General features: G+C 72.5%; 53 protein-coding genes and 1 riboswitch (2 of these 54 cut by a window edge). Of the genes, 22 read left to right on the plus strand and 31 right to left on the minus strand.

Going from position 1 to position 55462, the window contains the following annotated elements; genetic code table 11:
• The 6 genes from AWQ71_RS11765 to AWQ71_RS43730 form a co-directional block, all read right to left on the minus strand.
• Nucleotides 1-306: the 5' portion of a 3-hydroxyacyl-CoA dehydrogenase NAD-binding domain-containing protein gene (locus AWQ71_RS11765; protein WP_067131261.1), read on the minus strand. 1797 nt of this gene lie to the left of the window's left edge; 306 of the gene's 2103 nt are visible here — the first part of the coding sequence; the start codon lies at nt 304-306; its stop codon lies off the left edge, out of view.
• Nucleotides 303-1487, minus strand: a complete 1185-nt coding sequence (locus tag AWQ71_RS11770) for a thiolase family protein (protein ID WP_067131264.1) — start codon at nt 1485-1487, stop codon at nt 303-305. The genes AWQ71_RS11765 and AWQ71_RS11770 overlap by 4 nt, the downstream gene beginning before the upstream one ends.
• Nucleotides 1488-1541: 54 nt before the next feature.
• Nucleotides 1542-2324, minus strand: coding sequence for a hypothetical protein (locus AWQ71_RS11775; protein ID WP_067131267.1), 783 nt, complete (start codon nt 2322-2324; stop codon nt 1542-1544).
• A gap of 93 nt (nt 2325-2417) precedes the next feature.
• Nucleotides 2418-3230, minus strand: a complete 813-nt coding sequence (locus tag AWQ71_RS11780) for a hypothetical protein (protein WP_067131270.1) — start codon at nt 3228-3230, stop codon at nt 2418-2420.
• An 11-nt stretch (nt 3231-3241) separates the two neighbouring features.
• Nucleotides 3242-4144, minus strand: a complete 903-nt coding sequence (locus tag AWQ71_RS11785) for an ABC transporter ATP-binding protein (protein ID WP_067131273.1) — start codon at nt 4142-4144, stop codon at nt 3242-3244.
• Entirely contained in the window at nt 4141-4497 is a 357-nt protein-coding gene (locus AWQ71_RS43730; RefSeq protein ID WP_245658225.1) for a hypothetical protein, read from the minus strand. The genes AWQ71_RS11785 and AWQ71_RS43730 overlap by 4 nt, the downstream gene beginning before the upstream one ends.
• A gap of 66 nt (nt 4498-4563) precedes the next feature.
• Here AWQ71_RS43730 and AWQ71_RS11795 point away from each other — a divergent pair, with 66 nt between their 5' ends.
• Both AWQ71_RS11795 and AWQ71_RS11800 read left to right on the plus strand, forming a co-directional pair.
• Complete coding sequence (locus tag AWQ71_RS11795) at nt 4564-4965, plus strand: GntR family transcriptional regulator (protein WP_067131276.1); 402 nt, start codon at nt 4564-4566, stop codon at nt 4963-4965.
• Nucleotides 4962-6092, plus strand: coding sequence for a DUF1648 domain-containing protein (locus tag AWQ71_RS11800; RefSeq protein ID WP_067131279.1), 1131 nt, complete (start codon nt 4962-4964; stop codon nt 6090-6092). Before AWQ71_RS11795 ends, AWQ71_RS11800 begins: the two co-directional genes overlap by 4 nt.
• A gap of 57 nt (nt 6093-6149) precedes the next feature.
• Here AWQ71_RS11800 and AWQ71_RS11805 read toward each other — a convergent pair whose 3' ends face one another.
• Both AWQ71_RS11805 and AWQ71_RS11810 read right to left on the minus strand, forming a co-directional pair.
• Complete coding sequence (locus AWQ71_RS11805) at nt 6150-7373, minus strand: HRDC domain-containing protein (protein ID WP_067131282.1); 1224 nt, start codon at nt 7371-7373, stop codon at nt 6150-6152.
• 3 nt (nt 7374-7376) lie between these two features.
• Entirely contained in the window at nt 7377-7973 is a 597-nt protein-coding gene (locus tag AWQ71_RS11810; protein WP_067131285.1) for a DUF3000 domain-containing protein, read from the minus strand.
• Nucleotides 7974-8631: 658 nt separating this feature from the next.
• Here AWQ71_RS11810 and hemE point away from each other — a divergent pair.
• Nucleotides 8632-9669 (plus strand): uroporphyrinogen decarboxylase, encoded by a 1038-nt coding sequence (gene hemE, locus AWQ71_RS11815; RefSeq protein ID WP_218001744.1) that lies wholly within the window; start codon nt 8632-8634, stop codon nt 9667-9669.
• A 15-nt stretch (nt 9670-9684) separates the two neighbouring features.
• On the opposite strand, the gene AWQ71_RS11820 is transcribed toward hemE, so the two are convergent.
• Nucleotides 9685-10734, minus strand: a complete 1050-nt coding sequence (locus AWQ71_RS11820) for a DUF4349 domain-containing protein (protein WP_067131291.1) — start codon at nt 10732-10734, stop codon at nt 9685-9687.
• A gap of 186 nt (nt 10735-10920) precedes the next feature.
• On the opposite strand from AWQ71_RS11820, the gene hemG reads away from it, so the two are divergent.
• The 3 genes from hemG (at nt 10921) to AWQ71_RS11835 (ending at nt 13948) form a co-directional block, all read left to right on the plus strand.
• A complete protein-coding gene (gene hemG / locus AWQ71_RS11825; RefSeq protein WP_067131294.1) occupies nt 10921-12375 on the plus strand; it encodes a protoporphyrinogen oxidase in 1455 nt (484 codons plus the stop codon).
• An 18-nt stretch (nt 12376-12393) separates the two neighbouring features.
• Complete coding sequence (gene hemQ, locus AWQ71_RS11830; protein WP_067131297.1) at nt 12394-13095, plus strand: hydrogen peroxide-dependent heme synthase; 702 nt, start codon at nt 12394-12396, stop codon at nt 13093-13095.
• 304 nt (nt 13096-13399) lie between these two features.
• Nucleotides 13400-13948 (plus strand): hypothetical protein, encoded by a 549-nt coding sequence (locus AWQ71_RS11835; RefSeq protein WP_067131300.1) that lies wholly within the window; start codon nt 13400-13402, stop codon nt 13946-13948.
• A gap of 16 nt (nt 13949-13964) precedes the next feature.
• On the opposite strand, the gene msrB is transcribed toward AWQ71_RS11835, so the two are convergent.
• Entirely contained in the window at nt 13965-14369 is a 405-nt protein-coding gene (gene msrB / locus AWQ71_RS11840; RefSeq protein ID WP_067131608.1) for a peptide-methionine (R)-S-oxide reductase MsrB, read from the minus strand.
• A gap of 362 nt (nt 14370-14731) precedes the next feature.
• Between msrB and ligD the strand changes: the two genes are divergently transcribed.
• Entirely contained in the window at nt 14732-15730 is a 999-nt protein-coding gene (gene ligD, locus AWQ71_RS11845) for a non-homologous end-joining DNA ligase (RefSeq protein WP_067131303.1), read from the plus strand.
• Nucleotides 15731-15741: 11 nt separating this feature from the next.
• Here ligD and AWQ71_RS11850 read toward each other — a convergent pair whose 3' ends face one another.
• Nucleotides 15742-16146: a hypothetical protein gene (locus AWQ71_RS11850; RefSeq protein WP_067131306.1), complete on the minus strand. Its 405-nt coding sequence runs from the start codon at nt 16144-16146 to the stop codon at nt 15742-15744.
• Between the two features lie 138 nt (nt 16147-16284).
• Between AWQ71_RS11850 and AWQ71_RS11855 the strand changes: the two genes are divergently transcribed.
• Nucleotides 16285-17022 (plus strand): pyrimidine reductase family protein, encoded by a 738-nt coding sequence (locus AWQ71_RS11855; protein ID WP_067131309.1) that lies wholly within the window; start codon nt 16285-16287, stop codon nt 17020-17022.
• A complete protein-coding gene (locus tag AWQ71_RS11860; protein ID WP_067131312.1) occupies nt 17006-18085 on the plus strand; it encodes an ATP-dependent DNA ligase in 1080 nt (359 codons plus the stop codon). Before AWQ71_RS11855 ends, AWQ71_RS11860 begins: the two co-directional genes overlap by 17 nt.
• Before the next feature lie 21 nt (nt 18086-18106).
• Here AWQ71_RS11860 and AWQ71_RS11865 read toward each other — a convergent pair whose 3' ends face one another.
• From AWQ71_RS11865 to AWQ71_RS11875, 3 genes are read right to left on the minus strand one after another with little or no spacing between them, the layout of a single operon-like run.
• Nucleotides 18107-18415 carry an AzlD domain-containing protein gene (locus AWQ71_RS11865; RefSeq protein ID WP_067131315.1) on the minus strand — a complete coding sequence of 103 codons (309 nt, stop codon included), beginning with the start codon at nt 18413-18415 and terminating at the stop codon, nt 18107-18109.
• On the minus strand, nt 18412-19128 hold the full coding sequence (locus AWQ71_RS11870; protein WP_067131318.1) for an AzlC family ABC transporter permease: 717 nt from the start codon (nt 19126-19128) through the stop codon (nt 18412-18414). The genes AWQ71_RS11865 and AWQ71_RS11870 overlap by 4 nt, the downstream gene beginning before the upstream one ends.
• Before the next feature lie 9 nt (nt 19129-19137).
• Complete coding sequence (locus AWQ71_RS11875; protein ID WP_067131321.1) at nt 19138-19992, minus strand: AraC family transcriptional regulator; 855 nt, start codon at nt 19990-19992, stop codon at nt 19138-19140.
• Nucleotides 19993-20170: 178 nt separating this feature from the next.
• Here AWQ71_RS11875 and AWQ71_RS11880 point away from each other — a divergent pair, with 178 nt between their 5' ends.
• Nucleotides 20171-20923, plus strand: coding sequence for a Clp protease N-terminal domain-containing protein (locus tag AWQ71_RS11880; protein WP_245658226.1), 753 nt, complete (start codon nt 20171-20173; stop codon nt 20921-20923).
• Between the two features lie 71 nt (nt 20924-20994).
• Here AWQ71_RS11880 and glgX read toward each other — a convergent pair whose 3' ends face one another.
• The 3 genes from glgX to AWQ71_RS11895 form a co-directional block, all read right to left on the minus strand.
• Nucleotides 20995-23124 (minus strand): glycogen debranching protein GlgX, encoded by a 2130-nt coding sequence (gene glgX / locus AWQ71_RS11885; RefSeq protein WP_067131328.1) that lies wholly within the window; start codon nt 23122-23124, stop codon nt 20995-20997.
• Nucleotides 23125-23338: 214 nt separating this feature from the next.
• Nucleotides 23339-23767, minus strand: coding sequence for an OsmC family protein (locus AWQ71_RS11890; RefSeq protein WP_067131330.1), 429 nt, complete (start codon nt 23765-23767; stop codon nt 23339-23341).
• 119 nt (nt 23768-23886) lie between these two features.
• Nucleotides 23887-25362, minus strand: coding sequence for an ankyrin repeat domain-containing protein (locus tag AWQ71_RS11895; protein ID WP_245658227.1), 1476 nt, complete (start codon nt 25360-25362; stop codon nt 23887-23889).
• Nucleotides 25363-25443: 81 nt separating this feature from the next.
• Here AWQ71_RS11895 and AWQ71_RS11900 point away from each other — a divergent pair, with 81 nt between their 5' ends.
• The 3 genes from AWQ71_RS11900 to AWQ71_RS11910 all read left to right on the plus strand — a co-directional run bounded on the left by AWQ71_RS11900 (nt 25444) and on the right by AWQ71_RS11910 (nt 27721).
• Entirely contained in the window at nt 25444-26319 is an 876-nt protein-coding gene (locus AWQ71_RS11900) for a DUF1707 SHOCT-like domain-containing protein (RefSeq protein WP_084258793.1), read from the plus strand.
• A gap of 221 nt (nt 26320-26540) precedes the next feature.
• A complete protein-coding gene (locus AWQ71_RS11905; RefSeq protein WP_067131336.1) occupies nt 26541-27041 on the plus strand; it encodes a SigE family RNA polymerase sigma factor in 501 nt (166 codons plus the stop codon).
• Nucleotides 27041-27721 carry a hypothetical protein gene (locus AWQ71_RS11910; protein WP_067131339.1) on the plus strand — a complete coding sequence of 227 codons (681 nt, stop codon included), beginning with the start codon at nt 27041-27043 and terminating at the stop codon, nt 27719-27721. The genes AWQ71_RS11905 and AWQ71_RS11910 overlap by 1 nt, the downstream gene beginning before the upstream one ends.
• Here the strand turns inward: AWQ71_RS11910 and AWQ71_RS11915 are convergent.
• The 6 genes from AWQ71_RS11915 to AWQ71_RS44355 form a co-directional block, all read right to left on the minus strand.
• Entirely contained in the window at nt 27718-28014 is a 297-nt protein-coding gene (locus tag AWQ71_RS11915) for a type II toxin-antitoxin system Phd/YefM family antitoxin (protein WP_067131343.1), read from the minus strand. The genes AWQ71_RS11910 and AWQ71_RS11915 overlap by 4 nt on opposite strands.
• 100 nt (nt 28015-28114) lie before the next feature.
• Nucleotides 28115-28864: a sirohydrochlorin chelatase gene (locus AWQ71_RS11920; RefSeq protein WP_067131346.1), complete on the minus strand. Its 750-nt coding sequence runs from the start codon at nt 28862-28864 to the stop codon at nt 28115-28117.
• A gap of 50 nt (nt 28865-28914) precedes the next feature.
• Nucleotides 28915-29643 (minus strand): phosphoadenylyl-sulfate reductase, encoded by a 729-nt coding sequence (locus AWQ71_RS11925; protein WP_067131351.1) that lies wholly within the window; start codon nt 29641-29643, stop codon nt 28915-28917.
• A 32-nt stretch (nt 29644-29675) separates the two neighbouring features.
• Entirely contained in the window at nt 29676-29831 is a 156-nt protein-coding gene (locus AWQ71_RS11930; RefSeq protein WP_067131354.1) for a DpnI domain-containing protein, read from the minus strand.
• 96 nt (nt 29832-29927) lie between these two features.
• Nucleotides 29928-31607 carry a nitrite/sulfite reductase gene (locus AWQ71_RS11935; RefSeq protein ID WP_067131357.1) on the minus strand — a complete coding sequence of 560 codons (1680 nt, stop codon included), beginning with the start codon at nt 31605-31607 and terminating at the stop codon, nt 29928-29930.
• A gap of 392 nt (nt 31608-31999) precedes the next feature.
• Nucleotides 32000-32134 carry a hypothetical protein gene (locus AWQ71_RS44355; RefSeq protein WP_281196051.1) on the minus strand — a complete coding sequence of 45 codons (135 nt, stop codon included), beginning with the start codon at nt 32132-32134 and terminating at the stop codon, nt 32000-32002.
• A 58-nt stretch (nt 32135-32192) separates the two neighbouring features.
• On the opposite strand from AWQ71_RS44355, the gene AWQ71_RS11940 reads away from it, so the two are divergent.
• From AWQ71_RS11940 to rsgA, 5 genes are all read left to right on the plus strand, one after another.
• Nucleotides 32193-33005: a TIGR03084 family metal-binding protein gene (locus tag AWQ71_RS11940; RefSeq protein WP_067131360.1), complete on the plus strand. Its 813-nt coding sequence runs from the start codon at nt 32193-32195 to the stop codon at nt 33003-33005.
• A gap of 81 nt (nt 33006-33086) precedes the next feature.
• Nucleotides 33087-33482: a YccF domain-containing protein gene (locus AWQ71_RS11945; protein ID WP_067131363.1), complete on the plus strand. Its 396-nt coding sequence runs from the start codon at nt 33087-33089 to the stop codon at nt 33480-33482.
• A 65-nt stretch (nt 33483-33547) separates the two neighbouring features.
• On the plus strand, nt 33548-34495 hold the full coding sequence (locus AWQ71_RS11950) for a YihY/virulence factor BrkB family protein (protein WP_084258794.1): 948 nt from the start codon (nt 33548-33550) through the stop codon (nt 34493-34495).
• Nucleotides 34496-34585: 90 nt separating this feature from the next.
• Nucleotides 34586-34685: riboswitch (ZMP/ZTP riboswitch) on the plus strand.
• A 29-nt stretch (nt 34686-34714) separates the two neighbouring features.
• The gene (gene glyA, locus AWQ71_RS11955) at nt 34715-35974 is read left to right on the plus strand and encodes a serine hydroxymethyltransferase (RefSeq protein WP_067131366.1); all 1260 of its coding nucleotides are present in this window, start codon (nt 34715-34717) and stop codon (nt 35972-35974) included.
• Between the two features lie 257 nt (nt 35975-36231).
• On the plus strand, nt 36232-37344 hold the full coding sequence (gene rsgA / locus AWQ71_RS11960; RefSeq protein ID WP_067131369.1) for a ribosome small subunit-dependent GTPase A: 1113 nt from the start codon (nt 36232-36234) through the stop codon (nt 37342-37344).
• A gap of 135 nt (nt 37345-37479) precedes the next feature.
• Here the strand turns inward: rsgA and AWQ71_RS11965 are convergent, their stop codons facing one another.
• The 3 genes from AWQ71_RS11965 to AWQ71_RS11975 all read right to left on the minus strand — a co-directional run bounded on the left by AWQ71_RS11965 (nt 37480) and on the right by AWQ71_RS11975 (nt 40597).
• On the minus strand, nt 37480-37794 hold the full coding sequence (locus AWQ71_RS11965; protein ID WP_076434697.1) for a WhiB family transcriptional regulator: 315 nt from the start codon (nt 37792-37794) through the stop codon (nt 37480-37482).
• Between the two features lie 113 nt (nt 37795-37907).
• Nucleotides 37908-38831, minus strand: coding sequence for a ferredoxin family protein (locus AWQ71_RS11970; protein ID WP_245658228.1), 924 nt, complete (start codon nt 38829-38831; stop codon nt 37908-37910).
• Nucleotides 38832-38989: 158 nt separating this feature from the next.
• Entirely contained in the window at nt 38990-40597 is a 1608-nt protein-coding gene (locus tag AWQ71_RS11975) for a glycerol-3-phosphate dehydrogenase/oxidase (protein ID WP_084258795.1), read from the minus strand.
• Nucleotides 40598-40682: 85 nt separating this feature from the next.
• On the opposite strand from AWQ71_RS11975, the gene AWQ71_RS11980 reads away from it, so the two are divergent.
• From AWQ71_RS11980 to AWQ71_RS11990, 3 genes are all read left to right on the plus strand, one after another.
• On the plus strand, nt 40683-42251 hold the full coding sequence (locus AWQ71_RS11980) for an FAD-binding oxidoreductase (protein WP_067131375.1): 1569 nt from the start codon (nt 40683-40685) through the stop codon (nt 42249-42251).
• 33 nt (nt 42252-42284) lie between these two features.
• On the plus strand, nt 42285-43823 hold the full coding sequence (locus tag AWQ71_RS11985) for a metallophosphoesterase family protein (protein ID WP_067131378.1): 1539 nt from the start codon (nt 42285-42287) through the stop codon (nt 43821-43823).
• 176 nt (nt 43824-43999) lie between these two features.
• Complete coding sequence (locus tag AWQ71_RS11990; protein WP_067131382.1) at nt 44000-45628, plus strand: bifunctional 3'-5' exonuclease/DNA polymerase; 1629 nt, start codon at nt 44000-44002, stop codon at nt 45626-45628.
• A 450-nt stretch (nt 45629-46078) separates the two neighbouring features.
• On the opposite strand, the gene AWQ71_RS11995 is transcribed toward AWQ71_RS11990, so the two are convergent.
• The 5 genes from AWQ71_RS11995 to AWQ71_RS12015 all read right to left on the minus strand — a co-directional run bounded on the left by AWQ71_RS11995 (nt 46079) and on the right by AWQ71_RS12015 (nt 54024).
• Complete coding sequence (locus AWQ71_RS11995) at nt 46079-47425, minus strand: MFS transporter (protein WP_067131385.1); 1347 nt, start codon at nt 47423-47425, stop codon at nt 46079-46081.
• Between the two features lie 37 nt (nt 47426-47462).
• Complete coding sequence (locus AWQ71_RS43085; protein WP_176580269.1) at nt 47463-49889, minus strand: serine/threonine protein kinase; 2427 nt, start codon at nt 49887-49889, stop codon at nt 47463-47465.
• A 156-nt stretch (nt 49890-50045) separates the two neighbouring features.
• Nucleotides 50046-51440, minus strand: a complete 1395-nt coding sequence (locus AWQ71_RS43235) for a YlbE family protein (protein ID WP_067131391.1) — start codon at nt 51438-51440, stop codon at nt 50046-50048.
• Between the two features lie 81 nt (nt 51441-51521).
• On the minus strand, nt 51522-52937 hold the full coding sequence (locus AWQ71_RS43240; RefSeq protein ID WP_067131394.1) for an AllF/FdrA family protein: 1416 nt from the start codon (nt 52935-52937) through the stop codon (nt 51522-51524).
• A gap of 229 nt (nt 52938-53166) precedes the next feature.
• The gene (locus tag AWQ71_RS12015; RefSeq protein WP_245658229.1) at nt 53167-54024 is read right to left on the minus strand and encodes an oxamate carbamoyltransferase subunit AllH family protein; all 858 of its coding nucleotides are present in this window, start codon (nt 54022-54024) and stop codon (nt 53167-53169) included.
• A 240-nt stretch (nt 54025-54264) separates the two neighbouring features.
• Here AWQ71_RS12015 and AWQ71_RS12020 point away from each other — a divergent pair, with 240 nt between their 5' ends.
• Nucleotides 54265-55462, plus strand: partial view of a PucR family transcriptional regulator gene (locus tag AWQ71_RS12020; RefSeq protein WP_067131400.1) — the 5' portion only. The gene runs 455 nt beyond the window's last position; only the first 1198 of its 1653 coding nucleotides appear in the window; it begins with the start codon at nt 54265-54267; the stop codon falls past the right edge of the window.

The raw sequence follows: 55462 nt of genomic DNA on the forward strand, positions 1-55462 counted from the left end.
GCGCGTCGCCACCGTGGCGGCGCCCTTGAGGTCGGCGCCGACGGCGAAGATGAACGGCTTCCCGGTGAGGCCGACCGCCGCCACGTCGCCGCGCGCCTCGATCGCGTCCAGGGCGTCGTTCAGCGAGAGCAACCCCTGGGGCCCGAACGTGTTGGGCTTGGTGTGGTCGTGCCCGTTGTCCAAGGTGATCAGGGCCATGGTGCCCGCGCCGTACGGCAGGTCCACGTCGCGGACCAGGGCCCGGGTGACGACCTCGCCGGTCTCCTTGCCCGCGAGCAGGCTCTTGTACGTCTCGATGTCGCTCATGCGAGGTTCTCCCAGATGACCGTGCCGCCCATGCCCATGCCCACGCACATGGTGGTGATGCCGTACCGGACGTCCGGCCGCTCGGCGAACTCACGGGCGAGCTGGATCATGAGTCGTACTCCGGAGGAGGCGAGGGGGTGGCCGAAGGCGATCGCGCCGCCGTACGGGTTCACCCGGGGGTCGTCGTCGGCGATGCCGAAGTGCTCGAGGAACGCGAGCACCTGCACGGCGAACGCCTCGTTGATCTCGAAGAGGCCGATGTCGTCGATGGACAGCCCGGCCAGGCGCAGCGCCCGCTCGGTCGAGGGGATCGGGCCGATGCCCATGACCTCGGGGTCCACGCCCGCGAACGCGTAGGAGACCAGCCGCATCCGCGCGGGCAGCCCCAGCTCTTCGGCGATCTCCTGGGCGGCGACCAGGCACCCGGTCGCGCCGTCGTTGATGCCGGAGGCGTTCCCGGCGGTGACCCGGCCGTGCGGCCGGAACGGCGTCTTCAGGCCGCCCAGCGCCTCCAAGGTCGTCCCGGGGCGCGGGGCCTCGTCGGCGGTGGCCAGGCCCCAGCCCTCGGCCGCCTTGCGCGCCGCCATCGGGACCAGGTCCGGCTGGATCTTGCCGTCGGCGTACGCCTTGGCCGCCTTCTCCTGGGACGCCACGGCGAACGCGTCGGCCCGCCCCTTGGTGATGGACGGGTAGCGGTCGTGGAGGTTCTCCGCCGTCATCCCCATGATCAGGGCGGAGCCGTCGACGAGCCGCTCGGACAGGAATCTGGGGTTGGGGTCGACGCCCTCGCCCATGGGGTGGCGGCCCATGTGCTCGACGCCGCCGGCGATGGCGACGTCGTACGCGCCGAAGGAGATGCCGCCCGCCACCGTGGTGACGGCGGTCATCGCGCCGGCGCACATCCGGTCGATGGCGTAGCCGGGCACCGACTTGGGCAGACCGGCCAGCACGGCGGCCGAGCGGCCGATGGTCAGGCCCTGGTCGCCGATCTGGGTGGTGGCCGCGATCGCGACCTCGTCCACCCGCTCGGGCGGGAGGCCGGGATTGCGGCGCATGAGCTCGCGGATGACGCGGACAACCATGTCGTCGGCACGCGTCTCGGCGTACAGGCCCTTGGGGCCCGACCTGCCGAAAGGCGTGCGCACGCCGTCGACGAAGACGACTTCACGGGACGCAGGCACGAGGTTGGCTCCTACTGATCGGTAGCTTCTCGGACCAATGCTACTTATCGGTAACTACCCGTGGGAGCGGGGTGCCCGGCTCGGCGTGCCGCGCACGGCCACGACACAGGCCGCCAGCGCCACCGCGGCCAGCGCGAGCACCGTCAGTGTGTCCGGGGTCCACAGGTGCGCGCGGGCGCCGATCAGGGCGAGGAGCGGCAGGAGCGCCGCCGCCCCCGGCAGCCGCCGCGGCAGCGGCCGGGACGCCCCGGGGACGTCGTCCCACGGGTCGGACGGCGGCCGCCGCCGCGCCGCCGCCATGATCACATCCCTGCCCCACCACAGCAGGAACGCCATGCCGCTCATGTAACAGGTCATCGCCAGCGTCTCGGCGACGTCCGCCAGCCGGTCGGCCGCGCCGTACAGGCCGGCGTCGGTGAACAGGCGGGGCACGGTGAGGCCGAGCAGCACCAGCACCGCCCAGCAGACCGCGACCGACAGCCGCGCGAGCAGGCGCCGGATGTGAGGGCGGCTCCTGGTGGCGAAGACCTCGCGCTCGCCGACCCGCGCCTCCTGCTCCCGCAGGCCCCACAGCACCTGGCTGGCGGTCATGGCGGGCAGTGTCGCGGCGAAGACCACGAGCGCCGCCACCGCGTACGGCGCGGCTGCCTGGCCGGTCTCGGTCCGCTCCGCCAGGAGCTGGACGGTCACGAGGAGGGTGGTGGAGATCCCGAGAACGAGGAGCGCGGCGCGCCGCGCTCCGGTCGCCCGCTCGCGCAGGTAGGCGAGCCGTACGGCTCCGGGGGACGCGGGCATCCCGTCGGGGGCGGGACGACGCCGCGGTGTGAGGGCGGACATCTCGTAATCATGCCGTTACCGCACGCGATCGGGGGCCAAAACGCGGATATCTCCCGGAGATCCGGCGCCGTCCGTGGCCGCCTTCGTACGGGCTCAGGTGATGTCGCGCCGCAGGGGGACGACGACGGCGATCACGGCGGCGACCACCGCGTACCCGAGGAGCACGGTGGCGCCCAGCGGGGCGGACAGCAGCGAGGCCGCGCCCCCGCCCGTCTGCTCGGCCAGCGCGTCGGCCAGGAAGGTGAACCCCGTGAGCGCCGCCGTCGCGCCGCCGGGCAGGTAGGGATAGAGCTCCTTGACGCCGGGGACGAGCAGCAGGGCCGTCTCGATCATGTAGAAATAGGCGCCCAGAATCGCGGCCGCGGCCACCTGGTTGGGGATCAGGGCGCCGACCGCCACGCCGACCAGGGTGTAGACGGCCATCGTCACCGCGATCCTGGAGAGCAGGGCCAGCACGGTGGCCGTCGGCAGGCCGAGCGCGACACCCTTGACCGCCGCCGCCCCGAAGAGGGCCGCCCCGGCCACGGTGACGGCGATCAGCCCGTAGGCGAGCCCGGCGATCGCGTACGCCGCGAGCTTGGCGGCCAGCATGGTCCATCGCCGGGGCGCGAACAGCGCCGTCGTGGTGATCGTCCGGTGGCGGTACTCCGAGGCCACGGCGGTCGTGCCGAGCAGGGCGGGGATGAACGCGCACAGGCCGAGCAGGCCGAGCACCGCGCGCACGCCCGGCGCCGTATCCAGCCCGGGAGCCGGCGGATCGAAGTTCTCCGGGCCGACGAGGGCGAGCAGGCCGACGAAGCCGCCGCTGCCGAGCGCGGCGAGCGACCCCCACATGGAAAGCCGGGTGGCCGCCAGGCGGCGTGATTCCGCTGAAACGAGGGCACGCGGCGAGATTGACGCTGTCATGAAATATCCCCCTAGTGGTGTCCGGTGAGGTGGAGGAAGGCCTGTTCGAGCGTGGGCCGCTCGGGAGTGATCTCGTGTAGCGGAATGGCGTGCGCGGCGGCGGCCGACGCGATGTCGGCGGTCGTCAGGCCGTGGATCCGCACCGTGTCCGGCCCGAGGTCTGTCACGTGGACCGCGCCGCCGTGGGCGGCCAGGAGGACATCGGTCAGCGACCCGGCCCGCGGTGAGCGGACCCGCACGGCGGCCTCGCCGTACAGGTCGGCGACCGCGCCGGCCGCGACCAGCCGCCCGCGGTCGATCACCACGACCTGCTCGGCCGACTGCTCCACCTCGCTGAGGACGTGGCTGGAGATCAGAACCGTGCGGCCCTCGGCGGCGAGCCGGCGCAGGAAGCCGCGCAGCCACGCGACGCCCTCGGGGTCCAGCCCGTTGCCGGGCTCGTCCAGCAGCAGCACGTGGGGATCGCCGAGCAGTGCCGTCGCCAGGTGCAGCCGCCGCCGCATCCCGGTGGACAGGGCCCGGGTCCTCCGCCCGGCGAACGGCGTCACCCCCGTCAGGTCCATGACCTCGTCCACCCGTGACCGGGCGAAGCCGCCCAGGCGGGCGTACACGCCGAGATGGTCGCGGGCGGTGTGGTCGGGGTGGAACCCCGACGTGTCCAGCACGGCTCCGACCGTCGCGGCCGGACGGGGCAGCTCCGTGTAGCGCAGGCCGCCGATGGTGGCGCGGCCGGAGGTGGGCGTGACCAGGCCGAGCAGCATCCGCATGGTGGTCGTCTTGCCCGCCCCGTTCGGGCCGAGGAAGGCGGTCACCGTGCCCGGGGAGACGGTGAAGCCGAGGTCGCTGACCGCCGCCACGGACCCGAAGACCTTGGTCAGGCCGTGCACCTCGATGTCCCAGGATCCCGTGTTCACGCGCTGGCCCCCATGACCTGCGCCTGGAGCCCGGGCGCGTCCGGAACGCTGAGGACCAGCTCGTCGACGTTCTCGATACTGCCGGTCAGGACGATGCGCACACCGGCAAGGCCGCGGCGGGCGCAGACCAGCCGCCGGACGCCGCCCCGGCCGGTCCATGTGCCGACCTTGAGGAACCCGCTGACGAGCAGGCCCGCGTGCGTCCCGGTGGCGACGGCCTGCGGGTTCGCCTCGAGACGCACCTCGCGGATCGCCTCCAGCGGCACTCTCATCTCGGCTCGCCGTACGAACGGCCGTGTCCATGGCGCGAAGGTCGCCACCAGCATTCCGTCGCGGATCTCTGTCTGGATCACGTCGCCCCCTTCTGTCGCACCAGGTGTATCTGTTCTATAAGTTGTATAGCAGCTATACTCCTGAATGTGAACTTGACGCTGGATCTCGACAGCGAGGTCCCGATCTACCAGCAGATCAGGGACCGGATCGTGGAGGCGGTCGCCCGCGGAGAGGCGGTGGAGGGCGACCCGCTGCCGTCCACGCGCCAGCTCGCCTCCGACTTCGGGATCAACTTCCACACGGTGAACAAGGCCTACGACCTGCTGCGGCAGGAGGGGGTCATCCGGGTCAACCGCAAGAGCGGCGCGGTGATCCGGCGCGACCCGAGCTCCGGGCCGCCCGAGCCCGGGTTCGCCGGCGACTGGGAGAACAGGATGCGCGTTCTGCTCGCGGAGGCCACCGTCCACGGACTCGACCGCGAGGACGTCGTACGGCGGTGCGCGGCGATGCTGTCGGGATTCCGGGCCGAGGAAAGGGCAACACCATGACACCGTTGATCGCCGCCGACCTGACCGCCGTCGCGCTGGTCACCGGCTTGATGCTGGCCCTGCCCGCGATGACCGCGCCGACGACGCCGTTCGGCGTGCGCGTGTCCCACGCCCGGGCCGCCGACCCGGCCGTGATCGCCCAGCGGCGCGTCTACGCCAGGCTGGCGGCGGCCGCCGGCGTGTGCGCCGCGGTCGTCTCCGTGCCGCTCCTGGCGACGGGAGGGAGCGCGACCGTCGTCGGTGCGACCGCGACCGCCCTGATCGTGGCGGACCTGCTGCTCTACTGGCGCTCCGCGCGCCGGCTGCGCGCGGCCAAGGTGGCCGGAGCGTGGCGGGACGAGCAGCGCCAGGGCGTCACCGTCGACACCAGCTTCCGTACCGATCCGGTGCGGCTGCCCTGGTCCTGGGCGCTCCCGGCGGCGGTGATCCTCCTCCTCACCGCGGGCCTCGGCTGGTGGCGGTACGGCGACCTGCCCGCCGCGTTGCCGCGCTTCACCGGCTACGGCGTCGACGCCACCGGGCGGGAACCCGTCACCGTCTGGACCGCGTTCGCCCCGGTGCTGTACCAGCTCGTGATCACGCTGCTGTTCGTCGCCCTGACGCTGCTTCTGCTGCGCGCCCGCCCCGACCTCGACGCCGCCCGCCCCGTCGGCTCGGCCCGCAGATACCGCGTGTACCTCCGCGGTGTCGCCCGCCTCTCGCTGCTCGGCGCGACCTGCCTGAACCTCGGTCTGCTCGTCTCGGCGCTCCAGCTCTGGGCGGTCGTCGAACCCTCGGCGTTCTGGACCGTGGTCGTGTACCTGCCTCCGGCCGCCCCGGTGGTCGCCTGGCTGGTGTGGGAGAGCCGCGTCGGTCACGCGGGGCATCGCCTGCCGGCTCTCCCCGGGGAGGAGGACGAGGATTCCGGCGTCACCCAGCGCGACGACGACCGGCACTGGTTCCTGGCCGGAACGGTCTACATGAACCGCCGCGACCCGGCGATCCTGCTCCACGCCCGGATCGGGGCGTCCTGGACGCTCAACCTCGGGCATCCCGTCACGTGGGTTCTGCTCGCCGCCCTGGCCGCGGCAGGACTGCTTGCCGCCTTCGGCGTCATCGACCTGCCCCAGCGGCAGAACATCTTCTGACGAGCGCCGGCGCCGGGCGCCGCCGGTGGTCCGGCGGGCGCCCCGCGCCGGCGGTGGTCAGCTGGTGCTCTTGGCGTCCAGCCGCTGGAGCGCCTTCGCCATCGGGACCGCCGTCAGGGCGATCTGCCACTGCCGGGCGCCCAGCTCGGCGAGCCGCGCCGCGATCGACTCCTCCGACAGGTCGGCGGGCGGCTCCCAGGTGAGCCGTCGTACCGCATCGGGTTGCAGGAGGTTCTCCGTCGGCATCCGGTGCTCGTCGGCGAGAGCGGCGATCACCGCTCGGGCGGCCGCCAGCCGCCGCGCCGCCGCCGGGTCGCGGTCGGCCCACCGGTTGGCCGGAGGCGGGCCGTCGCCCGGCCCCATCGGCTGGGGCAGATCGGGGTCCGGCAGCGTCCGGCCCCGGGTGACCGCGGTGAGCCAGGAGCGCAGATGACGGCGCGCGCTGCGGCCGGTGAACGGGGCGATCTCGGTCAGCGCCTTGGTGGTGCGCGGCAGGTCCAGCGCGGCCTGCACCATCGCGGAGTCCGGGAGCACCCGGCCGGGAGCGAGGTCGATCTCCCTGGCGATCTCGTCGCGCAGCGTCCACAGCTCGCGGACCACGGCCAGGCCGCGCAGCGACCGCACCCGATGGATGCCCGACGTGCGCCGCCAGGGGTCGCTGCGCGGAGAGGCGGCCGGAGCCGCGAGGATCGAGGAGAACTCCTCCATCGCCCACTCCAGCTTGCCGCTGGAGGTCAGCTCGGCGGACAGCGCGTCCCTGAGCTCGACCAGCACCTCGACGTCGAGCGCGGCGTAGCGCAGCCAGTCCATGGGGAGGGGCCGGTTCGACCAGTCGGCGGCCGAGTGGCCCTTCTCCAGCCGCAGCCCCAGCACGACCTCGACCATCGTGCCCAGTCCGACCCGCTCGTAGCCGAGCAGCCGGCCCGCGAGCTCGGTGTCGAACAGCCTGCGCGGCCGGAAGCCGAGCTCCGTCAGGCACGGAAGGTCCTGCGTGGCGGCGTGCAGGACGATCTCGTGGTCGGCGACGGCCTCGTGCAGGGCGGTCAGATCGGGGCAGGCGACCGGGTCGATCAGCGCGGTGCCTGATCCGTTGCGGCGTAGTTGTACGAGATAGGCGCGGCCGCTGTAGCGGTAGCCGGAGGCGCGCTCGGCGTCCACCGCGATCGGGCCGCTGCCGGAGGCGAAGGCGCGCACGACCGCCGCGAGCGCGGCATCATCCTCGATGACGGGCGGGATTCCCTCACGCGGCTCCAACAAGAGCTGAATTTCAGGTTCGGTCACGAGTTACGGGGCTTTCGGATCTTCACGACGCGCCGGGCGGAGCCGCAGCGCCGCGACATCGGGTGGAAGGGGTGGGATGCCGGCGGCGAGGCACATCAGATCGCACCAGGCGGCGGCGTGGGCGGACAGGTCCTCCTCGAGGGGGGACCAGGAGGCCCGCAGCTCCAGCTCGGTGGTGACAGGATCGTCGGCTTTGTTACCAAAACCCTCGGAGACCGCTCGTGTCACCGTGCCACCGGCCGCCGCGTAGGCCGCGCCGTGCGCGTCGAGCGACTCGGTGAGCCAGCTCCAGGCCACCGGCCCGAGCAGTGGATCGCTGGTGATCTCCGGCTCCATGTCGGCGCGGACGTACGCGACCAGGCGGAAGCGCCCTTCCCAGCCGCGCTGGCCGTCCGGGTCGAACAGCATGATCAGCCGGCCGACGGCCAGCTCGTCGTCATCCCGGTAGACCGAGGCCCCGACCGCCCCCGAATAGGGCGCGAGGCGCTGCGGCGCGGGGATGTCCTCCAGCTCGATCTCCGGCCTGACCTTGGCGGGCCGCAACGTCTCCAGCGCCCGCCGGAAGGCGGCCGGAGGCACGGGCGCGTCACCGAGGGTCATAGCCGAAGCGTAGGCCGGATTCGGGAGTGCGCGAAGCAGGGGGATGGCTGTGGGGGGCATACGTACCGATCAAACCGAGGCCGTCGCAAGCAACAGGGCGAATCCGCAGGTCGTGCACACCCGTTCGGGACAGTCGTCGTGAGCGTCGGGGCAGGGCGGCTGTTCGAACGCGCGCTCGGCGCCGCAAGCGGCACAGTGCTCAGTGCGGTGTTCGGAGGAACTCCACATCGACGTCATCGCTCCGGGGCCTCTCGTCGGATCCACGGTTGTGTCCCAAGTGATCGGGACTGATCTGACGTTGACATGTTCCGCCGACATTTCCCCGCAACGCGCTCGGCGTGTCTCGAAAGTGGCATTGGAATCGATGCTGGAACCCCGATTGCGAACACTTTGCCGAGCAAGGAGGCGAACCTCACGAAGCGGAGAACCTCACCTTACCGATGCTTGGCGCGGAGTGTACCCTCGGCGCCCGCGACACGCGCGTGAGGGACCGTCCGGCGGGACCGGCGTACGAACATGGGCGGCCGGGCGGGCCGGTCCGGGGGCGGGCGTCCCGGGGCGCGGAGCGGCGCGACTCCCGGCGGGGGTAGGGGAGTCGCGCGCCGGCACGCGCGCGACCGGTGCGTGGACCGGGCCTGTGACATGGGACGCTGGTGGCGTGACTGCCCACCTTGCCGATTCAGCCTTCCTCCGCGCCTGCCGCCGCGAACCCGTCCCGCACACGCCCGTCTGGTTCATGCGCCAGGCCGGCCGGTCACTCCCGGAGTACCGCCGGGTGCGCGAGGGCACCTCGATGCTCGCCGCCTGCGCGACGCCGGACCTCGTCGTCGAGATCACGATGCAGCCGGTCCGGCGGTACTCGACGGACGCCGCGATCTTCTTCAGCGACATCGTGGTCCCGCTCAAGGCCATCGGCATCGATCTCGACATCCAGCCCGGCGTCGGGCCCGTGGTGGGCAGCCCGATCCGGGACGCCTCCGGCGTCGCCGCGCTGCGGCCCCTCGAACCGAGTGACGTGCCGTACGTCACCGAGTCCATCCAGGCCCTGGTGAAGGAGCTCGACCGGGTCCCGCTCATCGGCTTCGCGGGCGGCCCGTTCACACTCGCGTCGTACCTCATCGAGGGCGGGCCCTCGAAGAACCACGACCGGACCAAGGCGATGATGTACGGCGCGCCGGAGCTGTGGCACGAGCTGATGGACCGGCTCACCGCGATCACGCTCGCGTTCCTGCGCGTCCAGGTGGCCGCCGGCGCCTCCGCGGTCCAGCTCTTCGACTCGTGGGTGGGCGCGGTCGCCCCGGCGGACTACCGCACCTACGTGCTGCCGCACACGAGCAGGATCTTCGCGGGGCTGGCGGACCTCGGTGTGCCGCGCATCCACTTCGGGGTGGGCACCGGCGAGCTGCTCGGCCTGATGGGGGAGGTCGGGGCCGACGTCGTGGGCGTCGACTGGCGGGTGCCGCTCGACGAGGCGGCGCTCCGGGTGGGCCCGGGCAAGGCGCTCCAGGGCAACCTCGACCCCGCCGTCCTGCTCGCCCCCTGGGACGTCGTGGAGCCCCGCGCCCGTGACGTGCTGGAGCGCGGACGGGTGGCCGAGGGGCACGTCTTCAACCTCGGCCACGGTGTCCTGCCCTCCACGGACCCCGACCAGCTCGCGCGGCTGGCCGACTTCGTCCACGAGGCGTCCGCCCGCTGATCCCATCAGGGGGAGTTACGGCGCGTCCGGCTCCGACTCCTGCCCGGGCGTCGGCTCCGGTCCCCGCGGTGCGCCGGATTCGCTCTCCTGACGGGCGCTTTCGGCCTGGGGCCGCGCGCCGGCTTCGGCCCGCTGCCACTCACCCGGCGGCGGCACCCGGAGCGGCCGCGCCTCCGCCGTACGGCGCGCCGCGCGGCGCCGGGTGATCGCGATGAGGGGCAGGCCGATGACGGCGCCCAGGACGAGCCAGGGCAGCAGTACCCCCAGCACGACGAGGCCGACCTCGACCGACCCCACCAGCGCGTTCCAGCCGGCGTGGAGGCCGGCGAGGAACCCGGACTCCTTCGGCTTGGGCTTGGGCTTCGGGGCGGCCGGACCGGCCAGGCTCAGGGTGACGGTCGCCATGCCGGTCTGGGCGGCGAGCGCCTTCTGCCGCGCCTGGAGCGACTCCAGCTCGGCCTCGCGGTTGGAGATCTCCCGCTCGATCTCCAGGATCTCGCCGATCTTGTTCGCCTTACGCAGCAGCGTCCGGAACTGGTCGAGCGTGGACTCGGCGGACTTCACCCGGCTGGCCACGTCGGCGACCTCCTCGGTGACGTCCTGCGCGCCCTGGTGCAGCGACTCGCGCTTGCCGAGGTCGCGGCCGAGCTGGGTCAGCACGTCGGGGTACCGGGCCGGAGGGATCTTGAACGTGACGACGGCCTCGTCCCGGCTGGAGAAGGAGTTGCTCCGTTCCTCGGAGACGTAGCCTCCGGCGACGGTCACGATCTGCTTGGCCTGGTCGGTGGCGGCGGGGACGTCCTTCACCCGGACGGTCAGCTGGGCCGTGTAGATCACCGCTCGGGCGTCGGGCACGACCGTCGTCTTCTCGGGGGAGCCCGCCGCTTCATCCGCCGAGCCGGCGTACGCCTCGCTGCTGGCCTGTGTGGCGGGACGGGCGGACCTGGGGGCGGAGGCGGCCTCGTCACGGGCCACCCCCGAGGAGGAGCCGCCCTCGGCGCCACACCCGGCGATCAGGAAGGCGGTCGCGATGATTACTGCCGTTCCGTACCGGAATCTGGTCATGTTCGGAAAGACGGGGCGGGGAGGGCGCGGGTTCGGCGACCGGAGTCACGGTCCCGTCACAGGTCTCGCACTGGACGGTCACGCTCGCCAGGCCGCGCCGCCACGAGGATCACGCCGCTTCCGGCGTACGTCATGCGGTCACGCCGGTTCGGGGACCGCCCCAACCGAGGGGTAGCTTTGACGTTTATGGAAGGAACCCCAGCTCCACGCCATGTCGTGGTCGTCGGCGGTGGCATCGCCGGCCTGGCCGCCGCCCTTTACTTGCGGCGCGGCGCCGCGCACGAGATCCGGATCACCGTCCTGGAAGGGGCGCCGGGGATCGGCGGCAAGCTGCACGTCTCAGAGGTCGCCGGGCTGGAGGTGGACGCCGGGGCCGAGGCGATGCTGGCCCGCCGTCCCGAGGGCAAGGAACTGGCCCGGCTGGCCGGCCTCGACGACATGCTGGTCCATCCGGGCACGACGCACGCGTCCATCCTGTCCAGGGGGGCGCTCCGCCCGCTGCCCGCGGGCCAGGTGATGGGAGTGCCGTCCGACCTGGGCGCGCTCGCCTCCTCGCGCGTCCTGTCCCCGGCGGGGCTGGCCCGCGCCGCGCTCGACCGGGTTCTCCCGCCGAGCCCGGCCACCACGGACGTCTCCGTCGCGGCCTACGTCCGGGCCCGCGTCGGCTCCGAGGTCGTCGACCGCCTCATCGAGCCGCTGCTCGGCGGCGTCTACGCCGGCCGTTCCGAGATGCTCTCCCTCCAGGCGACCATGCCGCAGATCGCGAAGATCGCGCGTACGGAACGGTCCCTGACGAGGGCCGTCGCGGACATCGTCGCGGCGGCGCCCAAGGACGCCGGGCCGGTCTTCACCACGCTCAAGAACGGCATGGGCAGCCTCCCCGAGGCGGTCGCGAAGGCGTCCGGCGCCGACGTCAGGACCGGCGTGACGGTGCGCGAGCTGATCCGCATCCCGGGCGGCTGGCGGCTCGTCACCGGCCCCAACGGGGACGAGGAGGTCGTCGAGGCCGACGCCGTCGTGCTCGCCGTGCCCGCCACCGCGGCCTCCCGGCTGCTGCGGCGCGAGGTGCCCGGCGCGGCGGCCGAGCTGGCCGGGATCGAGTACGCCAGCATGGCGATCGTCACCCTGGCCTACGCGAGGGACGCCTTCCCCGCGCCGCCGTCCGGCAGCGGCTACCTGGTCCCGCCGGTCGAGGGCCGGCCGGTCAAGGCCGCGACCTTCAGTACGATCAAGTGGCCGCACCTGGCCGAGGCCGACCCCGGCGTGATCATGATCCGCTGCTCCATCGGACGCCTGGGGGAGGAGCACGTCCTCCAGCGGGACGACGCCGACCTGGTGGCGACGGCGGTGGCCGAGATGGCCGAGGTCACGGGGGTGGCGGCGTTCCCGCTCGACACGCGGGTCACCCGCTGGGGCGGCTCCCTGCCGCAGTACAACGTGGGGCATCTCGACCGGGTCGCCCGCATCCGCGCGGCGACGGCCATCCAGCCCGGCCTCGCGCTCTGCGGCGCGGCCTACGACGGCGTGGGCATTCCGGCGGTCGCCGCCAACGCCCGTACGGCGGCGGCCGAGATCCTGGCCCACCTGGCCGCCACCGACGCCCGGTACGCGGCCGGGGCGGCCGAAGACCCCGAAGTGTGAGAAGGAAGAATGGAACATATGACGGACGGCACGACGCGTCCCAAGGCGCGTGATCTCAACCAGGTGATCCGGTACACCATGTGGTCGGTCTTCCGGCTGCGTGATCAGCTTCCCCAGAGCCGCGACGGCGTCGCCGACGAGGTCGACGAGTTGCTGGCGCAGGCGGGCGGCAAGGACGTTGTGACGCGGGGCTGCTACGACGTGTCCGGGTTCCGCGCCGACGCCGACTTCATGTTCTGGTGGCACGCGCCCACGGCGGAGGACCTGCAGGAGGTCTACTCGCGCTTCCGCCGCACCGCGCTGGGCCGCGCCAGTGAGCCGGTCTGGTCCGCGATGGCGCTGCACCGGCCGGCCGAGTTCAACAAGTCGCACATCCCGGCCTTCCTCGCGGATGAGGAGCCGAGGGGGTTCGTTTCGGTCTACCCGTTCGTCCGCTCCCTGGAGTGGTACCTGCTGGACGACGTCGAGCGCCGGACGATGCTCGCCGAGCACGGCAGGATGGCCCGCGACTTCCCGGACGTGCGGGCGAACACGGTGGCCTGCTTCGCGCTGAACGACTTCGAGTGGATGCTCGCTTTCGAGGCGGACGAGCTGCACCGCATCGTCGACCTCATGCGCCACCTGCGCGGGGCCGAGGCGCGGCGGCACACCCGGGTGGAGATCCCGTTCTTCACCGGGCGCAGGAAGCCCGTCAGCGAGCTGGTCGCGGAGCTGCCCTGACCGCTGTGCCGCGTTCCACCCGACGCCCGCCGGCCTCATCCGGCGGGCGTCACGCGTTTCCGGCCGCTCGGTGCGACCCCCGGAGATTCCGCGCGTACGGCGCCCGCCGCGGGGTAGGAATCGCGAAGATCGAGCGCGTCATGGGGAAAGATCTACCTCGCCGTACCAAATGCCGGGAACCACCGATATGATCTCGTTATCTTTGTCATACTCGGGCAAAGCCCCTAGGTCGTTGTGAGGCGAGGTGTTGAGCGTTCTGGCACGGTCCAAGGGTCGTCGGAGGAAGCGGCGGACCAAGGCGCGCGTGATCAAGGCGTCCGTCGGTCTGGCGGTCGTCGCCGCCGGCGTGGCCGTGTCGCGGCCGCTGCTCGCCGGGGCGGACGGGACGCCGGCGCCGGTCCGGGCGGCCGCCGTGGCCCCGGTGGCGAGCTCCGGCGCCGCCGCCTCCAGCGGTGATCTCACCGTGACCAGCGCGGGCGGCGCGGCGAGCTCCGGCCGGGTCGCGAGGTCCAAGGGCGAGGTGACCGCCTCCGGCCGCTCGAAGTACACGGACGACCAGGCGGTGGCCTATTTCACCAGCCGGTGGGACGACAAGACGACCAAGCGGGTGCGCGACATCCGCACGACCGGCCGGTACCTGCGGATCTACACCAACCTGTCGGAGAACGCGAGCAACTCCAAGTCCGCGATCACTCTGTGCAAGAGGGGCCTGGAGTACCTCAAGGAGATCGGCGAGTCCAACCCGGTCGTCTTCGTCCAGGCGAAGTACGGCCAGAACGGGAACCCCGTGCTGGCCAACATCCTCGGCCCGGACGACGACACCTGCCGCGTCACCCACCCCAAGCCCAGGTGACCGGCGCCGCCGGGGATCACCCGGCGGCCGGCTCCAGGGTCAGGCAGACCGAGTTGATGCAATAGCGGTCGTCGGTGGGCGTCGAGTACCCCTCGCCGTGGAAGACGTGCCCGAGATGCGAGTCGCACCGGGCGCAGCGGACCTCCACCCGGGACATGCCCAGCGAGTCGTCCCGGATCAGGGTGACCGCGTCCGACTCCGACGGCTCGTAGAACGACGGCCAGCCGCAGTGCGACTCGAACTTGGCCCCGGAGCGGAACAGCTCGGCTCCGCAGGCGCGGCAGGAGTAGACGCCAACGGTCTTGGTGTCGACGTACTCCCCGGTGAAGGGCCGCTCGGTGCCGGCCTGGCGGAGCACGCGGTACTCCTCGGGCGACAGCTCGGCGCGCCACTCGTCGTCGCTCTTGATGACCTTGTCCATGTTCGCCTGCCTGTGGATGATCGCGTCAGTCATGTGGTCATCGCGTAGAACCACGCGGAGCGCGGAGACCTTCCCGGCAGAGTTCTTTCCGGGCGAAGCATCCTTCGGAGGTCGTTTCGGCGTCTTCACTGGTGAGAGGGCCGATCCTCCCGCCAGGGAGGCCCGGCCGTCCCGCCGTCGAGGCGGCGAAGCGCCCTACCCGTGCTGGACGCCGCCCGTGCGGCAGGAGAGGTGCCGCCCTGCGGGGCGGCACGCCGGGTCCGTCCCGTCCGACCTCCCGGACCGGCGCCAGGTGTCGCGCGCCGGTCGCCGAGAGTAGAGGTCCGGGACGGGCCCGTCTCCACCCGGGTAAGGTCGCAGGCATGGCTTCGCCGTACATCGAGATCGAGGCGGGCGGTCGGACCGTCAAAGTGACCAACCCCGACAAGATCTACTTTCCGGGCATCGGGGCCACCAAGCGCGAGCTGGTGGAGTACTACGTCAGCGTGGGCGACGGCGTCATGCGCGCCCTGCGCGACCGCCCGACGCACCTCAAGCGGCACCCCGACGGCGTCGAGACCGAGGCGATCTACCAGAAGCGGATGCCGCGGCATCCCGACTGGATCGAGACCGTGCAGGTGCGCTTCCCCAGTGGGCGCACGGCGGACGTGTTCCGCCCGACCGAGATCGCCGCCGTCGCCTGGTGCGCCAACCTCGGGACGATCGACTTCCACCCCTGGGCGGTCCGGGCGGCGGACGTGGAGCACCCCGACGAGCTGCGCGTCGACGTCGACCCGCAGCCGGGCACCGGCTTCGACGAGGCGCGCAAGGTCGCCTTCGTCGTCCGCGAGATCCTCGCCGAACTCGGCGTGCGCGCCTTCCCCAAGACCTCGGGCAGCCGCGGCATCCACATCGCCGTGCGCATCCGTCCCGAGTGGACCTTCACCGAGGTACGGCACGCGGGCATCGCGCTGGCGCGGGAGGTGGAGCGGCGCGCTCCGGGCCTCGCCACCACCGCCTGGTGGAAGGAGGAGCGCGGCGAGCGGATCTTCATCGACTACAACCAGAACGCCAGGGACCGCACCGTGGTCGCCGCCTACTCGGTGCGCGCCCGTCCGGAGGCGCAGGTCTCCGCGCCGGTCACCTGGGACGAGCTGGCCGACTGCGATCCGCGCGACTTCGACGTCAAGACGATGCCTGAGCGCTTCGCCCGGCTTGGCGACGTCCACCGCGCCATCGACGACGAGGCGTTCGGCATCGGCGCGTTGCTGGAGTGGTACGCCGCCGACGAGCGCGGTGACCTGCCCTACCCGCCGAACTATCCGAAGATGCCCGGCGAGCCCAAGCGCGTCCAGCCGTCCAAGGCCCGAAGCGACGACTGACCCCGGGAGGGTCACAGGCGATCCGCGGTCGAGGCGGCCAGCAGCACCAGGACGAACGTGGCGACCCCGACGATGCCGTGCAGGGCGACCGCGACCACCGGGAAGCGGCGCTCGGAGCCCCGGGCGTGACGACCGCCGCCGATCCAGCGGGTGAACAGCGTGAACCCGAGCAGCGCGACGGCGGTCAGCACGGCGAAGGCCGCCCAGGCGTACGAGCTGTCGCGGGTGCGCAGGAAGGCGACCCACAGGCCGAGGCCCGCGACCGCGAGCGCCGGGTGAGCGATGATCAGCACGGCGGGGAACGCGGTGACCTTCGTCTCCTGCCGCCGCGGGCCGCCGCCCGCCAGCCACAGCACCAGCAGGCGGAGCCCTGCCAGCGAGGTGACGATCCAGACCGCGAGAGCGGCGTGTTCCACGCGTCTCCTCCGGAGCGGACGGGAGACAGGTGTCCCGGCCTGTCGCGCCGCTGTGGCTCGATCCAACACCGTCCGTTCAGAGGTGGGAACAGGGGACATCGAAACGTTATGTCGGGGAGATGTGCCACTGTAGAGAGCGTGCGCCGCATACATCCCGACATTGAAGACGACCCGGATCTTGTCGCCGCCTACGCCCAGCCCCCGGGCGAGTGGCTGCGGATCAACATGGTGGCCAGCGCGGACGGCGGCGCCTGGCTCAAGGGCCTGTCCGGTGGCCTGTCCAGCGAGGGCGACCGCCGGATCTTCGGCATTCTGCGCGGCCTCTCCGACGTGATCCTCGCCGGTGCCGCCACCGTGCGCACCGAGGGGTACGGCCCGGCCCGGCCGCGCGAGTCGTGGCGGGCACTGAGGGCGGGCCGCCCGCCCGCCCCTCCGGTCGCGGTGGTCACCCGGCGGCTCGACCTGGACCTCGGCAGCCCGCTGTTCACCGAGACCGAGCCGTACGCGCGGACGATTGTGATCACGACCGAGTCGGCGCCCGCCGACCGGCGCGCGGAGGCGGCCAAGAACGCCGACGTCATCGTCGCGGGGGAGTACCGCGTCGATCTGACGCTGGCGGTGCGCGAGCTGCGTGACCGCGGCCTGGCCACGATCCTGTGCGAGGGCGGGCCGCGGCTGAACGCCCAGCTCGCCGCCGCGGGCCTGGTGGACGAGCTGTGCCTCACCCTCAGTCCGCTGCTGATCGGCGGCGACGCGGCCCGCATCCTGAACGGCAGCGCCTCGCAGACCCGGCTGGGGCTCGCCCAGGTCCTCCAGGAGGAGGGGTTCCTCTTCTGCCGATACGTGAGAGAGGTGTCGGATGAACTTGCCGGTTGAGCCGCCCGTGGCCCCCATGCTGGCCAAGGCGGTGAAGCGGCTGCCGCCGCAGGACGGCTCGCTCTTCTACGAGCCGAAGTGGGACGGCTTCCGCTGCATCGTTTTCCGGGACGGCGACGAGGTCCATCTCGGCAGCAGGAACGAGCGCCCGTTCACCAGGTACTTCCCCGAGCTGGTCCAGGCGGTCCGCGAAGAGCTGCCCGAGCGGTGCGTCGTCGACGGGGAGATCGTGGTCATGAGCGGTCAGACGCTCGACTTCGACGCGCTCCAGCAGCGCATCCACCCGGCGGAGTCCCGGGTGCGGCTGCTCGCCGAGCGGACGCCCGCGTCGTTCGTCGCGTTCGACCTGCTCGCGCTCGGCGACGAGAACCTGATGGCCACGCCGTTCGCCGAGCGGCGGGCCCGGCTGGAGAAGGCGCTGGCCGACGCCGGCCGGTCGGTCCGGCTCACCCCGGTCACCCGGGACGAGGGCCGGGCCGCCGAGTGGTTCGACGCGTTCGAGGGCGCCGGGCTCGACGGCATCGTCGTCAAGCCCGGCACGCTGCCGTACGAGCCGGACCGGCGGGTGATGTTCAAGGTCAAGCACGAGCGGACCGCCGACTGCGTCGTGGCCGGATACCGCGAGCACAAGACCGGCGACGTGGTCGGCTCGCTCCTGCTGGGCCTGTACGACGCCGAGGGGCGGCTGCACCACGTGGGCGTGGTGGCGGCGTTCCCGATGAAGCGCCGCGCCGAGCTGGTGGGGGAGCTCGCGCCGTACCGGCTGGAGGAGCTGAGCGCGCACCCGTGGGGGGCGTGGGCGGCGCAGTCCGGCGAGACGGGCCCCGACGGCCAGCGGATGCCCGGCGCGGTCTCCCGGTGGAACGCCAAGAAGGACCTGTCGTTCATCCCGCTGCGGCCCGAGTTGGTGATCGAGGTCGCCTACGACCACATGGAGGGCGACCGGTTCCGGCACACCGCCCAGTTCCGCCGCTGGCGCCCCGACCGCGAGCCGTCCTCGTGCACGTACGAGCAGCTCGAACGGCCCGTCGCCTACGACCTGGGCGACATCCTGCCGCGCTGATCGGGCCGCTTCACCGGTGCCTCAGCCGGTGAGCGCGCGTACGGCGGCGGTCACGACGATGGCGGCGCCGACGACCACGAGGAACGGCGCCCGCAGCAGCAGCGCGACGGCCGCCGCGGCGAGCCCCGCGGCGCGCGCGTCCACGACCAGGTCCCGGCCGCTGCCGAAGGTCTGGATGGCGGTGAGCGCGGCCAGCATCGCGACCGGCACGAGGGCCGCGAGCCGGCGCACCAGGGGCCGCTCCAGCAGCCCGGCGGGCACCGACAGGCCGAGCAGCTTGACGGCGTAGCAGCCGAGCGCCGTGACGGCGACGGCGATCCAGACGGTCATGGGCGCGCCTCCTTGCGGCGGGTGACGATCAGAACGATCGGCGCGGCCAGCGCGGCGACCAGGACGGGGACACCGGCCGGCAGCAGCGGCAGGCAGGCCAGTGCCAGCACGACCGCGAGGACCGCGACCAGCGTCTCCTGCCGCCCCTTGAGCATGGACCCGAGCAGCGCCAGGAAGACGGCCGGGCCGGCGGCGTCCAGCCCCCAGGCCGACGGATCGCCGAGCGCCTCCGCTCCGAGCGCGCCGAGGAGCGTGGTCAGGTTCCACAGCGTGTACAGGGTGACCCCGGTGACGGTGAAGCCGAGCCGCGCGGAAGCCCGGTCCGGCTGCGCCATGGCGACGGCCGACGTCTCGTCGATGATCCAGTGCGCGGCGAGCGGGCGCACCGGGCCGGGCAGGCGCAGCAGGTGCGACAGCCGCAGGCCGTAGAAGGCGTTGCGCACCCCGAGGAACAGCGCTCCGGCCACCGCGGCGGCGGGGTTGCCGCCCGCCCCGAGCGCGCCCACGAGCGCGAACTGCGACGCGCCGGTGAACACGAAGAGGGAGAGGACACACGTCTGGGCCAGGCTCAGCCCGGCCCCGGCGGACGTCACGCCGAAGGCGAACCCGGACAGGCCGACGGCGACGCCCACACCCAGGGCGTCGCGCACGACCGCCGCCCGAGGGCGGCTACCTGTCTGTTCTCGCGGGATCTGTATGGATTCCGTGGTCACGGCCCGAGGTTACGCAGCCCCGCCAAAACGGTCTTGTACGTTCTTGCGCTCCCGCTGGTACGCCCCGGGTGGTACTCCGAGGACCCGACTGAAGTGCCGGTTCAGGTGAGGCTGGTCGGTGAAACCCACGGCGACGGCCGCGTCGGCGGGGCTGACCCCGGCGTCCAGCAGGTGGCGGGCCCGGCGGACCCGCGCGTCGGTGAGCCAGCTGTGCGGCGGCATGCCGTACGCGGCGCGGAACGCCCGCAGCAGTGCGAACGGGCCGGTGCCCACCTCGGCCGCGAGCCGCTCAAGGGAGGGAGGGTCGGACATCCGGGCCTCCAGGATGGCCCGGGCCGTCGCGGCCTTCCGTGCGCCGGCCCCGCGTGGCCGTGACGCGGGGAGCGCGGAACCGTGAAGGCGGAGCAGGCGGGCCACGGTGAGCCGCAGGAGCGTGTCGGCGGCGAGGTTGTTGCGCTCGTCCACGGCCCGCAGGACCTCGGTGACGAGGCGCACGGCGGGCGGGTCGTGGGCCACGGGGACGGCGAACCCGGCGGTCCCCTTGATCGAGGTCGTCTCGGCGGCGATCGCCGCGACCAGCGCGGCCTCGGGATAGACGGCGCTGTAGGTCCACCCCTCCGGCACGCCCGGGCGGCCGGTGTGCGGCGTGTCAGGGTTGATCAGCGCGAGGCCGCCGGGCCCGGCGCGTTCGATGCTGTCGCGCACGTGGAACTCCTCGACGCCCCTCGTGATCGCGGCGATGACGAAGTTCTCGTGGGTGTGCCGGATGAAGGTCTTGCTGATGTAGCGGGCCCGGAGCAGGTCCACCCCCGGGAGTCCGGGGTGCCGCCAGTGCCGCGCCTCCTCTTCCTCGTCCGGGTTCATGTACCGATTGTCCGGGAAGCGCCCGGGGAATCCGGCAGCAGGTCCGGAACCCGGCGGGAACGGGGAGACGATCGCCGCCCTGTTCCCGGCGGAGGGCGGCCCGATTTTCGTCGTCAACTGAGGGTTGACGATTAGGTATCGTCAACCTACCGTTGACGATATGGAGAATCCCGTTTCCGTGACGAAGTCCGTCCGCCTCGACGACCTGATCGAGGCGATCAAGAGGGCGCACTCGGACGCCCTCGACCAGCTCTCCGACGCGGTCATCGCCGCCGACCACCTCGGCGAGGTCGCCGACCACCTGATCGGCCACTTCGTGGACCAGGCGCGGCGTTCCGGCGCCTCGTGGACCGAGATCGGCCGGAGCATGGGGGTCACCAAGCAGGCCGCCCAGAAGCGGTTCGTGCCGAAGGCCTCCGCCGAACCCGCCGACCTCGACCCGAACCAGGGGTTCCAGCGGTTCACCCCGCGGGCGAGGAACGTCGTGGTGGCGGCGCACAACGAGGCCGGCGCGGCCGGCAGCGAGGAGGTCCGTCCCGCGCACCTGGCGCTGGGCCTGCTGAGCGAGCCGGAGGCCCTCGCCGCCAAGGCGATCGTCGCTCAGGGCGTGACGCTGGACGCCGTCCGGCAGGCCGTGACCGAGACGCTCCCGCCGCCCGCCGAGCGGGCGCCCGAGGTGATCCCGTACGACGCGCAGGCGCGCAAGGCGCTGGAGCTGACGTTCCGGGAGGCCCTGCTGATGGGCCACAACTACATCGGGACCGAGCACATCCTGCTGGCGCTGCTGGAGCTGGAGGACGGGACGGGCCCGCTCTCCGGGCTCGGCCTCGCCAAGCCGGCCGTCGAGGCGAACATCAAGGCCGCCCTCGCCGCCGTCGTGGCATCCCGGCAGGCGGTGGACCGAGCGGGCGAGGAGAGCCAGGAGGGCTGACCTCCGCGGATCGTCCCTTGGGACGCGCGGGCCGGGGCCGCCGAGCACGCGCCCGCCGCCGGACGCCTCTGTCAGGCGGGCTCGTCCCCGGCGCAGCACAGGATCTGGACGGATCGGGCGGCCACGGAGACGTCCACGCCCGCCGGCCAGACCTCGCCGGGGAGGGCGTCCCGCCTCGGAGCGTCGTCCTCCGTGTCGAGCACGGGACGCCACCGGTCGCCGAACTCCGTGCCCGGCAGGGTGAACGTGAGGCTCTCGTGGTGGGCGTTGATCAGCAGGAGGAACGAGTCGTCCGTGATCCGCTCGCCCCGGGGGCCGGGCTCGGAGATGGCGTCGCCGTTGACGAAGACCGCCAGCGACTTGGCATAGCTCGCGTGCCAGTCGGCCGAGGCCATCTCCTTGCCCGACGGCGTGAGCCAGACGATGTCGCGCAGGTCGTCGTCGGCCCTGCGGCCGTAGAAGAACCGGCGGCGGCGGAACACCGGATGGTCGCGCCGGAGCGCGGCGAGCCGCCGGACGAACTCCAGGAGACCGGCCTCGCCGCGGGCCAGCGACCAGTCGACCCAGGAGATCTCGTTGTCCTGGCAGTAGGCGTTGTTGTTGCCGTGCTGGGTGCGTCCGAACTCGTCGCCGGCGAGCAGCATCGGGACGCCCTGGGAGACGAAGAGCGTGGCCAGGAAGTTGCGCCGCTGCCGCCGCCGCAGCGCCGCGATGCCGGAATCCTCGACCGGCCCCTCGGCGCCGCAGTTCCACGAGCGGTTGTCGTCGGTGCCGTCCCGGTTGTCCTCGCCGTTGGCCTCGTTGTGCTTGCGGTTGTAGGAGACCAGGTCGGTGAGCGTGAACCCGTCATGGCAGGTGACGAAGTTGATGGACGCCACCGGGCGGCGGCCGCTCTGCGCGTAGAGGTCGCTCGACCCGGTGAGGCGGGAGGCGAACTCGGGCATCGTGCGCGAGCCGCCACGCCAGAAGTCGCGCACGGAGTCGCGGTACTTCCCGTTCCACTCGGTCCACAGCGGCGGGAAGTTGCCCACCTGGTATCCGCCCGGCCCGACGTCCCACGGCTCGGCGATCAGCTTGACCTGCGAGATCACCGGGTCCTGCTGGATCAGGTCGAAGAAGGCCGACAGCCGGTCCACGTCGTGCAGCTCGCGGGCGAGCGCGGCGGCGAGGTCGAACCGGAAGCCGTCCACGTGCATCTCCAGCACCCAGTACCGCAGCGAGTCCATGATGAGCTGCAGCGCGTGCGGCGAGCGGACGTTCAGCGAGTTTCCGCAGCCGGTGTAGTCGAGGTAGAAGCGCCGGTCGGAGTCGTGCAGCCGGTAGTAGGCGGCGTTGTCGATGCCGCGGAACCCGAGCGTGGGGCCCATGTGGTCGCCCTCGGCCGTGTGGTTGTAGACCACGTCGAGGATGACCTCGATGCCCGCCTCGTGCAGGGCGCGGACCATGGCCTTGAACTCCTGGACCTGCTCGCCCCGCTGCCCGGCGCTGGAGTACGCGTTGTGCGGAGCGAGGTAGGCGATCGTGTTGTAGCCCCAGTAGTTCGTCATGCCGCGCGCCACCATCGCGTGCTCGGGGACGAACTGGTGGACCGGCATCAGCTCCACCGCCGTCACGCCGATCGACAGCAGGTGCTCGATCACCGCCGGGTGGGCCAGCCCGGCGTAGGTGCCGCGCTGCTCCGGCGGCACGTCCGGGTGCCGCATCGTCAGGCCGCGCACGTGCGCCTCGTAGATGACCGTCTCGTGGTACGGCGTGCGCGGCGGCCGGTCGTTGCCCCAGTCGAAGAACGGGTTGATCACCACGTTCTTCGGCATGTACGGCGCCGAGTCGCCGGTGTTCCGCCGTCCCGGGTCGGTGAAGTGGTAGGAGAACAGCGCTTCGTTCCAGCGCACGCCGCCCTCGATGGCCTTGCTGTACGGGTCGAGAAGCAGCTTGGCGGGGTTGCACCGGTGGCCCAGCTCCGGCTCGTACGGCCCGTGGACGCGGTAGCCGTACCGCTGGCCGGGCATCACGCCGGGCAGGTAGCCGTGCCAGACGAAGCCATCCATCTCGGGCAGGTCGACGCGGGTCTCGGTGCCGTCGTCGTCGAACAGGCACAGCTCGACCCGCTCGGCGACCTCGGAGAACACCGAGAAACTGGTGCCCACGCCATCCCAGGTGCCACCGAGTGGATACGGCTCTCCAGGCCAGACTTCGCGCATGTGCCCCCATTCTCCTCTCGGCAGGGGGCTTCGTGTACCCCAAAAGATCTGCGAGATCCAGCCCAGTTTTGTCCGCCTTTATGCGGATTCATCACCTTATGTGAGGTTCGCTGTGCCGGATTCCTCCCGAGCCGGAGGCGGCAGGGAAGGCGGGGGGAACACACGCGCGGACCCCCGCCGGGCCGGGACGGCCGCGACGGGGGTCCGCAGCGGTTCAGCCGACGAGCTCGGCGTTCAGCGTGATGGTGGTGCCCGCGAGCGCCTTGCTCACCGGGCAGTTGGCCTTGGCGCCCTCGGCCGCCTGCTGGAAGTCCTCGGCCGAGATGCCGGGGACCTGGCCGCGGACCGAGATCACGATGCCGGTGATGCCCTCACCCGGCTGGAAGGTGACGTCCGCCCGGGTCTCCAGCGACTGCGGCGGCGTCCCGGCCTTGGCCAGGCCGTTCGACAGCGCCATCGAGAAGCAGGAGGAGTGGGCGGCCGCGATCAGCTCCTCGGGGCTCGTCTTGCCGTTCGCCTGCTCCGCCCTGGACGGCCAGGAGACGTCGAACGTGCCGACCCCGGAGGAGTCGAGCGAGACAGTGCCGGAGCCGTCAAGGAGCGCGCCCTTCCACTGGGTGGTCGCGGTACGGGTGGTCGCCATGGCGATATCCCTTCAGTCGTTCAGGTGCCCATCTTCAATGCCATCAGCGACCCTAACGCCGCCGGGTCCGCCGACGGAGGACCGGCCCGCGATCAGCGCTGCCCCGGGCCGGGCCCGCGTCAGCGGATGACGGTCTCGATCTCCAGGCCGAGCCGCGTCGCGCCCTCCAGGGCCAGGTCGCGCGCGTAGTCGTCGTCAGTCTCCGACAGCACCCGGTGGATCCCGCCGATCGCCCGCCGGTCGCCCCGTTGCGCCAGCCCGCGCGCGGCCTCGGCCACCGTCGAGATGTCGCGGTCGGCCAGCCGGGCGGCCAGGGCCTCCCGGATGCGCGGGGTGTCGGCGTCCAGGCCGGCCAGGCCCATGGTCGCCCAGTCGCGGACCTCGGCGTCGTCCTCCTCGGTGAGCCGTACCAGCCGGGCCAGGCCCTCCTCGTCGCCCGGCGGCAGCACGGCGGCGAGCGCCATGGCGTCCTTGCAGGACGGCCGGCGCCCCGGCCGGTCCAGGATCTCCAGCACCTCGGGCAGCGCCTCCGCGTCGGCGTGGTGCGCGATCGCGCTGAGGAGCGCGTCGACGACCTTGGGCTCGGTCTCGGTGGGGGCCATCCGCCGCAGGATCGCCAGGCTGCGCTCGCGGAAGGGCCGTACGTCCGCGTCGTAGCCGAACTGCGCGAGCACGTCCACCGCGAACTCGCGGTCCTGGGGGTCGCCGCTGTCGCACAGCTCCGCCGCGGCCTCGAACGTCTCCTCGTCATGGCGTTTCTGCAGTGCGTGCACCGCCGCCCACCAGGTCTCGCCGTCCTCGTCGAGGTCCAGGTACGGCGCGGCGCGGGCCACCAGCTCCTCGGCCGATGTGCGCAGGCCGAGCGCCTCCTCCAGCAGGATCGTGATCGCGGCGTGGCCGCGCTGGCGGGCGGTCCGGAAGCCGTCGCCCTTCGCGTCCCTGGCCTCGGCCATGATCAGCTCGGTGCCGTCGGCGGCGTGGTCCTTGGCCACCATGATCGCCCACCCGGGCTCGGCGTGCCGGGTGACCTCGTCGCGCAGCTCCGCCTCCAGGTCGATGGCCGACCAGCGGCGCGCGATGTCCAGCGCGGTGTCGCCCGCGCCGTCCGGCAGCGCCGGATCCGCCCCGTGCTCCAGGAGCGACCAGACGACGCCGTACGCGCCGAACCGGGCGGCCGCGGTGAGCGGCGTGTTGCCCGCGTCGTCCGCGGTGTCAGGGGCCGCGCCCGCGTCGAGCAGGATGTCCGCGGATCTGAGATGGCCCTGGGTGGCGGCCCACAGCAGGGCGGTCCACCCGCCGGCCTCCGCGGCGTCGGGGTCGGCGCCCCCGTCCACCAGGGCCTGGACGGCTTCCCAGTGGTTCCAGGAGGCGGCCGCGCAGAGGGGGAGCCCCTCGTCCTTCCCCCCGCTCGCCCGGTCCGGGTCGGCCCCGTATTCCAGCAGCAGCCGGACCATCTCGTGGTCGCCGTGGACGGCGGCGCGGTACAGCGGGGTGGTCCCGGGGGCGCGGTTCAGATCCGTGTCGGGATGGAGCATCCGCCGCACGCTGTCGACATCGCCCTCCGAGACCGCGTGCAGAAGCTCACGGTACGTCACTCTTCCATGGTCACACAGGTGGACAAATGCTTCCTTCCCAGGGAGGAGGGGCGGCCGCATTCCCCGGGATAGGGTTGCCCCGTGAGTGATCTGGGTGGAATGCGGGCATCCGACGCCGAGCGGGAGGCAGTGGTCGAGCGGCTGCGTGAGGCGTCGGTGGACGGGCGGCTGACCCTCGCCGAGCTTACGGAGCGCACGGAGGCGGCCTACCTGGCCCGGACCCACGCTGAGCTCGCCCAACTCACCGCGGACCTGCCCGGAGGCGCGCCCGCGCCCGCCTACCACCCGCCCGCGCCCGCGTCCGCCCCCGGCGGCGGCGGGAAGCTGCGCAAGTGGATCGTCGCGGTCATGGGCGACGCCAAGCGGCAGGGCACCTGGCGCATCGACCAGGAGATCGGCGCGGTCTGCGTCATGGGCGACGTCACGCTCGACCTGCGCGAGGCCGAGGTCCGCACCAACACGATCGACATCGTCGCGACGTGCGTGATGGGCGACCTGAAGATCATCGTGCCGGACGGCGTGGACGTGGAGCTCTCCGGTTTCACGTTCATGGGGGACAAGAAGGTCGAGGTGGTCGAGGCCCCGCCCAACCGGAACGCCCCCGTGGTCCGGGTCAAGGCGTACGTCGTGATGGGCGACGTGAAGATCATCGGAGACTCGCGGGCCAAGCCGATCAAGCGCGGCTGGTTCGCGTGGAGCGAATGGTGGCAGGAGCGCCGCGTCGAAGCGGGCTACGGCCCCCGCCACGAGCTCGGGCACGATATGCGCCGGCTGCACCAGGAGGGCCGTCAGATGCTCGGTGAGGCGCGGGACGCGTTCCGCGACATGCGCCGCGAGGCCCGGGAGACCCACAGGGAGATGCGCAGGGACGAGCGCGAGGCGCGGCGGGAGGCCCGGGACACCTGGCGCGCGGCCCGCGACGGCTACCCGCCGGAGTCTCCGGAGCGCTACCGCTAGTGGGGCGTCCGCGGGCCTGGGCCAGGGCGGTCACCGCGCCGTAGGGAACCTCCGGTCCTCGCGAAGCCCGCTCGCGCTGGGCCAACGCTTCGGTCCTCGCTCCCTTCCGCTCCGTTCCCTCGGCCAGCGCTGAGATCTTCGCGTTCGCGCCCGCGTGCAACACCTTGCCCCGGTTCGGGAGTAGTGATCGGTGACGGTCTCACCGAACGAATGAGGGCTCCATGCGGAATCGGGCGGATTTCGAACGCTACGTTGAGCAGCGGTCGGCTCGCCTGCTCCGTACGGCGTACCTGCTGTGCCGCGACTGGGCGACGGCCGAGGACCTGCTGCAGACCGCGCTCGCCCGGGCATGGCTGGCCTGGAGGAGGGTCGGCGACAACCCCGACCCGTACGTCTACCGCATCCTGACGAACACGCACGCCTCCTGGTGGCGGCGCAGATGGCGGGCCGAGGTCCCGGCCGCCGACCTGCCCGACACCGCGGTCGCCGACGAGGCCGACCTGGTCGGCGCGCGCGACGCCGTACGGCAGGCGGTTGACGGCCTCCCGCCCCGGCAGCGCGCCGTGATCGTGCTGCGGTACTTCGCCGACCTGCCGGACACGGAGATCGGCGAAATCCTCGGATGTTCGGTCGCGACCGTACGGAGCCAGGCGAGCAGGGCGCTGGCCAAGCTGCGCGTCGATCCCGCGGCACGCGCCGCGACCAACCTGGGGAGCCGATGATGGCCATCACCGAATCCGACCTTCGCGACATCCTGGCCGCCGGCAGCGGGGACGGCCCCGGCCGCGGCGTGGCCGTGGCCGACGTTGAACGGCGGGCGCGGCGCATCAGGCGGCGCCGCTTGGCCGCCGTGACCGGCGTCCTCACCGCCGGTCTGGCGGTCGCCGGTGTCCTGACGGTCCCGCGCACCGTCACCGCCGAGGTCCCCGACGACATCTGGACCGCGGTCATGGCCCAGCCCGAGCCCTCGACGTCGCCGCGCGCGTCCATGTACAGGTCGGTGGGGAAGCTCGCGGAGCGGAAGTACCAACGGGCCGGCGAGAAACAACGCTTCACCTACCGGAACGGGAAGGGCATCCCCGCCCTCCAGATCAGGTGCCCCGACGCCCCCTCGTACGCCATCGTCTGGATGAACGGGATCCGGGCGGATGACCAGCCCTGCGGCAGGTTCGAGGGGAAGCGGTTCGATGGCCAGGTCTTCGACCACTACTCCTCATGGGGGAAGAACGGGCTGAACACGGTCGAGGTGCTGGTGGTCCCGGCGAAAGATGTGCCCGGTGAGGTGTGGCCCAAATGGACCAGACTCCGCCCGGAGGAGAGCGACGCCGTCGTGGCGAAGGCCAGGCCGTACCAGGCCGACTGGAGCGTGACCGTGTGGGACATGGTTCCCCGCTTCTCCTAGAGCGCTGTCCGCAGACGCTCCTCCTCCCTCATGCGGATGAGCTCTTCCGCGGCGTTGACGTCGTCGTACGGCTCGGTGTCCACCTGCTCAAGGAACTCGCGCAGGTTCCCCGATCCCGGGGTGGCTCGGCCTTGGGCCACCCATTCGTCGAGGATCGTCGTCGGTCCAGGCACGGGAACCAGCCGCGCGACGGTGCGGCCGTCCTTGATCACCTCGATGGTCTCGCCCGCCAGGGCCTTGTCGAGGCAGTCCGCGGCGTGGTCGGCGAACTCGGTGACTCCGATGCGTTCCATAGCTTCCATCATGCGTTTCACGAGGTCACCGTAGAGCCGCGCACCCTGCTTTGTAGCCGAAACGACACGATGGGTAGTTGAAATATTGCTCTGGGTGGTTCTAGGCGGTCGCGGCGGGTTCCGGTCGGCGGACGGCCTGCTCGTAGCGTTCGAGCAGGAGCGTGACGAGCTCGGGGGCCGGGCCGAGGACATCGGCGACCCGGTCCGCGCCGGCCGCCAGCGTGTCGCGGCGGACCTTGTCCGCGAAGTGGCCGGGGGCCAGCAGATAGGGGGCGACGACCACCCGGGGCGCTCCGGCGCGCGACAGCCGTACGACCTCGTCCGCGGGGGCCGGGGCGGCGGCCGAGGCGTAGGCGGCGGTCACCGACCACCAGGAGCGGCGCCGCGCCCAGGAGCGCGCCACCCGGGCCACCACGGCATTGGCGCGGGGGTCGCTCGAACCGGCGGAGACCAGCACGACCGCCGTCTCGGGGTCGCCCGCCTCGACCCTGGCCTCCGCCAGGCGGCGCTCCAGGGCGGCGACCAGCAGCGGGTGGGGGCCGAGCGTCGGCCCGAGCCGGGCCCGCAGGAGAGGGCGGCGGGCGGACGCCTCCCGCAGCGCGGCCGGAATGTCCACCCGGCTGTGGTAGGCCGCCGTGAGCAGCAGCGGCAGCACGACGGCCTCGTCCAGCCCCGAAAGGGCTCGGGCGAGGGTCGGCGGCGCGTGGTCCAGGTAGGCCGTCCGCACGTCCAGGTCGGGCCGCGCGAGCCGTACGCCGTCGAGCAGGGCCTCGACCGCCGTGGCGGCGCGCGGGTCGCGGGACCCGTGCGCCACGGCGATCAGCGGCGGTGCGGTCGGATGGGCGTTCACGGGCGGCTCTTCCAGGTCTCCTCTGGCGCGGACGGGGCGGCGACGGGCGGTCAGAGGTGGATGCCGCACTCGATCTTGCCGAGCCCGGCCCACCGGCCGCTGCGCGGGTCCTCGCCGGGCGCGACCCGCCGGGTGCAGGGCGCGCACCCGATCGAGGGGTAGTCGTCGTAGTGCAGCGGGTTGATCAGCACCCCGTTGTCGGCGATGTAGTTGTCGACCTCCTCCTGGGTCCACCGCGTGATCGGGTTGATCTTGACCATCTGGCGCTTGGCGTCCCACTCGACGACCTTGGTGTTCGCCCGGGTCGGCGACTCGTCGCGCCGGATGCCCGAGACCCAGGCGAGGTACGGTTCGAGCGCCCGGTTGAGCGGCTCCACCTTGCGCAGGTAGCAGCACAGGTCGGGGTTGCGGCCGTGCAGCCGGGGCCCGAGGTCGCGGTCCTGCTCCGCGACCGTGCGGGACGGCGTCACGTTGATCACGTTGACGTTGTAGACCGCCTCGACCGCGTCACGGGTGCCGATCGTCTCGGCGAAGTGGTAGCCGGTGTCGATGAACAGCACGTCGACGCCGGGCTTGACCCGGCTCACCAGGTCGATCAGCAACGCGTCGCTCATCGAGGAGGTGAGACAGAGGCGGTCGCCGAACGTGGCCGCCGCCCACCGGATGATCTCGCGGGCGGGCGCGTCCTCAAGGAACCGCGCGGCGGACTCGACGATGCTCTGCAGGTCGAGCACGCCGCGCTGGCGTTCAAGACCTTCCTCTATCTCCACCAGGGTCATGACTACTCCTCAAACGTCGTACTTCGAGGGGACTAGCTGTGCCGTACGCCGATGCCGAGGAACTTCACCCGGAAGGCGCGGGCGCACGAGCGGCAGTACCAGCCGTAGCTCTCCTCTTCGGAGGCATACGGCTCAAGGTCTTCGTCGCCGCAGTAGGGGCAGTAGTAGGGAGCCGCGCGCTCGCTCATGACCCCTCCTCGCCTGGCGGCTCGGAGTCGCATTCGCGAATCGCACTGCCCTTATGGATTCGCTCGCTCATGATCGGCTCCGCCCCGGGGTGGCCGTCACTTGAGGTCCGCCTCGTCGGCCCGGTGGACCCACTCGGAGAACGTCTCGCCGTCGTTCTTCTGCTTCTCGAAGTTGCGCACCACGCGCTCCACGTAGTCGGGGAGCTCCTCCGCGGTGGCCTTCAGCCCGCGGACCTTGCGGCCGAAGTTGGGGTTCAGCCCGATCGAGCCGCCCAGGTGGACCTGGAAGCCCTCGACCTGCTCGCCCTCGTCGTTCACCACGAGCTGGCCCTTGAGCCCGATGTCGGCCACCTGGATGCGGGCGCAGGAGTTCGGGCAGCCGTTGACGTTGATCGTGAGCGGCTCGGCGAAGTCCGGCAGCCGGGCCTCCAGCTCGTCGATCAGCCGGGACGCGGTCGCCTTGGTCTCGACGATCGCGAGCTTGCAGTACTCGATGCCGGTGCAGGCCATCGTCTGGCGGCGGAACGTGGACGGGGTGACCCGCAGGTCGGCCGCCTCCAGCTCGGCGACGATCGACTCGACCCGGTCGGGCGCGACGTCGAGGATGACCATCTTCTGCTCGACCGTGGTGTGGACCCGGCGGGAGCCGTGCCGCTCGGCGATGTCGGCGATCCGGTGCAGCGTGTCGCCGTTCACCCGGCCCACCCTGGGCGCGAACCCGACGTAGAAGTTGCCGTCCTTCTGCGGGAAGACGCCGACGTGGTCGCGGCGGCCGCCGCGCGGCTCCTCGGGAGCGGGTCCGTCGGGCAGCCGGTAGCCGAGGTACTCGGTCTCCAGGATCTCGCGGAACCGCTCCGCGCCCCAGTCGTTGATCAGGAACTTGATCCGGGCGCGGTGGCGGAGCCGGCGGTAGCCGTAGTCGCGGAAGATCCCGCAGACTCCGGCCCACACCTCGTGCACCTGCTCGGGCCGGACGAACGCGCCGAGCCGCTTGGCGAACATCGGGTTGGTGGACAGCCCGCCGCCGACCCAGACGTCGAATCCGGCCTCGCCGTCGCGGACCACGCCGACGAACGCGATGTCGTTGATCTCGTGGACCGTGCACTGCGCGGTGCATCCGCTGATCGCGGTCTTGAACTTGCGCGGCAGGTTGGAGAACGCCGTGTCGCCGATGTACCGGGTGGCGATGTCGTCGATCTGGGCGGTGCCGTCGATCACCTCGCCGGCGTCGATCCCGGCGAGCGGGCAGCCCATGATCACGCGTGGCGTGTCGCCGCACGCCTCGGTCGTGGACAGGCCGACGGCCTCCAGGCGCTTCCAGATGTCCGGGACCGACTCGATCTCGACCCAGTGGAGCTGGATGTTCTGCCGGTCGGTGATGTCGGCCGTGCCCCTGGCGTACTCGTTGGAGATGTCGGCGATCGTCCGGAGCTGGTCCAGGTCGAGCCGACCGCCGTCGATGCGCACGCGGAGCATGAAGTAGCGGTCGTCGAGCTCCTCCGGGGGCAGGACCGCGGTCTTGCCCCCGTCGATCCCAGGCCTGCGCTGCGTGTAGAGGCCGTACCAGCGCATGCGGCCGCGCAGGTCGGCGGGGTCGATCGAGTCGAACCCGTGCTTGGAGTAGACGTCGATGATCCGCTGACGGACGTTGAGCCCGTCGTCGGCCTTCTTGTTCTCCTCGTTCTTGTTCAGCGGCTCACGGTAACCGAGAGCCCACTGGCCTTCGCCGCGCGGGCGCTTGTGGTGGCGGTTCGCCGGGCGGGCCGGGGTGCTCATGAGGGCGTCCTTTGATCCGAGGGATGCGAAACGGGCCGGGAGAAAAACCGGGCGAAGGTCACGCACGGCGCGACCCCGGACGCGTGCCTCAGGCGGCCGCCCGCCTCATCGTCGAGTGCGGGGGCGAAAACGAAAAAGGACGCCTGCTCACGCGCCCACTGTCAGAAAAGATGGGCGACGATCAACGGGCGTCGATACAGATGGCGCTGCGGACACGCAGAAGGTCGACGTGGCGTCGCACGACGAGCAACGGGTCCGCTGGCATGGAGCAAACGATACCCGGGGCGTCCGTGATGTCCAAGTTAGGTTTCACCATGTGGACGAAACGCGCATGACATCTGGACGACATGCGCCCATGTGAGCGGCCCGCGGGACGCCCGGCCGGGCGCGGGTCAGCCCTGGCTGATCCAGTTCTGGGCGGGCTCGTTCGCGCCGGGCAGGGCGGGCGGTTCGTGGTGCTGGCAGTCGCACCAGGAGTCGCCGCGGCAGTTCTCGTGCCGCCGGTCCTTGCAGGCGTCGCAGATCATGATTTCCCCCGTTTTCAGTAGAAGAAGATTCGGTTACGCTCGCCGTCCAGGAGGTGTCATGGCCGTTCCCACGTCCGATCTGATGTCCGAACTGATCATCGACCTGAGCGCCGAGACGGCGGAGCTGCGTGAGATGGTCCGCGTTCTCGACCTTCCCGGCTGGGAGCTTCCCACTCCCTCCGAGGGCTGGGTCGTCCGCGACCAGATCAGCCATCTGGCCTGGTTCGACGACGCGGCCACCTCGGCGCTGACCGACCCGGACGGGTTCCGCGCCGCCCGCGCGGAGCTGATGGCGCGCGTGGAGTCCGCCATGGACGACCAGGTCGCCGCCGCGCGCGGGCTCGCCCCGGCGGCGCTCCTCGAATGGTTCGACACCGCCAGGGCCCGGATGATCCGGGCGTTGCGCGCGGCCGATCCCGCCACCCGGCTCCCGTGGTACGGCCCCGACATGTCGCCCGCCTCGTTCGCGACCGCCCGGCTGATGGAGACCTGGGCGCACGGCCAGGACGTCGCGGACACGCTCGGGATCGACCGCGCCCCCACCACGCGGCTGCGCCACGTGGCCCTGCTGGGCGTGCGCGCCATGCCGTACGGCTTCGCGGTGCGCGGGCGGCAGGCGCCCGCGCGGCCGGTCCGGGTGGAGCTCGCCATGCCGGACGGCACCCTGTGGGTCGCCGGACCTGAGGGCGCCGCGGACGCGGTGCGCGGTCCGGTCCAGGACTTCTGCCTCGTCGTCACGCAGCGCTCCAACGTCGCCGACACCTCGCTGTCCGTGACCGGCGACATCGCCCGCGAGTGGATGTCCATCGCGCAGGCGTACGCCGGGCCGCCGGGACCGGGGCGGGAGCCCGGGACGCGGAAGACCGCCTAAGGCCGAAAAGTACCCAAAATCAGGGAGAAGTCCGGGAAGATCGCCAAACCGGCGGAAGGTGACGTGCGTCATGATTGAGATATGCGGACACTGCTGAACGTCATCTGGCTGGTCTTCGCCGGTGTGTGGCTCGCCCTGGGCTACGTGGTCGCCGGGATCATCTGCTGCATCTTGATCATCACCATCCCGTTCGGCATCGCGTCCTTCCGGATCGCGGCGTACGCGCTGTGGCCGTTCGGGCGCACCGTCGTGCGGGATCCCGATGCGGGCGTCATGTCCGCGATCGGGAACGTCATCTGGCTGGTCTTCGCCGGGATCTGGCTGGCGATCGGGCACGTCATCACGGCCATCCCGCTGTTCGTGTCGATCATCGGCATCCCGCTGGGCATCGCCAACCTCAAGATGATCCCGGTATCGCTCCTGCCGCTCGGCGCCCGTATCGTGGACGTCGACAGTCCGTACTATTCCGCCCGGTAACGGGTAGTCGCCGGTTCACTCATCGGTGTCATGACACCCCGCCAGTACGAATACGGTTAGATGCCATGACGTCCGCGGACGCGCACACACACCGGCCGAGACGCAACTCGCGCCGGGGCATGGCGCGCGCCCGGGCCCGCCTGGACTGGGTGCGCGGGTCCAACGCGTGGGCGCTCGCCAAGGCCACCACCATGGCGGGGGTCAACTACCGAGTCACGGGCCTCGCGGGAGAGGCGGCCTTCTTCGCACTCCTGTCCCTGCCGCCGTTCGTGCTCGGGCTGCTCGGCGTGATGGGCCACCTGAGCGGCCTCCTCGGCGCCGAGACCGTCCTGCGGATCAAGCAATGGGTGATCGACCAGTCCGAGCTGCTCTTCACCGCCAACACCGTGGACCGGGTCGTCCTGCCCCTGCTCAACGACGTGCTCGCCGGGGGACAGGTCTCGCTCATCTCGGTGGGCTTCCTACTTTCGCTGTGGTCGGGCTCGCGGGCCCTCTTCGTGTACGTGGACCTCATCTCCATCGCGTACGGCCTGGGCGAGACCCGGGGGATCATCCGCACCCGGGTCCTGTCCTTCGGGCTCTATCTGGCCGCCCTGCTCATCGGGCTGGTCGTCATGCCGGTGCTGGTCATCGGCCCGACGCTGCTCGCGGAGGCGCTGCCGGGCTACAGCACGCTCATCGCGATCCTCTACTGGCCCGTGGTGATCGTCGGCTCGGTGGTCATGCTGACCCTGCTCTACCACGTGAGCGTCCCGATGCGGACGCGCTGGTGGCGCGAGGTTCCGGGGGCGGTGCTCGCGCTCATCATCTGGATCGTCTGCGGCTCCGTCCTGCGCGAGGTGCTCGCCGCCTGGTTCACGCCGCTGTCGATCTACGGCTCGCTCGCGGCGCCGATCGCCGTCCTGCTCTGGCTGTACATCACGGCGCTCGCCGTGCTCATCGGCGCCACGCTCAACGCCGAGGTGGACCGCATGTGGCCCCTGGCGGGCACCACACGCCGCCAGGCGGACTGAGGCCGCCTCGTCCGGAGGCCGGCGGGCCACCCCAGGCCGGAACGTTCCGGCCTCGGGCGGCGTGAGCCGTATCCGGGGCTCAGATAGGGTGGGAAGGGTCGCGACTGGCGCTGACGTGCCCTCGGGCATGTGCTAGGTGGGGCACCACCGGGGAGCGAACGTGCGGAGGCCGTGCGCCTGGGTCACCGCGGCTGTCGATGTTGACAAGGAAAGGCGCCAATGGCTGAGAACTCGTTGAACGTCGTCGATCCCGAGATCGCCGAGCTGATCAGGGCCGAGGAGCGGCGGCAGGCCGACACGGTCAAGCTCATCGCCTCGGAGAACTACGTCTCCCGGGCCGTGCTTGAAGCCACCGGCACCGTCCTGACGAACAAGTACTCCGAGGGCTACCCCGGCAAGCGGTACTACGAGGGCCAGCAGGTCATCGACCAGATCGAGACGATCGCCATCGACCGGGCCAAGGCACTGTTCGGCGTGAACCACGCCAACGTGCAGCCCTACTCCGGCTCGCCGGCCAACCTCGCGATCTACCTGGCGTTCCTGAAGCCCGGCGACACCGTGCTCGGCATGGGCCTGCCGTTCGGCGGCCACCTCACGCACGGCTGGTCGGTCTCCGCGACCGGCAAGTGGTTCAACCCCGTCCGATACGGCGTGCGCAAGGACACCGGCCGCATCGACATGGACGAGGTGCGCGCCCTGGCGCTTGAGCACCGGCCCAAGCTGATCTTCTGCGGCGGCACCGCCATCCCGCGCACCATCGACTTCCCGGCGTTCGCCGAGATCGCCCGCGAGGTGGACGCGGTCCTCGCCGCCGACATCGCGCACATCGCCGGCCTCGTCGCGGGTGGCGCGCACCCGTCGCCGGTCGGGTACGCCGACGTGATCTCCACGACGACGCACAAGACGCTGCGCGGCCCGCGCGGCGCCATGCTGATGGCCACCTCCGACGAGCACGCCACCGCGCTGAACAAGGCGGTCTTCCCCGGCCTGCAGGGCGGCCCGCACAACCACACCACCGCCGCGATCGCGGTCGCGCTGCGTGAGGCGTCCCAGGCGGAGTTCAAGGCGTACGCGGCGCAGGTCGTGAAGAACGCCAAGGCGCTCGCCGAGGAGTTGGCCTCCCGCGGCTTCGACCTGGTCTCCGGCGGCACCGACAACCACCTGATCCTGATGGACCTGACCCCCAAGGGCGTCGGTGGCAAGCCCGCCGCCCAGGCGCTCGACCGGGCGGGCCTGGAGACCAACTACAACGCCGTCCCGTTCGACACGCGCAAGCCGTTCGACCCGTCGGGCATCCGCATCGGCACCCCCTCGGTCACCTCGCGCGGCATGGGCGAGGCGGAGATGCGCCAGGTCGGCGCCTGGATCGACGAGGTCGTCACCGCGGTCGCCAAGGGCGACGCGGAGGACGTCATCGCCCGGGTCCACAACGAGGTCAGCGAGCTGACCGCCAAGTTCCCGGCCCCCGGCCTGTCCTGACGCCGGCGCCGGACCATCGCGTACGCGTGACCACGCCCTCGAAAGGGGGCGTGGTTGCGGTGTTTTATGGCGAAAAATCGGTTGCGGGGACGCGCCGGGGATGCGCTAATGTTCTTCCGACGCCGCGCTTCGGACGCGGCCTGCACTCTAGGGAGGTGACGACTATGCGGGTCTTTCTGATGACCATGCCGTCCGTCAACCTCCGGGTGCCCCTCTAGACGATCACTGGGCACCCGTTTCCGAAGGGTGTCACCCAGTTGAATTCCGGTTCGTTCTCCGGTTCCATCGATCTTTCTCTTCTCGGCTGGAACGACGCGCTGCCGCTTCCCGCCGGCACCGTCCCCGCCCGGGTCGCCCGCGTCGACCGGGGCGCCGCCGAGGTCATCGCGGCCGAGGGCCAGTTCCAGGCCCGCTACAGCGCCCGGATCCGCCGCGCCGCCGCCGAGGACCCCGTCAGTCTGCCCTGCGTCGGCGACTGGGTCGCCCTCGCGGCGCTGCCCGAGGGCCGCTACGAGCTGGACGCGGTGCTCCCCAGGTCGTCGGCCTTCGTCCGCGGCGGCGTCAGCAGGGACTCGCGGGGCGGGCTCTCCGGCGACGGGCAGGGCCAGGTCCTCGCCGCCAACGTGGACGTCGTGTTCGTGGCCGAGCCGTCCATGCATTCGACCGACTTCGCGGACCTCGGGCGGATCGAGCGGCTGGTGGCCCTCGCCTGGGAGAGCGGGGGCGTGCCCGTGGTGCTCATCACCAAGGCCGACCTGTTCGAGCTCGGGCTCGACGAGCTGCTCGCCGACGTACGGGCCGCCGCCCCCGGCGTGGACGTGCACGCGTTGTGCGCACAGACGGGGGAGGGGGTCGACGTGGTGCGGGCCTACCTGCACGGCGCGAAGACCGCCGTCATTCTCGGCCCCTCGGGCGCCGGCAAGTCCACCCTGGTGAACGCGCTCGCCGGAGAGGACGTCATGGAGACCCAGCAGGTACGCGCGGCCGACGGCCGGGGACGGCACACCACCGTCCATCGCGAGCTGATCCCGCTGTCCGGCGGCGGGCTGATCATCGACACCCCGGGCATCCGCCGGGTCGGCCTGTACGCCATGAACGACGGCGTTGACCTGGTCTTCTCCGACATCGAGGAGCTCGCGGAGGGCTGCCGGTTCGGCGACTGCTCGCACGGCGGCGAGCCCGGCTGTGCCGTACAGGCGGCGGTGGAGGCGGGCGAGCTGCCCGAGCGGCGGCTGGAGAGCTGGTTCAAGCTCCAGCGCGAGGCGGCGTGGATGGCCCGGCGCAGCGACGCGCGGCTCCGCAGTGAGGAGACGCGCAAGTGGAAGATCCTCCACAAGGCGTGGCGCCAGCCGGGCCGGAATCGTCCGTAGCCGCGCCGGAATCGCGCGGAACGCCCGGTGGACAGACGAAACCGCCGGGCGTTCCGCCCGCCGTGTTGGGGTATCGGCGGGGAGAACGGCCCGGCGGCCTCGTGTGACGCGTGTCGGGGGAGACGTTCAGACGGTTCAGGCGACCGCGCTGATGCCGGCGCTCGCGGCGCGGCGCATCCGGCGGCGACGCTCGGAAGCGCGCTCGTCCTCGTTCAGCCCGCCCCAGGTGCCGTACTTCTCAGGACGGGAAAGGGCGTAGTCGAGGCACTCGGCACGCACAGGGCACTGAGCGCAGATGGCCTTGGCCTTGCGCTCGCGAATGTCGCGCTCCGGCTGACGCTCACCGTCGGGACCGAAGAACAGCACAAGGTCCTCTCCCCGGCACGCGGCATCATCCTGCCAACCCCAACTGGGGCGCGGGCGGGCGAGCTGCCGACGTACCTGAGACATGAGAAACCACCTTTGGTGAGAGGTATTTCGTGTTTGTGCCGCATCGGGCGCTTGTGGCGTCCCTGGGTCCAACGCCGGGATTTGCCGTGGTGTTCCCAGCTCTTCGCAGAGCCTCAGGCCGGTACTGGACTGAGCTCGCTCAGCTCCGCCAGCCTGTAGGTCGAGATCTCTTCGGTGCAGGTCGTGCCGCACGGTGCCGCGAACACCGCTGGCTCGACCACTACCCGAAAGCGCGACAGACCACCAGGCTTCGTGTGGTGCACGATGCACACGGTGGCGTTGCCTTCCGACCGGGAGGATTCCACGGCCACCCCGCTGACCGAGAGCTCGCCCGTATGTGCACGGACGAAATGCTCGGCGGCTTGCAGTGGCTCAGGGATACCCGCGCGCCCCCGGTAACGGTCAAGGACGACCTCGCCGTTCCGGTACGCGTTTGCCGCCGCGATCGCAGCAGCCTGAGACATGCTGCCGTAGTAAAGCCCGTGTGGCAAGCATACGAGGTTAGCGGCGTATCGATCGCCGCCCACATGGGTGGTTTCCCACACATTGCCCGGGAGGTTCTCGTCGAGGAACCGCGCGAGCGGGAGCCCGAGACGCGCACAACAAGCGTTGCGCTTGGCGTGGGTGCACACGAGGAACACCGGCTCGTTCACCAGTATGCAGGACTCCGGAACCACTCCGTGCACGAGTGAGCCCAGGTCAAGATCGTTGGACCGTTCGAACGTGCCCTCCGCGATCCACGGCCGGGGGCCCGCCGACGAGGCGACGAACACGTGCAGCGGGCCGCTCGCGGCGGCGCGCCGGCCGGGCCGGCGGATGAGCTGCGGCCGGATGCCGAGGGCGGTGGCCCGCTCGATCAGGGCCCGCGTGTCGTCGGGGAGCCGGCACTCGTCGAGGTACGCCGCCCAGGGGCCGGAATGCTCGATGAGCAGCCAAGATCGGGCGCCGACCGTCGCGCTGGCGAGAATCGGCGCCTCGCCCGTGTGCAGCGAGGCGGCGTGTCCGCACCCATTCGCCATGCCGGTTCGTTCTCCCACTCGTCCGTCCTCGTCGCGGTCCGCGCGCCGGGGGTTCCCGCGCACGGCCGATGGGATTAGGTAAGACTAACCTTATCGATTCGCTATCGAGCGGGCGCGTGCGGGGGTCACAACTTCCCCCTCCACGTCACGTCAACGGCCCCGTATGGAGATCCTCGTCACACTTGTCCCGCCGGTCGCGTTCCGTCACCCCGCGCACGCGTTCCGGTGCGGCCCGGCGGGATCGCTCCTTCGGGACCGAGCGCGAGGGCCGCCTCGGCGGCGGGGAGCGCCGCCGCGCGGTCCTCGGGGACCAGGCCGATCCTGGTCCGCCGGTCGAGCAGGTCGTCCACGTCGAGCGCGCCCTCGTGCCGCACCGCCCACACCAGCTCGGCGCGGGTGATCCCGGCGGCGACCGTCTCGCCCAGCGCCGGATCGCGCCGCGCCAGCTCCTGCACGGCCCCGGCCTCCCAGCCGTACCGCGCGACCAGGTCGGCGGGCGACACGCCGGGGTGCCGCGCCTCCGCGCCCGGAGCGGGCCGCGCGCCCACCAGCGGCAGCCGGGCGGTCCGGCTGCGCGGCGCCGTGGGACAGGCCGCGTCGACCGCGTCCTCGGCCATCCTCCGGTAGGTGGTGAGCTTGCCGCCGACCACGGTCACGACGCCGTCGCGCGAGGTGATCACGGCGTGCCGCCGGGACAGGTCGGACGTGCGCCCGCCGTCCGGGTCGTCCGGCGCGTCCCCCGCGGTGAGGAGGGGGCGCAGCCCGGCGAAGGCGCCGGCCACGTCGGCCCGCCGTACCGGCTCGCGCAGGACCGAGTTCAGGACGTCCAGAAGGAACGCCACGTCGCTTTCGGGGGCCTCCGGGACGTCGGGTACCGGACCGTCCACCGGCTCGTCCGTGAGGCCCACGTAGATCCGCCCGTCGGCCTGGGGGAGGACGAGCGCGAACCGGTTCCGCTCACCCGGGATCGGGACGTGCAGCCCGGCCCCGAGGCCGCCGAGGGCGCCGGGGCGCAGCACGAGGTGGGTCCCGCGCGACGGGCGCAGCTCCACCTCGGGGGACAGGCCGCCGGCCCACACCCCGGTCGCGTTGATCACCGCACGCGCCCTGACGCCGAACTCGGCGCCGGTCAGCTCGTCCCGCACCTGGGCGCCGTCGCCGGACAGCGCGAGCGCGCGGCACCGGGTGAGGACGCGGGCGCCGTGGGCGGCGGCCGTACGGGCGATCGCGACCACCAGCCGGGCGTCGTCCACGACCCGGCCGTCCCAGGACAGGAGCGCGCCGCGCAGGCCGTCCGCGCGCAGGGCGGGCGCCAGGCGGAGCGTCCGCTCCGCGGTCAGCCGCGACGGCCCGGGAAGCAGCGGGCGCGGGGTCCCGGCGGCGACGCGCAGCCCGTCGCCCAGGCGGTAGCCGGCCATCACGAACCGGGCCTGCGCCGACCGCACCGCGGGGGTGAGCGGCAGCAGGTACGGATGCGCCCGCACCAGGTGGGGCGCGGTGTGGCGGAGCAGCGCACCCCGCTCGACCGCGCTCTCCCGGGCCACCCCGACCTGTCCGCTGGCCAGGTAGCGCAGGCCGCCGTGGATCAGCTTGGAACTCCATCGTGAGGTGCCGAAGGCGAGGTCGTGGGCGTCGATCGCGGCGACCGACAGCCCGCGCGCGGCCGCGTCGAGCGCCGCTCCCGCGCCGGTGGCCCCGAGGCCCACGACGAGCACGTCCACCACGCAGTCCCGGATCTCCGCGAGCTCGCGGGCACGCCGCGTCGCGTTCAGGGAGGAGTCCAACGCAACTCCTAAATCCTCATCTATTACTCTTTAGTAACCTAGCCTCAGAGGTGACGTCGTGGAACCACCGCAGCCCCCCGCGCAGATGCTCTGGTCCGGATGGGGAGACCCCGCCAAGGCCGCCGAGCTGCCCTCGCCCGTACGACGGCTGCTCGCCGACCTGCTGGGCGTCCGAATGCCCGAGACCCCGGCCGCGGCCCTCGACGAGGTGCGGCCGCCCGCGTCCACGCTGTCCCCGGCCGCCCTGAAGGCGCTGTCGGCGGCCGTCGGCGAAGAGTACCTGCGCGTCGACGACGAGACGCGGATCCGGCACACGCGCGGAAAGTCCACCCCGGACCTGCTGCGGATGCGCGCGGGAGACGCCTCGGACGCGCCCGACGCGGTCGTACTGCCCGGCTCGCACGACGAGGTGGCCGAGGTGCTGCGGGTGTGCGCGGAGCACCGCGTCGCGGTCGTGCCGTTCGGCGGCGGGACGTCGGTCGTCGGCGGCCTGGTCGCCGCGCGCGACGGGTTCGCCGGCGTCGTAGCGCTCGACGTGGCGCGGCTCGACCGGCTGGTCTCCGTCGACGCCGAGTCCATGGTCGCGGAGTTCGAGCCCGGCGTGCGCGCCCCGGAGGCCGAGCGGCTGCTCGCGGAGCACGGCTTCACGCTCGGCCACTTCCCGCAGTCCTTCGAGTACGCGACCCTCGGCGGCTTCGCGGCGGCCCGCTCCAGCGGCCAGGCGTCGGCGGGGTACGGCCGCTTCGACGACATGGTGGTCGGCCTGACCGTGGCCACGCCCCAGGGCGCGCTCGACCTCGGCCGCGCGCCCAAGTCCGCCGCCGGGCCGGACCTGCGCCAGGTGATCCTCGGCTCCGAGGGGGCGTTCGGCGTGATCACCTCGCTCCGCCTCCGCGTACGGCCCGTGCCCGAGGTCCGGGCGTACGAGGGGTGGCGGTTCGCGTCGTTCCCGGCGGGGGCCGCCGCGCTGCGCCGGCTGGCGCAGGAGGGGGCCGCGCCGACCGTGCTGCGGCTGTCGGACGAGACCGAGACCATGGTCGGCCTGGCCCGCCCGGAGGAGCTCGGCACGCTCGCCTCCGAGCCCGGCTGCCTGGTGATCGCCGGGTATGAGGGCACGCCCGGCGACGTGGCCTACCGGCGGGAGCGGGCGGCGGCGACGCTGGCCGAGACGGGGGGCGTCCCCCTCGGCCCCGAGCCGGGGGAGAAGTGGGCGCACGGCCGCTACTCCGCGCCCTATCTGCGCGACTCGCTGCTCGCCGCCGGAGCCACCGTGGAGACGCTGGAGACCGCCTGCTTCTGGTCCGGCCTCCCGCGCCTCTACGAGGCCGTACGGGAGGCGCTGACGGCCTCCCTGGGGGCACCGCTGATCATGTGCCACGTGTCCCACGTGTACGCCACCGGGGCCTCGCTGTACTTCACCGTGGTGACCGCGCAGTCGGACGACCCGGTCGCCCAGTGGGAGTCGGCCAAGGGGACGGTCAACGACGCGATCGGCCAGGCGGGCGGCACCGTCTCGCACCACCACGGCGTCGGCCGCGACCACCTCGGGGCGTACGCGCTGGAGATCGGGGAGCTGGGCGTCGCCGTCCTGCGGGGTGTCAAGGAGCGCCTCGACCCGGACGGGATTCTCAACCCGGGAATCTTGATCTCGTAGCGGCGCCGGCCATGATCAGGCAAAGATTGGGTCATGGCCGATGTGGATGTCGACGCCGGTTCGCGCACGTCCCGGAGCGCGCGGCAGTCCTCGCGCGTCTCGGAGGCGGGGGCGGGCTGGAACTGCCAGCGGATCGGCGCGTTCCAGAGTCTGCGGCCGAACGAGACGACCTTCACCTGGCTGCGGCCGCGCACGCTCTGGAGGTCGCGTAACGAGATCCTCGCCCAGCTGTTCGGCGACCCCTCAGGCGAGGTGCGCCACCGCTGGGTCGAGGCGCAGCGCGAGCGCGGCGTGGACCCCGATTTCCGGATAGTTCAGGACGTGGGGGAGGACTTCGCGTTCCTGGTGCTCGGCGACACCGGAGAGGGCGACGCCTCCCAGTACGCCGTCGTTCCCGGCCTGCTCAAGGCGGGCGACGGCACCGCGTTCGCGGTCATCGCCAGCGACGTGATCTACCCGACCGGCTCCGGCAACGAGTACCGCGACAAGTTCTTCCGGCCGTACAAGGACTATCGGGCGCCGATCTACGCCGTGCCGGGGAACCACGACTGGTACGACGGGCTGGGCGGCTTCATGCGGGTCTTCTGCGACGCCCCGCCGCTGCCCGAGCCGCGGCAGAGCTCCGGGCTGCGGGGGCTGCTGTGGAAGAGGCCCGAGAAGATCGACGAGGCGGCGCTGGCCGAGGCCCGCGAGATGCGCTCGGCGCCGGAGCAGCGGGCGGCCATTCCCGCGCCGTACTGGGTGCTGGACCTCGGGCGGCTCCTCCTCGTGGGGATCGACACCGGCATCCGCGGCGACATCGACCGCGAGCAGGGGGAGTGGCTGCGCCGGGTCTCCGCCGACCCGCGGCCGAAGATCCTGATCACCGGCAAGCCCATCTACGTGCGCAACGAGTACCACCCCTGCGAGATCCAGGGCGGGGGGACCGTGGACGAGATCGTCCGCGACCCGGCGCACAACTACGTGGCGGCGATCGGCGGCGACGTCCACAACTACCAACGCTTCCCGGTGCGGGTCGGCGACCGCGTCATCCAGTACGTCGTCTCGGGCGGCGGCGGCGCGTTCATGCACGCCACCCACACCATCCCGCGCGTCGACGTCGGCGGCGTCCACGAGGACGACTTCAAGTGCTATCCGCTGCGCGGCGACTCGCTGTCGTTCTACAGCCTGCTGTACAGCAGGCGGCTGCGCATGCGCTGGCTGTACCTCACCCCGGACGAGGGACTCGCCCTGATGTCGCGGCAGGTCGGCAACATCCCGCCGCGCACGATCGCCGCCGCCTCGAACGGCACGCCGCCGGTGCGGATCACGGCGCGGATGAGGTGGGCGGCCCGGATCCTCGGCGGCTGGCCGATGCCGTTCCATCTGCCCGTGGGCCGGGTCTTCCACCGGTGGATCTCCGAGCTCTCCGACTGGGACACGCCCCCGTTCTTCAAGAACTTCCTGCACCTGTCGGTCAGCGGGGACGTGCTGCGGATCCGCTGCCTGGCCGCCACCGGATGCCTCGCCCAGGAGGTCGACCCTCCGCTGGAGGACGAGATCGAGATCAGCCTGGCCGCCACCCCGTCCTGAGCCCGCGTGGCGCGCTGTTCGCACACGTTCATCGGGATCGAGGGAGCGCAGCGGGCTTCGCGAGGAGCGCGGGTTCCTTCGGGCGAAGTGACCGGCCCGGCCAGATTCGTGGACATCCCACCAGGTGGGCAGGGGCGGCGCGGCGGAATGTCGGTGGCGCCTGGCAGGCTGGGCGGGTGCAGGTGCTGGTCGCGGTGGATCCGGAGGGCGGGGGGACGATCCGTCCCCTCGGCGGTCCGGCGGAACGGGTCGGCGACCTGGCGGAGGCGGTGCGCGAGCTGGAGGCGGTCGCTCGCCCCCGATGGGTCTGGGCGGACGCGCGGCGGATCTACCCCGGCCTGCTCGCCCGGGGCGTACGGCTGTCGCGGTGCCACGACATCGCGCTCACCGAGGCGCTGCTGCTCGGCGCCGACGGCCGGTACGGCGAGCCCCGGTCGGCCGAGGCGGCGTACGCGCGGCTGCGGGGGCTCCCGGTGCCGCCGGACCGGGACGAGACGGCGGAGCCGGGCCAGGCGACGCAGGGAAGCCTGTTCGAGCCCGAGGTGCCCGGGCGGGCGGCCCCGGAGGTCGCGGAGATCGACCTCGTCGGCGAGGTGTACGAGGACCAGCTCGCCCGGATCGCGCGCACCGGCCACCCGGGGCGGTTCCGGCTGCTGGTGGCGGCGGAGTCGGCGGGCGCGCTGATCGCGGCCGAGATGGGCCACGACGGCATGCCGTGGCGTGAGGACGTGCACGACGCGCTGCTGACCGAGCTGCTCGGCCCGCGTCCGGTCCACGGGATGCGCCCGTCCCGGCTTCAGGCGCTCGCGGACGAGATCTCCGCCGCCTTCGGCCATCCCGTCAACCCCGACTCCCCGCAGCAGATCGTCAAGGCGTTCAAGGGCGCGGGCATCCAGATCCCGTCGACCAGGTCGCGCGTCCTGGCGGGCGTCGACCATCCGGGCGTGGCCCCGCTGCTCGCGTACAAGGAGCTGGCCCGGCTGTACAGCTTCCACGGCTGGGTCTGGGCCGACCAGTGGGTGCGCGGCAACCGCTTCCGCGGCGAGTACGTGGTGGCCGGCGTCGTGTCCGGGCGGTGGGCGACGAGCGGCGGCGGCGCGCTGCAGATCCCCAAGGTCATGCGCCGGGTCGTGACGGCCGACCCCGGATGGTCGCTGGTGGTCGCCGACGCCGCCCAGCTCGAACCCCGGGTGCTCGCCGCGATGGCCGGCGACCGGGGGCTGGCCATGGCGGCGGGCGAGATCGACCTGTACGCCGCGCTGGCCCAGGCGTTCGGCGGCGAGCGCGACTCCGCCAAGATCGCCATGCTGTCCGCGATGTACGGCGGCACCAGCGGCGACGCGCCCAAGCTGCTCGCCGTGATGCGGCAGCGCTTTCCGAAGGCGTACGCGTTCGTGGAGGACGCGGCGCGCGCGGGCGAGGAGGGGCGGCTGGTCAGGTCGTGGCTCGGCCGCACCTGCCCGCAGCCGTCCGCCCGGTGGCGGGAGCTGGTCTCCGGGCCGGACGGCACGCGGGCCGCCCGCGACCGCGGCCGGTTCACCCGTAACTTCGTCGTCCAGGCCACCGCCGCCGAGTGGGCGGCGACGCTCATGGCGGTGCTGCGCGGGCGGCTGCCGGAGCCGGCCCGGCTGGTGTTCTTCCAGCACGACGAGGTCATGGTGCACTGCCCGCTCAACCTGGCCGACGAGGTCCGGGCGGCGGTGGCGGCGGCGGCCGAGGAGGCGACCCGGCTGCTGTTCGGCGCGACGCCGGTCCGCTTCCCGATGGAGGCGGTCGCGGTCGCCCGCTACGCCGACGCCAAGTAGTGCCGCCCTCGCCGTTCCGGCGACCGAGGTACGCATACCGCCCCGTCGCCGCGGGTCACGGCGGAATTCAAGGTTGTTCGCAAGGGTTCTCCAGGGTCGGCCGCGCATCGTCGTCTCCGAACCGGGACGCGGTCGTCGCCGGATCCACCCTCCCGGACCGGGGCGGCCACCGTTGCCAACGAAGGAGATCCCATGAAGCGCACGTTGCTACGCCTGACGGCCGCCTTGCTGTTCGCCGGGTCCGCCACGGCCGGTGGGGCGGTCGTCGCGTCGTCCGCGTCGGCCGATACCCCCGCCTGCTGTTGATGAACACACAGTGCGGAGAAGTGCCTTCGCACGGGAAGCGCAGGGCTCGCCGAAGGTCCTGTCAGCGCCCCGTCAAAGGCACTCTTCACGTTCAGGAACGCTGGTCGGTGACCGCGGGGATGCCCTCCGGTTCCGGGTGGCGGTTCAGGTGGCGGCCGGGCGCTCGGTGGCCGGGGTGAGGCGGCGGGCGGCGACGACGAGCCAGACGGCGAACAGGCCGATGAGCACGGCGACGGCGGCTCCCAGGACGCCGTAGCCGGCGAAGCCGACGACCGCTCCGGCCAGGATCGTCCCGGTGGCGCCGCAGACGTTCATCAGGAGGTCGGACAGGCCCTGGACGGCCGGGCGGTGCGCGATCTCCACCGCGTCGGTCAGCATCGCCGAGCCGGAGACGAGCCCGCACGACCAGCCGATGCCGAGCAGGATGAGCCCCGCGCCGACCTGGGTCACGCGGTGGCCCCCCGATCCGGCGAGGACGGCGGCGCAGATCAGGACGCCCATGCCGATGAGCATGACGTTCCGCCTGCCGATCCGGTCCGCGAGCCAGCCGACGAGCGGGGACAGCACGTACATGCCGGCGATGTGGACGCTGATCACGATGCCGATGACCGAGATGGAGGCGCCCTCGTGGTCGAGGTGGACCGGCGTCATGGACATGACCGACACCATGGCGGTGTGGCTGACCGCGATGCCGGCGAGCGCGCGACGGGCCTGCGGCGAGCGGCGGAGCACCTCCCAGGCGGTGCGGAGCGTCCGGCCACCCGCGTCCCGCGCGGCGGCGGGCCTCGCGGATTCGGTGGGCGTCGCGGATTCGGTGGGCTCGGCGAGGTCGGTGGGCTCGGCGGGCGGCGCGGCGATCCGCCGGGCGAGGATGAACGGGTCGGGCCGCAGCCCGATGGCGACGATCAGCGCGGTCACCGCGAAGGTGAGCGCGGAGAGGGCGAACGGCCCGGCGGCCCCGGTCAGTCCCAGAGGCTCGGCCACCGCCTGCGCGGGCTTGACCAGGTTGGGCCCGGCCACGGTGCCGATGGTGGAGGCCCAGACCACCAGGGAGAGGTGGCGGGCGGCGTGCCCGGGCGGGGCCAGGTCGGTCGCGGAGTAGCGGGCGGCCAGATTGCCCGCGCTGCCGCCGCCGACCAGGACGAGACCGGCGAGCAGGAGCTGCCACGACTCCAGCCCGATCGCCACGACCGCGACGATCGAGCCCAGCAGGGCGCAGACGTAGGCGAGGGTCAGCCCGGCCCGCCGTCCGCCCCGCCCGGCGGCCCGGGCGGTGGGCAACGCGAGCAGCGCCGCGCCGAGCACGGTGGCGGTCCCGGCGAACCCGGCGATCACCGTGGAGCCGGACAGCCGGCTCACGACCAGGGAGCTGAGGGCCAGGCCGACGGCGACGCCCGCCCCGCTGACGATCTGCGCCGCGGACAGCACGCCGAGCACGCGTCGCTGCACGCGGGACACATCTATGGGGATTTTGGTGGGGGTCGTCGTCATGCGTGAAGTTTGCCATGGTTCATTACCGGCAATCCCATCACGCTGGCGCGAAACTGCCCCAAACCGCCTTCCGTACGCCGGCGGCGGAATCGCTCCAGTCGTAGTCGGGGGACGTGACGGCGACCGAGTACGCCTGGCCTTCCACCTCGATGTACCGGATGAGCCGGTGCATCGTGACCTGGCCGGAGGCGGTGTAGGTGTACTCCCACTCGGCGGCCGGCCACCGGTACTCGGCCTCGCCCAGGCGCACCTGCGTGTAGTCGTCGTACTTCGCGCGCTGCTCGGCGGCCTTGAGCGCGCTGAGGCCGCCGTCGGCGATCTTGCGGACGACGACGCTCTGCGCGCTGTCCTTGGGACCGGAGAAGGTGGTCGCGCCGGACTCCGTCGACACCGTCCAGCCCTTGGGTACGGCGACGGACACACCGCCGCCGGTCAGGACGGTGTAGCCCTTCGGGGTCTCGAAGCCGGTCGCCGTGTCCACGCCCCCGCCTCCGCCGCTCGTCGTGCCGCCGTCGGCGCCGTCCGTGCTGTCCGCGCTGTCCGCCTTCAGGGGAGCGGCGGTCGGTTGCCCGGCGGAGCGGACGCCCTTGTCGGCCGACCCTCCGGGGAGGATCAGCAGGACCACTGTGACGATCACGGCGACGATCGCGAGCGCCGCCACGGCGATCAGGAGCGTGGACCTGCCCGTCCGCTCGCCGGACTGCCGCCGGCTTCCGGCGCGGCGGCGTCCGCTCGGCCGGCCGCCGTTCCTGGCCCGTCCGGCGGTCCCAGCGGTCGCGGCGGTCGGGTCACCGGCGGTGCGGGCGGGGGTGGAAGCCGCCTCGGCCGTATCCGGGCCCGCGTGCGCCCCGGCCGCCGCCTTCCCGGCCGTATCCGGGCCCGCGTGTGCCCAGGCCGTCGTCTTCTCGGCCGTTGCCTTCGCGCTCGCCGTCTTCTCGGTCTGCGCGGAACCGTCCGCGCTCCTGGACCCGCGCGACTTCCTGGCCATCCGGGACAGCCGCGAGCCCTTCGGGTCCGCGCCGGGATCCGGCTCGGGCCTGCTGTGTGCCCCCTCGGTGTGCCTCCTGACCCGTCCGGGACCGGTCGTGGCCGGGTCGTCCGGGTCGAGGCCCAACGGCCCCGGCAGGTCGGAGGGCCCGGGCGCCGGCCACGCCTCGGCCCGGCGCTCCGGCGCGTGCATCGATCCGGAGGGCATGGCGAACGCGTCGAACGGCGCGGACGCCACGGGCGGCGCGGAGCCGAACGGGACGGAGGCGCCGTCCCGGCCGTGCCGTACGGGAAGGGGGGCGACGGGTGCGGCGAGAGGGTCGCCGGGCGGTGCGGCGGGGCCGCCCGAGGCGCTCGCCGGTCCCGCCGTTTCTCCCGGAGCGGGCGCGGCGCCGTCCCACGGGTGCGACCCGCTGGTGAGCCCGGCGGAATAGGGGCCCGACGGGCTCACCAGCGGGTCGGCGGGCACCCGGATCGGGCCGGACGGGGTCTCGATGATGCGCGACGGCAGCGGCCCCGAGGGCGCGTCGAGCGGCGGCAGCAGTTGCGCAGGGGTGGAGTCCTGCGGGGTCGGCATCGCGTTCCGGTGCCCCGGCGCGGACCCGCCCGCTCCGTGGGTCCGCAGGACCCGCTCCAGCATGTCGGCGACCTGCGCGGCCCCGATGCGGTCGGCGGGGTTCTTGCGGAGCAGGCCCTGAATGACGGGCAGCAGCGCGCCGGCCCGCCGCGGCCGGGCCGGTTCCCGCGTGAGCACCGAGCCGAGCACGGCGACCGCGTCCGCCCCCTCGTACGGCGGGCGGCCCTCGACGGCGGCGTAGAGCGTCGCGCCGAACGACCACAGGTCGGCGGCGTGTGTGATCGGGCGGCCCTGGAGCCGCTCCGGCGGAATGTACGCGGGCGACCCCATCAGCAGCCCGGTCTGGGTGATCGAGACGTCGCCCTCGATGGCGGCGATGCCGAAGTCGGTCAGCACGACCCGGTCGGCCGTGAGCAGTACGTTCCCCGGTTTGACGTCGCGGTGCAGGATCCCGGCCCCGTGCGCGTGCCGCAGCGCGTCCAGCACGCGCACGCCGATCTCGGCGGCCTGCACGACGGGCAGCGGCCCGCTCTGCCGTACGGCCTGTTCCAGGGACCAGGCGCGGACCAGCTCCATGACGATCCAGGGCCGCCCGTCCTCCTCGACCACGTCGTGGACGGTGACGATGCCGGGATGGCTGAGCCTGGCCGCGGAGCGCGCCTCGCGGAGCATGCGCTGGTGGGCACCCTGCAGGCCCGCCTGGTCGAGGCCGAACGGCAGGAGGAGCTCCTTGACCGCGACGTCGCGGTCGAGCAGCACGTCATGGGCATGCCAGACCATGCCCATGCCGCCACGGCCGACCGGTGAGAGGAGGCGGTAGCGCCTGCCGACGAGCCGTCCCTGCCCTTCGGGCACCGGTCCGGCCGTACTTCCTCCGATGGGACCTTGACCCTCCGGCATGGAGGGGACCATACCGAGCAGATGATCAGTTGTCATGCCCTGGCCCCCAATTCTGGCCCAGTCCGCACAAATCCCCCCAAGACCCGATCCGCGCGAATTCACAAGATATGTGAGGTAGGCAACCGATATTAGGGTCAAAGTTGGGTCAAAGGGAATTCACACGTCGGTCAGGGCCGCCAGCGCCGCCGTGAACGCCTCCATCGGAGGACTGACCAGCCCCGCTCCGACCTGGCCCGTTCCCGCCACCCGGCCCGCGATCCCCGTGTTGACGACCGGCAGCGTGCCGGTGCGGGCGACGAGGGTGACGTCGACGCCCACCGGCGTGCCGCGGAATCCGAGCCCCGGGATCTGGTACGCCGGATGTTCCGCCAACGTGATCTCGTACATCGAGGTCGTCGCCGCGACGGCGTCCGCCACGTCCCCGCCGACGAAGCGCACGATCGCCGGAGCGGCGGCCATGGCGAAGCCGCCGAGCCCCGTCGTCTCCGTGATCGTCGAGTCCCCGATGTCCGGATTGGCGTCGCCGGGGCCGTACGCGCCGAGGTAGAGGCCGTCGGGAACCCCGGCGGGGCCGGTGAACCAGCGGTCCCCGAGCCCGGAAACCTGGATTCCGAAATCGGTCCCATTGCGGGCCATCGCCACCACGAGGCTGGAGCCGGGCACATCTCTGGCGGCGTCCGCGCTCACTTTCGCCGCCGCCATTCCCGCGTTCAGGAAGAAATGATCGTTTCCATTGATAAATCGCAACACCTCGGCGGCGTGCCCGGGAGCGGCCTCCACGACGGCGGGCGCGAGCTCCCGCACCATCAGCGATGTGGCAGCGCGGTTGCGGTTGTGGAGCTCGTCGCCCATCTGCAGGGCCTGCGCGATCAGTCCGCGCAGGTCGAGCGGCCCGTTCAGCGCGAGCGCCGCCTGGAGCGCGGGTCCGAGCACGTCGCCCATCCAGCGCAGCCGCTCGACGACCTCCGGTCCGTACGCGCCGTAGCGCAGCACCTTGCCCAGCCCCTCGTTGAGCGAGCAGTACGCGGTGCCGCCGTGCTCGGCGTCCGCGACCTCCAGCATCCACATCGACGGACTCACCACGCCGGCCATCGGGCCGACCGTCCGATGGTGGTGGCAGGAGTCCAGCGTGATGCCGGACCCGGCGGCGAGCCGCTCCTCGGCGTCCTCGGGTGAGGCGGCGAGCCCCTCGAAGAGCATCGCGCCGATCAGCGCCCCCCGCATCGGCCCCGAGGCGCGTTCCCACGAGATCGGCGGCCCCGCGTGCAGGAACGTGCCGGGCTCCAGACCCAGCGCCTCCCGGGCCGGCCGTACACCGGCGAGCCGGGGCCGGGCGGACACCATCCGGCCGACGGCGAGCGCGTTGGCCCGCTCCCTGCGCGGGTCGGCGAGCGCCGCGGCCAGCGCGGCGGCGGTGCCGGGGACGGGCGGCCGCCAGTCCACGTCGGTCCTGGCCACGGCCTGCTGGTCCAGCGCCTCGCCGAGCAGCGCGGTCCCGGCCGTGATCACATGAGGTTCGCGACTCAGCATGGACAGCGTCGTCGGGTTCATCGCCCTCCTATCGGGGTCGGTCCGGACCGCGGACACCGGCCGGGCCGCTCTGTCGCGGATCGTTCTGGGACGCCTGGAGCGTCAGGAATGGACACACGCCGCGGCCAGATCGCGGGCGTGCCGCGCCGCCGCCGCGTTGGACGTGAACACCGCGGCGCCCGCCTCGTTCAGCCGGGCCGCCTGGACACGCAGCCCCTGCGGGTCGCCGTCCGTGCCGACGAGCGCGACGACCACGGCGACGCCGCGTCCGCACGCCCGCGCCACCGCCGGCGCCAGCCGCGCGGACGGGTCGGGGTCGGCCCCGTGGCCCAGCACCACGTCGAGGAGGACCACGCCGGACTCGACGGCGTCCAGCGCCTCCAGGCGGAGCGTCGGGTCGATCATCGGGTGGGCCCGCCCGCGCGTGTACGCGTCGTCGCCGAAGTCGGTGAACTCGCCGTTCCCCGCGATGACGGCGGCCTCCGCGCACAGCGTGCCGCCCGAGTAGAGCCCGCGCAGCGGGCCGCGGCACTCCGAGCCCGGCGTGCCCGGGGCGCCGGGCGGCGCGGGCCAGCAGGGCCAGGCCGGCACCTCGCGGCCGAGCGCGCCGAGGACCTTCTCCACAGCGGTCGTGAGGTCGTCCTGCCCCGGCCCGAGCAGCGCGGTGACCAGCTTCGTGCCGAGCCCCAGATCCCGTACGGCGCCGGCCGCCTCGGGGGCGGGCGGCTTGGAGACGAGGAGGATCAGCTCGGTCGCCGGATCGGCGTCGAGCGCCCGCAACGCCTGGATCGCCGAACGCCCGCCCACCTCAGCCGACAGGTCGCGCCCGCCCACACCGAGCAGGTGGCTGACACCCACGCCGGCCAGGTCGAGCAGGCTCGTCACCTGCTGCGCCCCCGTGCCGCTGGCGGCCACGACGCCGACCGGGCCGGGGCCGAGCACGTTGGCGAAGCCGAGCCCCGCGCCGCCGATCACGGCGGTGCCGCAGTCGGGCCCCATCACCAGCACGCCCTGCTCCCGGGCGCGGTCCTTGAGCAGGATCTCCTGCTCGACGGGCACGTTGTCGCTGAAGATCATGACGGAGAGCCCGGCCTCGACGGCGTCCAGCGCCTCCAGGAAGGCGTACTCCCCGGGGACACTGACCAGGGCGACCGTCGCCCCGCCGGACCCCGCCGCGTCCCGGGCCGCCGCGCGCGCCGCCGACCGGACGGTGCGCGGCGGCCGGTCCTCGTGTCGCGCCGCACCGGCCGCCTCGCGGGCCGCGAGCCGCCGCTCCAGCTCAGCCGCGGCCTCCTGGACGGCGTCGTCCGTCGAGGCCCTGATCGCGACGAGCAGGTCGCCCGGCGTGGCCGCGGGCACCGCGAATCCGGCGTCCCGGGCCAAGCCGACGTTGAGTTCGGTGGCCATCGCGACGATCGCGACGCTCACCCCGGGCAGCGCGGCGAGCGCCTGGCTGACCCGCATCAGGCTCACGGAGTCGCGGTAGACCCCCGCGCGCACTTCGACCAGATCGTTCACGGACGCTTCCTCCTGTGTTTATTGCGCTCGCTCCGCTCGCGCGGGTCGGGTCGCCCTCAGGCGATGTCTTCCCTTGTCGCTCGGAGTCGCTCGTCCCTCGCTCCCCACTCGCTCCTCAGTCCAGACACCGCCGCGCCCCTCGCGGGCCCACTTGCTTCTCAGTCCAGACACCGCCGCGCCCAGAGCGTGATGGTTCGGCGCCGTGACGAGCGATGGCGCTCGCGTCGGGTCATCGGCCTGCGGGCCACGAGCGCAGCGAGAGGACCGCGGCCAGCCCGGCCCGGATGCCCCAGGCGAGGTCGGCGCCCGAGGTGTGGCCGAGGCTCAGCAGGCGGTGCGCCGCGGGGTCGAGCGGCTGGTACCCGGCGATCGCGCGCAGCACGCCGAGCACCTCCGACCCGGCCTGGCCGCGCGCCGCGCAGTGCAGCAGCGTGGCCGATATGGGCGTCGTCCGGGTGCGGGCGTCGTACGTCACGGCGGCGGCCAGCCAGTCGGCCAGCCAGATCGCGCGCGGCGCGCCCGCGGCGAGGCCGAGGTGGCGCAGCGCGACCAGCAGCCCGCACAGCATGTCGTCGCCGCTCGGCGTCAGCCCCGGCCCGAGTCCCAGCAGCCGCTCCGCCGCGACGATGCCGTCCACCAGGGAGCCGGCCAGGCAGCCGGAGGCCAGCAGGCCGGGCGCGCCGGTGACATCCAGGCCGGGCCGGCGCTGGGAGTGGTCGCAGATGTCGTCGAGGTGCGCCAGCGCGCGGGTCAGCCGGGACGGCTCCGCGCTCCCGAGCGGCGGCGCGGGGTCCCACCAGCGGCGCACCCGGATGCCGACGCCGCCCAGGCCGATGGAGCCCTCGCCGACCCAGCACTCGTCCCCCAGCGGAAGCCGGGCGAGCGGCGCCGCGACCACCACCGCGTTCGGCAGGCGCGCGGCCTCCCCGCTGACGAGGGCGATGACGTGCGGCTCGTACTCGCTCCTGACCTCCAGGTAGACGGCGAGCGGGAACGCCGCCAGCACACGGGCCGGACGACGGGGCGATTCGAGCGCCGGGCGGAGCGCGATGCTGGCGGCTCCGCCGATCTGGGTGCGTCCTCCCACGCCTGCCGAGGGGCGGGGTAAGGAACGTCGTGCTCTCGGACGTGTGTCGACGGTCAACGAACCTCCCCGATAGCGCGCCTGAGCCGACGCTAGAACGCCGCCCTCGGGCTCCGTACGGAGAAAGCTGCCAACAGTGGGCCAAATGCTTGGCTCTTCCTGACAGTCGGATTGTTCGGCACAATCGGCGTCAGCCGCACAGATCTCCCGATATCCCCCGGAAGCTCTACCTCGGAGCGCACGATGACGAGCGATCCCGCCGCGCCGGCGATGAGACTGGCCAGCACAGGAACCATCCTCCACGGTGTCTCCGTAGGGGAGGTACTCGGCGTGTCGACCCTCGCGGACGCGCGCCTTATCGCCGGAAGATCCGGCCTCGACCGCATCGTGCAGCGCCTCAACGTCATGGAGGTGCCCGACATCCTGGCCTGGGTGAAGCCGCACGAGCTGCTGCTCACCACGGGCTACCCGCTGCGCAACACCCCGCAGTCGCTGGACCGGCTGGTGGCCGATCTCGACGAACGCGGGCTCGCCGCGCTGGCGATCAAGCTGGGCCGGTACCTCGACGAGCTGCCGGGGGAGATGGTCGAGCAGGCCGACCGGCTGGGCTTCCCGCTGATCCTGCTCCCCAACGACGTGGGGTTCGACGACATCCTCAACCAGGTGCTCACCGACATCCTGAACCGGCAGGCGGGCCTGCTCGCCAGGGCCGAGGAGGCGCACCGGGCGCTGGTGCAGATCGTGCTCGCCGGAGGCGGGATGCGCGAGGTCGCGGCCGAGGTGGCCGGGCTCCTCGACGTGGCCGTCGCGGCGCTGGACGCCGGGGGCCGCGTCCTGGCCACGGCCGGCGACGCCGAGCGGGTGGCGACGCTGCGCGCGACCTGCCAGGCGGCGGAGGGCGCGGTTACGGCCGTGGGGACCGTGTCCGCGCCGGCCCAGGAGCGGCCCCGCGCCGCCGCCCTGGCCACGGCGCAGGAGCGCCACTACGCCGTCGTGCCCGTCGTGGCGGGCGGCCACCACCACGGCAGGATCGTGGCGTTCAGCGACTCCGGCACGCTGACGCCCAGCGACGTCGGCATCCTGGAGCGCGCCGCGACCGTGGCCGCCCTCGTCGTGACCAAGCAGGAGGCGGTGACCGCCGTCGAGAGCAAGTACCGCGCCGACTTCCTGCGGGACGTGCTCATCGGCAGGGGCGGCACCCGCGTCGCCGAGCGCGCCCGCGCGTTCGGCTGGGATCTGGAGCGCCGGGTCAGCGTGCTGGTCGCGGAGATCGATCCGGACACGGAGGAACGCTCCACCCAGGACCGCATGCTCGCCGCCTGGCAGTCCGCCGTGCGCAGGTACGACCCGCGCGGCGCGGTCGCCGGGTTCTCCCACGAGGTCGTCGCCGTCATCGGCGCGGACGTGGACACCGTCCGCCTGGCCAAGGACGCGCTCGCCG

Source organism: Microtetraspora malaysiensis (assembly GCF_001528665.1).
GTDB lineage: Bacteria > Actinomycetota > Actinomycetes > Streptosporangiales > Streptosporangiaceae > Microtetraspora_A > Microtetraspora_A malaysiensis.

Excerpts from the sequence above, each read along its gene's own strand:
- AWQ71_RS11775 (WP_067131267.1), bottom strand. The coding sequence starts at position 2,324 with ATGTCCGCCCTCACACCGCGGCGTCGTCCCGCCCCCGACGGGATGCCC.
- AWQ71_RS11780 (WP_067131270.1), bottom strand. The coding sequence starts at position 3,230 with ATGACAGCGTCAATCTCGCCGCGTGCCCTCGTTTCAGCGGAATCACGC.
- AWQ71_RS11985 (WP_067131378.1), top strand. The coding sequence starts at position 42,285 with ATGGCCGATGTGGATGTCGACGCCGGTTCGCGCACGTCCCGGAGCGCG.
- AWQ71_RS11965 (WP_076434697.1), bottom strand. The coding sequence starts at position 37,794 with ATGTCTCAGGTACGTCGGCAGCTCGCCCGCCCGCGCCCCAGTTGGGGT.
- AWQ71_RS11905 (WP_067131336.1), top strand. The coding sequence starts at position 26,541 with ATGCGGAATCGGGCGGATTTCGAACGCTACGTTGAGCAGCGGTCGGCT.
- AWQ71_RS11925 (WP_067131351.1), bottom strand. The coding sequence starts at position 29,643 with ATGACCCTGGTGGAGATAGAGGAAGGTCTTGAACGCCAGCGCGGCGTG.
- AWQ71_RS11820 (WP_067131291.1), bottom strand. The coding sequence starts at position 10,734 with ATGACCAGATTCCGGTACGGAACGGCAGTAATCATCGCGACCGCCTTC.
- hemG (WP_067131294.1), top strand. The coding sequence starts at position 10,921 with ATGGAAGGAACCCCAGCTCCACGCCATGTCGTGGTCGTCGGCGGTGGC.
- ligD (WP_067131303.1), top strand. The coding sequence starts at position 14,732 with ATGGCTTCGCCGTACATCGAGATCGAGGCGGGCGGTCGGACCGTCAAA.
- AWQ71_RS11890 (WP_067131330.1), bottom strand. The coding sequence starts at position 23,767 with ATGGCGACCACCCGTACCGCGACCACCCAGTGGAAGGGCGCGCTCCTT.
- AWQ71_RS44355 (WP_281196051.1), bottom strand. The coding sequence starts at position 32,134 with ATGATCTGCGACGCCTGCAAGGACCGGCGGCACGAGAACTGCCGCGGC.
- AWQ71_RS11940 (WP_067131360.1), top strand. The coding sequence starts at position 32,193 with ATGGCCGTTCCCACGTCCGATCTGATGTCCGAACTGATCATCGACCTG.
- AWQ71_RS11950 (WP_084258794.1), top strand. The coding sequence starts at position 33,548 with ATGACGTCCGCGGACGCGCACACACACCGGCCGAGACGCAACTCGCGC.
- AWQ71_RS11935 (WP_067131357.1), bottom strand. The coding sequence starts at position 31,607 with ATGAGCACCCCGGCCCGCCCGGCGAACCGCCACCACAAGCGCCCGCGC.
- glgX (WP_067131328.1), bottom strand. The coding sequence starts at position 23,124 with ATGCGCGAAGTCTGGCCTGGAGAGCCGTATCCACTCGGTGGCACCTGG.
- AWQ71_RS11800 (WP_067131279.1), top strand. The coding sequence starts at position 4,962 with ATGACACCGTTGATCGCCGCCGACCTGACCGCCGTCGCGCTGGTCACC.
- AWQ71_RS11875 (WP_067131321.1), bottom strand. The coding sequence starts at position 19,992 with ATGAACCCGGACGAGGAAGAGGAGGCGCGGCACTGGCGGCACCCCGGA.
- hemQ (WP_067131297.1), top strand. The coding sequence starts at position 12,394 with ATGACGGACGGCACGACGCGTCCCAAGGCGCGTGATCTCAACCAGGTG.
- AWQ71_RS43235 (WP_067131391.1), bottom strand. The coding sequence starts at position 51,440 with ATGAACCCGACGACGCTGTCCATGCTGAGTCGCGAACCTCATGTGATC.
- AWQ71_RS11860 (WP_067131312.1), top strand. The coding sequence starts at position 17,006 with ATGAACTTGCCGGTTGAGCCGCCCGTGGCCCCCATGCTGGCCAAGGCG.
- AWQ71_RS11980 (WP_067131375.1), top strand. The coding sequence starts at position 40,683 with ATGCTCTGGTCCGGATGGGGAGACCCCGCCAAGGCCGCCGAGCTGCCC.
- AWQ71_RS43085 (WP_176580269.1), bottom strand. The coding sequence starts at position 49,889 with ATGCCGGAGGGTCAAGGTCCCATCGGAGGAAGTACGGCCGGACCGGTG.
- AWQ71_RS11915 (WP_067131343.1), bottom strand. The coding sequence starts at position 28,014 with ATGGAACGCATCGGAGTCACCGAGTTCGCCGACCACGCCGCGGACTGC.
- glyA (WP_067131366.1), top strand. The coding sequence starts at position 34,715 with ATGGCTGAGAACTCGTTGAACGTCGTCGATCCCGAGATCGCCGAGCTG.
- msrB (WP_067131608.1), bottom strand. The coding sequence starts at position 14,369 with ATGGACAAGGTCATCAAGAGCGACGACGAGTGGCGCGCCGAGCTGTCG.
- AWQ71_RS11945 (WP_067131363.1), top strand. The coding sequence starts at position 33,087 with ATGCGGACACTGCTGAACGTCATCTGGCTGGTCTTCGCCGGTGTGTGG.
- AWQ71_RS11930 (WP_067131354.1), bottom strand. The coding sequence starts at position 29,831 with ATGAGCGAGCGCGCGGCTCCCTACTACTGCCCCTACTGCGGCGACGAA.
- AWQ71_RS11865 (WP_067131315.1), bottom strand. The coding sequence starts at position 18,415 with ATGACCGTCTGGATCGCCGTCGCCGTCACGGCGCTCGGCTGCTACGCC.
- AWQ71_RS11910 (WP_067131339.1), top strand. The coding sequence starts at position 27,041 with ATGGCCATCACCGAATCCGACCTTCGCGACATCCTGGCCGCCGGCAGC.
- AWQ71_RS11810 (WP_067131285.1), bottom strand. The coding sequence starts at position 7,973 with ATGACCCTCGGTGACGCGCCCGTGCCTCCGGCCGCCTTCCGGCGGGCG.
- AWQ71_RS11995 (WP_067131385.1), bottom strand. The coding sequence starts at position 47,425 with ATGACGACGACCCCCACCAAAATCCCCATAGATGTGTCCCGCGTGCAG.